Source organism: Cryobacterium lactosi (assembly GCF_004403945.1).
Taxonomy (GTDB): domain Bacteria; phylum Actinomycetota; class Actinomycetes; order Actinomycetales; family Microbacteriaceae; genus Cryobacterium; species Cryobacterium lactosi.
Window position 1 is genome coordinate 1 of sequence record NZ_SOHM01000027.1, and the last position, 56,907, is coordinate 56,907.

Here is a 56,907-nt window from a genome sequence, read left to right on the forward strand (position 1 = left end):
GGAGCTGACCGGTACTAATAAGCCGATAATTTGATAACACTCAGTTTGAATAAGCTGCTATGCGTCCACTATGTGGTTCTCGATGTACGGTCGAGAACAAACACACTCCTCATGGGAGTGTTCTATAACTAAAAATATAGATTCGATTCACCATCACCAGGTGTTTCGGCGGCTATAGCAAGAGGGAAACGCCCGGTCACATTCCGAACCCGGAAGCTAAGACTCTTTGCGCCGATGGTACTGCAGGGGGGACCCTGTGGGAGAGTAGGACACCGCCGGACTTAACTTAAACAGAGAAGCCACCCCACCGGGGTGGCTTTTCTGCGTTTAACCCCCCCCCCACCCCCGCCGCCGGCCACCAAGGGCGTGGGANGTTCGCGAGACCACCCACCACGCTGGTCGAGCTTGTCGAGACCCCGCGAGACGACCTCCGGGACTCACCCTTCCCGCTGGTCGAGCGTGTCGAGACCCCGCCAGACGACGTCGCGGACGCATGCCGCCGGCGTGACGCCGCGCTCCCGTGGCTAGGCCTCGACGAGCTCGACCACCGCGACGGGAACGACCCGCAGACCATGTCTCCGGACCGGCACACCACGGAGCCGCGTAGCTTGGGCGCCCTGCATCCATTCGCGAACTGTGAGAAGAGCACCGAAAAACGCGTGGTCAGGTGCTCAACTCACGGTTCGCGAGACGGCGGGGGAGCGGGGCGGGTCAGCGGTCGGGGAAGTCATGGGGGTGGCCCGTGAGGACGGGGGCCAGCTTGTCGAGGCGTCCGCGCTCGAGGAGGTGACCGGTGTACTCCCGGTTGCGCCGCACCTCTGCGACGCCGATGAGCAGGTACTCCGGCGGCACCGCCGGCAGCGGGGACACGAACGGTGCCACCTCGGCGGCGAGGCTCTCCGCCAGCCGTACCCGGGTGTCCGGGGAGAGTTGGTGCGCCTGCCTGAGGAACTGCGCCACCCGTCGGGACAGCCGGTCGGGCAGGCGGGCGACGTCCACGGTCTCGGCCCAGGACGCCAGGACGCCAGGCAGCACGAAGCTGGGCTCGGTGAACCTGGGAACACGCTCATGCTGGCTGTAGGTGCCGGCCAGGAGGTCGCCGAGCCGTTTGGAGCGCGAGTTGAGCAGCGCACACGTGACCGCGAGGCCGCCGAAGGTGAGGAAGATCTCGATCACGCCCATCAGAGCGCGGATGAAGGAATGCCGCAGCCCCGTGGCCCCGCCGTCGTCGCGGACGATGCGTGCGCCGACTGCCCAGCGTCCCAACGAGCGTCCGTGCGACAGGGTCTCGACCAGCATCGGCACGATCAGCAGCGAGAAAACCAGGCCGGAAATGGCCAGCGCCTGGGCGAGGGCCTCGTCGATGCCGTCGCCGAACAGCACTGAAACCAGGAGGGCCATCAGGAGGAAAAAGCCGATATACGCGACCCAGTCGATCATCGTCCCGGCGCCGCGCAGGATCACGCTGGCCGGCCGCACATCCAGGGCAACGGCCTCGCCGGTCACCAGTTCGCGCTCGATCAGGGAATCTTCGCCGTGATCGGCTGCTTTCCAAGGCTCCGCCATGTCTACTATTGAAGCAGATGGATCTTGACGCGTATTCAGCGGCGCACCGCGCCGAATGGGACCGCCTGGCCGAACTCGGCCACCGGCGGCAGCTCAGCGGAGCCCAGTCAGATGAACTGATCCAGGCCTATCAGGCCGGGGCCACCCAGTTGTCTGTCATCAAGACCGCGGCCGGGTCGACGATGCAGGGTGACCGGCTCTCGGTGCTCCTGTCTCGCGCCAGGCTGCGCTTCACCGGAGCGGGCACGAATGTGCTCGCCCAGATACCGCGGTTCTTCCTCATCCAGCTGCCGGCCGCGCTGTACCGGCTGCGCTGGTTGACCCTGGCGGTGGCCGTGGTCACCGTCGTCGTCGCGTCGTTGTACGCGATCTGGGCCACGAACAATCCCGACGTGCTGGCCAATTTCGGGTCCCCCGCCGAGCTCGAGCAGCTCGCGAACCAGGGCTTCGTGTCGTATTACTCCGAGAATCCGGCAGCCTCCTTCGCCGGGCGGGTGTGGACCAACAACGCCTGGATCGCGGCACAGTGCGTTGCCTTCGGCATCCTGGGCGTCTACGTGCCCTACATCGTGCTGCAGAACGCCCAGAACCTCGGCGTCACCGCGGCCGTGATGTTCGCGTACGACCAGGGCGACACCTTCTTCCTCTACATCGCCCCGCACGGTCTCCTCGAGCTGACGGCGATCTTCGTGGCGGCGGCGGCCGGACTCCGGATCTTCTGGGCCTGGATCGCGCCGGGCGCCCGGACCCGCGGCCAGGCGTTGGCCGAGGATGCCAGGGCCTTGTTCACGGTGGCGATCGGGTTGGTGTTCGTGCTGCTGGTCTCCGGCATCCTCGAGGGGTTCGTGACCCCGGCGCCCTGGCCGTGGCCGGTGAAGATCGGCATCGGCGCCGCGGCCCTGCTCGCTTTCCTCGCCTACATGCTGGTGCTTGGCGGACGAGCCGTGCGCGCGGGCGAGACCGGCGACCTGGCCGAGTTCGAAGCCGGCAGCGCCCGGGTCTTCGCCGGCTGAGCCTGGCGGTCCGGCTAGAGCCGACCCGCCGCCTTGAGCGCGATGTACCGATCGGCCAACGCCGGTGGCAGCTCGTCCGGGGCGCCGGTGACCACGTCGGCGCCGAGTTGGCGCACCGCGGCCGCCACCCTCGTCTGGTCCAACAGGGTGCGTTCCGCCGACGCGGCCCGGTACACGTCTTCGCGGGTGCTGCGCTTGCGGGTCAGCCCGACGACCGTCGGGTCCGTCACCGACGCCACCAGCACCGTGTGCCTGGCGGTCAGCTGGCCCAGTACCGACAGCAGCCCGGTCGACGCCCCGGGCGCATCCATCGGGGTGAGCAGGACCACCAGGGCGTGCTGGCCGGTGATCGCGCGGATCTGCCCGGGCAACGCCGTCCAGTCCATCTCGATGAGCTCCGGCTCGATCAGCGCCATGCCGTCCACCATGCGGCTGAGCAGTTCCGCTCCCGACGCGCCCTGCACCCTCGCCCGCACCCGGCGGTCCCAGGCCAGGAAGTCAACCCGGTCGCCGGCCCTGGAGGCCAATGCGGCCAGGAGCAACGCGGCCTCGAACGCGGTGTCCAGCCGCGGCTCGTCGGCGACGCGGGCGGCAGAGGTGCGGCCGGTGTCGATGACGATGACGATGCGGCGGTCGCGTTCGGGTCGCCAGGTGCGCACCACGACGTCGTTGCGGCGGGCCGTGGCACGCCAGTCGATGGACCGGACATCGTCGCCGCGCACGTACTCGCGCAGGGAGTCGAACTCGGTGCCCTGGCCGCGCACCAGCACGCTTGTTCTGCCGTCAAGCTCCTTGAGCCGGCTGATCCGGCTCGGCAGGTGCTTGCGGGAGTGGAACGGCGGCAGCACCCGGATGCGTGCGGGTGCGGTGAGTGTGGCCTGCCTGGCCCACAGGCCCAGCGGGCCCATCGAGCGCACAGTCACATGGGACGCGGTGCGTTCGCCGCGCCGGGTGGGTATGAGCGTCAGCTCGACCAGGCGTCGTTCCCCCGGGGGCAGGAGCACCGCGGTGCGGTTGTTGCCCGCGCCGGCCGACGGCTGCCACGCATCCCGCACCACGCCGCGCAGCCGGCGGGAACCCTCGTTGCTGACATAGAGCTCGCTGGTCACAGCTTCACCCAGCCGCACCCTGGCCGGCAGCACACGCTCCATGCTCAGCCGCCGCGGTGACGCGGCGAGGGCCAGGTCGATGCTCCCGAGCGTCAGGGCGAGCAGCAACCAGGCAGCCAGTACGGCCACAGCGGTGGCGGTGGTCCCGCCGAGCAGCACAATGGGCACGACGCCGAGGGCGACGAGGAGGACGAATCGTCCGGTCAGTGTCATCGGGTGCGAGTCATCGGATTAGATCGGAACCTGGACCTGCTGCAGCACACCGTGCAGGATCGTGTCGACGGTGATCCCTTCGAGCTCGGCCTCCGGGCGCAACTGGATGCGGTGCCGCCAGACCGGCAGCACCATGGCCTGCACGTGGTCGGGTGTGATCGACTCGTAGCCGCTGAGCCAGGCCCAGGCCTTGGCCGCGGCGAGCAGGGCGGTGGTGCCCCGGGGACTCACGCCCAGCTTGGCCGACGGGCTGTGCCGGGTGGCCCTGGCCAGGTCGACGATGTACGCCAAGACGTCGGGGCTCGCACCGACGGCAGCGACGGATGCCTGGGCGGCGGCGAGTTCGGCGGCGCCGAGCACCGGGGTGACCCCGGCCGCGGTGAGGTCGCGCGGACTGAAACCGGTCGCGTGCCGGCGCAGCACCTCGAGCTCGACGTCGCGCTCGGGAATGTCGAGCACAAGCTTCAGCAGGAACCGGTCCAGCTGAGCCTCGGGCAGAGTGTAGGTGCCCTCGTATTCGATGGGGTTCATTGTTGCGGCCACGATGAACGGCTCCGGCAGCGGCAGGGACAGCCCGTCCACGCTGACCTGGCGCTCTTCCATGGCCTCCAGCAGGGCGGACTGGGTCTTGGGTGGGGTGCGGTTGATCTCGTCAGCGAGCAGGATGTTGGTGAAGACGGGCCCGTTGCGGAACTCGAACTCCCCGGCCTTCGCGTCGTAGATGAGCGACCCGGTCACGTCGCCAGGCATCAGGTCCGGGGTGAACTGCACCCGCTTGGTGTCCAGGCTCAGGGCGTGGCTCAGGGACCGCACCAGCAGGGTCTTGGCCACCCCGGGGACACCCTCCAGGAGCACATGGCCGCGGGAAAGGAGGGCGATGATCAACCCGGTGACGGCGCCGTCCTGCCCGACGACGGCCTTGCCCACCTCGGTGCGCACCTGGGCGAGGGCCCGGCGCAGGCTGTCGGTCGAGCCGTCGGCTGGGCTGATCTCGGCGGATGTCGAGGCGTGACTGGTCATGGTTCCATTCTTCCGGTTGACGGGGGAGCGGTGGGGGAGGGCCCGGTACCTGGCGGGCGCGCAGCGAGGCTGGTGGCGCGTTCCAACTCGTCGACGGCGTCGGAGAGTGCCATCATGGCGGCGTCGCTGCCCGGAACCTCCCCGACGAGCACGGCGTGCACCTGGTCCGGCGGTCGGGAAGTGAGCGAGGCGACGGTGCGGATCACCTGGTCGAGCGGGGCGCTCCTGGGCAATCCGGCGGCCTGCGCCATCCGGCCCACCGCACCGATCCGGATCGCGTCAATGGCGCGCAGCCGCGCGTTGCCTCTGGCGTAAAGACGGGCGCGGCCCTCCATGGTTTCGTTGGCCCGCACGACGACGGGCAGGTTCTCGGCGACCAGCGGTCCGAACCGGCGCCCGCGCCAGACCATGGCGGCGATGCTCACGGCCGCCAGCAGGAGCATCACCGGCGTGACCCAGCCCGGTGTGAGCGCCCCGAGGGAGGGCGGGCCGGTGACGGGCACGTCCGCCAGGGTCGGCAGGTACCAGACCAGGGTGTCGGTGCTGCCGAGGAGATTGAGGGCCAGGGCGGCGTTGCCGTAGGTGGCGATTTCGTCGTTGGCGAACACCGCGGTGTCGGCGACCAGGGTGATGGTGCCCGCGTCGGCGACCCGTTCGATCACCGAGTAGGTGTTGTTGTCGCCGGGGAAGCAGCCCGTGTAACCGGCCGTGCCGGCTGGCAGACCGAGGGTCTTACCGCCGGGCGAGATCGTCCCCGCGCGCTCGGCGGCGGCAACCGTGCACTGGGCGGTGAGGGCATCCGCCGTTGACACTCCGCCGAAGCCGACCTCGGGAGCCAGGGCCTGCAGGGCGAGGAAGTCCGGGTCCGCGATGACGGTCTGGGAGGCCAGTGTGCCCAGCCGGCCGAGCTGCTCCGAGCTGAGGTAGCCGGACTCGTCGGAGACGAACAGGGTGGCCGTCCCCACCTTGGCGATCGCGGCGTCGGCCTCGTCGAGGGTGTCGACGGGTACTACGGTCACGCCCTGCTGCCGGAGCACCTCGACGACGGCCATCGCGCCGGCCGGCGCCGGGTTCTCGGCCCCGAGCCGCGGACCGGCGCTGCCCCCCGCCCCGGCGACGAAGAAACCGATAACGGCGACCAGCAGGGCGCCGACTCCGGCGATGACCCAGAACGAGGAACGCCGCAGAGCCACGCGAATCGTGGGCGTGCTCGACACCCGGCTCACGGGGCCACCGGCGTCACTGCACGGGGCCGGGCGGCCCGCAGATCGGCGTCGAGGGCGACCAGGTCGGTGTAGCCCTGCTCGGTTCCCGTGCCGCCGAGGTACCGCACGCTCTCGAACACGTTCGCACCGCTCCGCAGCCGGGCCCGTTCATCCGGGAACGCCGCGGCAGCGAGTTCTGCGACGCTGTGCGCCGTCGTTCCCGGCGTCGGCCGCAGGACGGTGCGCTCCGCCAGACCCTGCGCGATGGCCCGGAAGGCTTCCTCGCTGGCGAGGGTCCAGTCGCCGGCAGATGCCGCGGCGGCGGCGGATGTGCGGAGCTGGTCTGCGGTGCGGCGATCGTCGGTGGTGAACAACCCGGCAGCGCTCTTGCGGCGACGGGCTCGCCGGGGCAGCCCGAACACGAGGATCGCGGCGACCAGCAGGGCGATGCCGATCACCGTGGCGATCAGCGGGATCCAGCCGTTGCTGCCGTCGCCGCCGAAGGTGAGGGACGAGAACCAGTCCAGGATGGCCTGGGAAAGTCGGTCGAACCAGGTCGGCTGGGCTGCCTGGTACGGCGCCTTGGCTAACTCGTCGCGCAGCCATTGCTGCGCGTCGGGCGCGCTGGGATCCACCGGGATTCCCATCGCCGGCCGAACCAGCCCCCACCCCGCGATCATGCCCAGGGCGACCCCGGGCCGGGGCGGGTTGCAGCGTCGGCGGCGGCTGGCGCGGTGTGGGCGAGGTAGGGATCGGTCGCCTCGGTGCCCGGGGCGGCCTCGACGAACCGCTGCAGTTCGAGGTCGAGGCCTTCCTTACGCATCCGCAGGTCGATGTAGATCAGGGCGACGGCGGCCGATTGCACGACCGCGGTGACGGCGCCGATGACCAGACCGATCAGCAGGGTGAGGATGTAGAGCACGCCGGCCGGGATGTAGGACTCGAAGGCGGCGTTCGGGTCGATCAGGCTGAGCACCACACTGAACAGGATCGACAGCGGGGTGGTGATCACCTGCGCGACCACGTTCACGATCACCGAGATGAGCAGCAACACGCCCAGGGTGCGCCAGAAGAATCCGCCGGTCAGCGACCACGAGCGCCGGATCGATTGCCGGATGCTCAGCCGTTCCAGCACGATCAGGCTCGGAACGACGGCCGTCTTGGTGCTGACCCAGGCCCCGAGTGCGACGAGCCCCAGCCCGCCGAAGACTCCGACGATCACGGCCAGCGCGATCCAGCCGCCGCCGAGGAGCACACACACGAACACCAGCCCGCCGATGAGCAGCACGCCGACCAGCAGCGCCCCGCTGAGCAGCAGGGTCCAACCGACCAGCGGCCACACCCGGCGGCCCACCCTGCGCCACAGCGTGCCGAGGCGTAGTTTCTCGCCCAGCGTCGCCCGGGAGACCTCGAGCACAATCACACCCTGCAGAAGGGCGGATGCGACGATGGCCAGGGCCACCGGCACGAGGGCGGACAGCACGATGGTGAGTATCGCGCCGGCCTCGACGGCATCCTGTTCGTCGATCGGCGCAGACGCGACCCGGCTGAGGGCGAAGAAGCTCACCACGCCGACGACCAGGAGGGTGATCAGGAGCGTGGCGCCCTGCACGATCAGGGCACTGCCGAAGGTGGCCTTGGGGTTGCGTCGCAAGACCTGGAAGGGCGCGCCCAGCAGGGTGCCGAATCCGAGCGGGCGCAGCGGGATCAGGCCGGGCTTGGGCGGCGGGGTCCAGGCGGGCGGCGGGCCGGGCGTGTAGCCGCCGACCGGGGCCGGCGGGGGAGCGCCGGGCGTGCCTCCCTGGGCGTATTCGCCGTAGCGAGGCACGTCGGGGGAGTTGGTCGGGGGGTGCCAGTCAGGGTCCGTCACGCCTCCATGCTGGCATACCCGGACTGCACTGTGTGGCCTGTGCGCCATCTCGGAGCCGTGTCGACTACTCTTGTGCCAGAGATTGCCCGTGTCGTGCGCGTTATTGCCGGTGACCGGGCGGAAAACGGATCAATGAACTCACGCATTCTGGTTGTCGACGATGACCCCGCACTCGCTGAGATGATCGGCATCGTGCTGCAGGGCGAAGGCTTCGAGCCGCACTTCTGCGCTGATGGAGCGCAGGCGCTCGACGCGTTCCACAGCGTCGTCCCCGACCTGGTCCTCCTGGATCTCATGCTGCCCGGCCTGGACGGCATCGAGGTCTGCAGCTTGATCCGGGCCGAGTCCGGCACCCCCATCATCATGCTGACGGCGAAGTCCGACACGACCGATGTGGTCAAAGGGCTGGAGTCCGGCGCGGACGACTACATGGTCAAGCCGTTCAACCCCAAGGAACTGGTGGCCCGGATTCGCACGAGGCTGCGCCCGGTCCCGGTGGAGACTCCTGCCAACTTGCAGATCGGCGACCTCATCGTGGACGCGGCCGGCCACGAGGTCAAACGCGGCGACCAGAGCATCAACCTCACCCCGCTGGAGTTCGACCTGCTGCTGGCGCTGGCCTCCAAGCCCGCGCAGGTCTTCACCCGGGAGATGCTCCTCGAACAGGTCTGGGGTTATCACTACAAGGCCGACACCCGGTTGGTCAATGTGCACGTGCAGCGTTTGCGCGCCAAGGTCGAGGACGACCCTGACAACCCCCGCATCGTGATGACGGTGCGCGGTGTCGGTTACCGCGCCGGCGCGGCCGGCTAGGGACACGGTGGCGGCGCGGTTCGATATGGACAGGGTGGACTGGCGGTCGTGGGGATCGTGGCGTCGCCTGACCCGGCGACTGCGGCGCAGCTGGCGCTCCTCCCTGCAGTTCCGCACCGTCGCCATCACCGTGGTGGCGTCCGGCGCCGCCATCGGGCTGGTCGGCGTGTACATGTCGGTGAGCGTGGGAAACGACCTGTTCCAGTCCCGGTTGACCCAGGTGCTGGTCGATTCCAACCGGGCAACCGCGGCCGCCCAGGGCATCCTGGACTCCTCGGATGCCGCGGACAGGGTGCAGGTGCAGACCCTGTTGGAGTCCGCTCGCACGTCGATCTCCGCGGCGTCGTCGAGCCGGCTGGTTGCGGTTTTCAGGGTGCCGGGGCAGGAATCGTCCACCGTCGCACCCCAGGACTCGTCCACGTTCGGGACCAACACCGCCGTCATTTCATCGGATCTGCGGAAAACCGTGCAGGACGATGCCGACGGGCAGTTCTGGCAGTCGGTGACGCTGGCCTCCGACGACGGCTCGTCCATTCCCGGCATCGTCGTCGGCTCACAGATCACCGTCCCCGTTGCGGGCAAGTACGAGCTGTACATCGGCTACAGCCTCGCCGATGCCGAATCGACACTGCTGTTCGTGCAGCGCACCTTGGGCGGTGCCGGGTTGGCCCTGATCGTGCTGATCGGCGCGGTCACCTGGATCGTCGTGCGCTTCGTCGTCTCACCGATCCAGGTCGCGGCGGAGACCAGTCAGAAGCTGGCCTCCGGCGACCTGGGCGTACGCATCCCGGAAAAGGGTGAGGACGTGATCGCAACCCTGGCCCGGTCGTTCAACGGCATGGCCGACAGCCTGCAAAGCCAGATCAAGGAACTCGCCGACCTGTCCGAGGTGCAGCAACGTTTTGTTTCCGACGTCTCCCACGAGCTCCGCACCCCCCTGACCACCATCCGACTGGCCGGTGATCTCCTCTACGACCAGCGGGCCACGTTCCCGCCGGCCACCGAGCGCACCGCGGAGCTGCTGCACACTCAGGTGGAACGCTTCGAGCTGCTCCTCGCCGACCTGCTCGAGATCAGCCGGTACGACGCCGGCTCCGTGCAGCTCGAGTCCGAACCCACCAACCTCGTCCACCTGGCGGAGGACGTGATCGACGGTATGCGCTCGCTCGGTGACTCCAAGGGCAGCGACCTCAGGCTGGTCGCGCCAGGCGGGCACCTGGCCGCCGAGATGGATCCCCGCCGGGTGCGCCGAATCGTCAACAACCTCATCGGAAACGCCATCGAACACGGCGAGGGCAAACCGGTCGTCGTGTCGGTGGACAGCAACGAGTCGGCGGTGGCGCTGTCGGTGCGGGACTACGGGATGGGCATGACCCAGGCCGAGATCAGTCACGTTTTCGACAGGTTCTGGCGTGCGGACCCATCCCGCAAGCGCACCATCGGCGGCACCGGGCTCGGCTTGGCGATCTCCCTCGAAGACGCCGCAGCGCACCATGGCTGGCTGCAGGTCTGGTCCAGCCCCGGCGCTGGATCCTGCTTCCGGTTGACCCTGCCCCGCACCATTGGCGCCACGTTGACCGTGTCGCCCAACCCCCTGCCGCCGGCGGATGCCGAGTCGGCCGGGTTCGTGTCGCAGCATGCCGAACCGAGAAGAGACCACCATGCGTAGCCCGGGTAGGCTCCTCGCCGTCGTCACCGCGCTGACCGTGCTGCTCGGCGGGTGCTCGAGCATCCCGCGCGACGGCGCCGTGCAGGCCGGGCAGGACGTGGTGGCCGGCGAGAACCCGGCCCCGGTCTTCCTTCCCGACCGGCCACGCGACGGGGCCTCGATGGAGGAGATCCTGACCGGGTTCATCGGGGCCGCCACGAGCCCGGACAACAACTACGAGATCGCCAGGGAATTCCTGACGGCCGATTTCAGCGACACCTGGAAATCCGACAGCGGTGTCACCGTGGAAGACGGCTCCGGCCGCATTGTCGCGCCCGTCGACGAGACCGCGATGCTCGTGTCGGTGCGGCCGGTGGCCGAGGTCAACTCGATCGGCGAGTACCACGAGGATGCCGCGTCCGCGAACGTGCAGCTCCGCTACGAATTCGCACAGGTGGACGGCGAATGGCGGATCAGCGCGGCCCCCAACGGCACCGTGCTCGACCAGGCCACGTTCGAGGACGTCTTCAGCGCGCAGTCGCTGTACTTCTTCGACCCGGATTACCAGTTCCTGGTGCCCGACGTGCGCTGGTACCCGCGCGGTGCATCCATGCCGACCAAGATCGTCAACGGTGTGCTCAGCGGACCCAGCGAGTGGCTCGCCGGCGCGGTGACATCGGCCTTCCCCGAGGGCACCGCCCTCACCGCCGACGCCGTCACCGTTGTGGCCAGGGACGCCAAGGTGGACCTGAACAGCGAGGCGTTGAACGCCGACAGGGTGGCCCTGCAGCGGATGAAGAGCCAGCTGGAGAACAGTCTGCCGAGCGGTCTCACCGTCACGATCACGATCAACCGGAACTCGCAGGACATTGCCGCGCTCGGCGCCAACGAGCCCGAGGTGAACCCCCGGGTGGATGCACGGGCCCTGGTGTTGCGGGACGGTGAATTCGGCTTCCTCGCCGCGACCGGGAAGACCATCAGCCTGCTCTCCGGACTGTCGGAGTCCATCGCCGCGCTCAGCCCCAGCGCGGTCACCCTGTCGCCCTCGCAGACGGCGGCGGCGGTCCTCACCGGCTCCGGGGTCTACGGGGTCAGGGTGGGCGAGGACGCCAGGCAACTGGATCCCCGGCTGAACCTCATCGCACCGTCCATCGACGGCTCGGGGTATGTCTGGTCGGTGCCGGGGGACCGGCCGAACGAGCTCTTCGTGTACAACACCCAGGGCACCGCGCAGGCCGTTCCGACGCCCTGGCAGGATGCGTCGGCGATCGCGGCGCTGAAAGTCTCCCGGGACGGCACCCGGGTGATCGCGCTGCTGCGCGCGGCCGGCGAACTACGCCTGGTGGTGGCCGCGGTGCTGCGGGAGAACGGCGCCCCGGTCGGCCTGGGCGACCCTGTGCCGTTGGCCGCAGGCACCGGGACCCCGGTCGACGCCACCTGGATCGACCAGGCGACGGTGGCGTACCTGAGCCTGCAGCCGGACGGCGAGGCCCGCATAACCGCCCACGAGATCGGTGGCGCCAGTGTTCAGCTCGAATCGTCGGCGGGGATCAGCACCATCACGGGGAGCAACCTGCTGCGGGACCTGCGGGCTCTGTCGGTGGACGGCTCGCTTCTGGTGCAGCGCGGCATCGGCTGGCAGGAACGCATCGACGGCGTCACGCTCGTGGCGACCCAGCAGGGCACCGGCGGCTGACACCGCTCCTCCACACCCCGGTCCCGTCGGCGCCGGCGCACAGGAGTGCCGGCCGGGCCGGCTGGATGGCGCGAGCGCGCGACACTGGCGGGATGATCAGGGGCCGACCGGCGGGGCAGGCGGTGCGCGCGGCCGCGCGCGCCGCCATCCTCGATGCGTGGGCGGTGCTCATGCCCACCGAGTGCAGCGGCTGTGGCCGCGCGGACCGGGCGCTCTGCACCGCCTGCACCGGCGCCCTCACGGGCACGCCGACGGCCGCGTTCCGTGAAGACCTCACGGTCTGGTCGGCACTGGACTACTCCGACGTGGTGGGCCGGGTGTTGGTCGCGTACAAGGACGGGGGCCGAACGGATGCCGCGCCGGCGCTCGCCGCGGCGCTTCGCCTGGCCGTGGCTGCGGCCGTGAGGGCCGCCCAGCCGGCCGCACCTGCGGAGCCGGCAGGCGGAGGCATCCTGCTGGTCACGGTGCCGTCCTCCCGCCGGGCCTGGCGGACGCGGGGGTTCAACCCCGTCGACCTGCTGCTGCGCCGGGCGGGCCTGCGCGCGACAGCGGCCCTCCGGCCCTGCGGAACCGTGGCGGACCAGGTCGGGCTGGGCCGGCAACAGCGGCTGGACAACCGCAACGGCTCGTTGCGTGCCACCCGGTCTCTCGTGGGGAGCCGGATCGTGCTCGTCGATGACATCGTCACAACCGGAGCCACTCTTCTGGAGGCGCGGCGTGCCATTCGGCAGGCCGGCGGCGACGTGGTCGGGGCGGCCACAGTCGCCCAAACTCGCCGGCGCCATCCCGACATCTACCGTTCACGGGAAACTGATTGACAAATACTGTGACTTATCCAGCCGGCACGACTACGGTTGGTGCCAAAGGCGCGTACCAATCGCCCGGATCAGGGGCGGTTCGCCAGATCTGGAGGTCGTCATGGAAACTAACATTGTTGGACGGAACCTGGGGATCACTGATCGCTTCCGGGATTATGCGACGGAGAAGGCCGAGAAGATCGCCGGCCTCGCCGACAAGGCCCTCGCCCTGGAAATCAAGGTCAGTCGTCACACCGAGAAGAGCGGCGCCGCCGGTAACGACCGCGTTGAACTCACGCTCATCGGCAAGGGGCCCGTCGTTCGGGCCGAAGCCGAAGGTGGCGACAAGTACGCAGCCTTCGACATCGCACTCGGCCGGCTCCTCGAGCGGGTGCGCCGGGCCAAGGACCGCCGCAAGGTACACCGCGGCGGGGCCCACCGTCCCACGTCGCTGCACGATGCCTCGTCCACCGGCTTCGCCGTGATCGACATCGTCCCGGCCGACGGCGAGACCCTCGAGCGCGTGCGCACCGGGGCGATCCAGGTGGTATCCGACGAGGCCGAGGCGGCCGAAGAGGTCGAAGAGGTCTACAGCCCGGTGGTCATCCGGCGCAAGGTCTTCTCCGCCGCACCCATGACGGTGGACGACGCCCTCTACTTCATGGAGCTGGTCGGCCACGATTTCTACCTGTTCCAGGACGCCGAATCCCACCGGCCCAGCGTGGTCTACCGGCGCAAGGGCTGGGACTACGGCGTCATCGAGCTGGATCCGAACTCCGAGCAGGGCAGGGTGCTTGCCGCGGTGTCCAGCGAGTCCAGCTCCTGACCAACTAGCATTGCTATAGTTGCCGGCTAGGTCGGCGCTACGTGCGTCCGACCGGACGACAGGCGTGTTCACCCACGCCGTGACGACTAGTGGAGTGCATTCGTGGCCGGAATACTGGAAAAAGTTCTTCGTGTTGGCGAGGGGCGCATTCTGCGTCGGCTCGAGAGCTATGCAAAGGCCATCAATGCGCTGGAGGACGACTTCAGCACCCTCAGTGATGAGGAGCTGAAGAACGAAACCGTGCAGTTGCGTGAGCGCTACTCGGGCGGTGAGTCGCTGGACGACTTGCTGCCCGAGGCGTTCGCGGCGGTGCGCGAGGCCTCGACCCGCACCCTGGGTCTGCGCCACTTCGACGTGCAGCTCATGGGCGGCGCCGCCCTGCACCTCGGCAACATCGCCGAGATGAAGACCGGTGAGGGCAAGACCCTGGTCGCCACCACCGCCGCGTACCTGAACGCCATCACCAGCCGCGGTGTGCACGTGATCACGGTGAACGACTACCTGGCCAGCTACCAAAGTGAGCTGATGGGCCGGGTCTTCCGTGCGCTGGGCATGACCACCGGATGCATCGTCTCCGGCCAGACCCCCGCGCAGCGTCGTGAGATGTACGCCTGCGACATCACCTACGGCACGAACAACGAGTTCGGCTTCGACTACCTGCGCGACAACATGGCGTGGCAGGCCACCGACATGGTGCAGCGCGGTCACTACTTCGCCATCGTCGACGAGGTCGACTCGATCCTCATCGACGAGGCCCGCACCCCGCTGATCATCTCCGGCCCCGCGTCGGGGGAGGCGAACCGCTGGTTCACCGAGTTCGCCAGCCTGGCCAAGCGCCTCGTCGTCGACGAGGACTTCGAGGTCGACGAGAAGAAGCGCACCGTCGGTGTGCTCGAACCCGGCATCGAAAAGGTCGAGGACTACCTCGGCATCGACAACCTCTACGAGTCCGCGAACACCCCGCTGATCTCGTTCCTGAACAACGCCATCAAGGCCAACGCCCTGTTCAAGAAGGACAAGGACTACGTCGTCATGAACGGCGAGGTGCTGATCGTCGACGAGCACACCGGCCGGATCCTGATGGGCCGCCGCTACAACGAGGGCATCCACCAGGCGATCGAGGCCAAGGAGGGCGTGGCGGTCAAGGCCGAGAACCAGACCCTGGCCACGGTGACCCTGCAGAACTACTTCCGCCTGTACTCGAAGATCTCCGGCATGACCGGAACCGCCGAGACCGAAGCCGCCGAATTCATGAGCACCTACAAGCTCGGCGTCGTCGCGATCCCCACGAACAAGCCGATGCAGCGCATCGACCAGTCCGACCTGATCTACAAGAACGAAGAGGCCAAGTTCGGCCAGGTCGTCGAAGACATCGTCGAACGCCACGCCAACGGGCAGCCGGTGCTGGTGGGCACCACCAGCGTCGAGAAGAGCGAGTACCTCTCCCGACTGCTGGCGAAGAAGGGTGTTCGCCACGAGGTCCTGAACGCCAAGAACCACGCCCGTGAGGCTGCCATCGTCGCCCAGGCCGGGCGCCTGGGCTCGGTCACCGTTGCCACCAACATGGCCGGCCGTGGCACCGACGTGATGCTCGGCGGCAACGCCGAGTTCCTCGCCGTCGCCGCGATGAACGCGAAGGGCCTGAGCCCGGTGGAGACCCCGGACGAGTACGAGAAGGAATGGGACGACGTCTTCGCCGCCGTCAAGGCCGAGGTGTCGGAGGAAGCCGACAAGGTCATCGCCGCCGGCGGACTGTACGTGCTCGGCACCGAACGCCACGAGTCGCGCCGCATCGACAACCAGCTGCGCGGACGCAGTGGCCGCCAGGGCGACCCGGGCGAGAGCCGGTTCTACCTCTCGCTCACCGACGACCTGATGCGCCTGTTCAACGCCGGTGCCGCCGAGAGCCTGATGGGCCGCCAGGGCGTCCCCGACGACATGGCCATCGAGTCCAAGGTCGTCAGCCGGGCCATCCGCAGCGCCCAGTCACAGGTCGAGGGCCGCAACGCCGAGATCCGCAAGAACGTCCTCAAGTACGACGACGTGCTCAACCGCCAGCGCGAGGCGATCTACGGCGACCGCCGCCACATCCTCGAGGGTGACGACCTGCACGAACGCACCCAGAGGTTCCTCGAAGACGTCATCGACGAGGTGCTTGACGTGCATACCGGAGAGGGAAACGGCGACGACTGGGACTTCGACGCGCTGTGGACCGAACTGAAGACGCTCTACCCGGTGGGCCTCACCATCGACGAGGTCATCTCCGAGGCGGGCAACAAGGGCAAGATCAACCGCGACTTCATGCGCCGGGAGATCATCTCCGACGCCAAGGTCGCCTACTCCCGCCGCGAGGAATCGCTCGGCTCACCCGCGATGCGCGAACTGGAACGCCGCGTCGTGCTCTCGGTCATCGACCGTCGCTGGCGCGAGCACCTCTACGAGATGGACTACCTCAAGGACGGTATCGGCCTGCGCGCGATGGCGCAGCGTGACCCGCTGGTCGAGTACCAGCGTGAGGGCTTCGCCATGTTCCAGCAGATGATGGGCCAGATCCGCGAAGAGACCGTCGGCTTCCTGTTCAACCTCGAGGTCGAGGTGTCCCAGCCGGCCGGCGCCGTCGACGCGCCGATCGTCGCGGCCAAGGGGCTGACCCCGCCGGCCGAGTCGTCGGAGGAGAAGCTGAGCTTCACCGCTCCGAGCGACTCCGGTGGAGTCGAGGTGCGCAACCAGCGTGGCCAGATCCAGCAGGCCGCAACCGACCGTGCCCGCCGTGCGGCCGTCACCGCCGCGCCCGCCGACGCCGAACCGGCCGCACCGACCGGCCCGCCGCAGCGCGGCGCCTTCGGCCAGCGCCCCGAGTCCGACAAGCCGGCGGCCAACAACCGCGCCGAGCGTCGCACCCAGGGCAAGAAGAAGTAGACACCACGCACGAGAGCGAACCGGCGGGCCGGCGTCGTTGACCTGCTCTGGACATCCGTTCAGAGCACGTTGATGGCGCTGGCCCGCCAGCGGTTGTCCAGTCCCTCCAGACGCACGGCGACGGCGCGCACCCGAACCTTGCTGTGCACAATCACGACGGCCTCGATGATGCCGTCCCTGGGCTCGTTGATACTCACCCGGCCGATCGTGATGGCGGGTCGCTGGGCGCGCTGTCCCTTCACCGCGCGTGCCCTGGCCGAGAGCACCACCCGTTTGAGCAGGTGCCGGTAGACGTCATCGCTCACCCACCGGGCCAGCTGGTCCAGCTCCCTGGCGCCGGCCAGCACCTCGATGACACACCGGGTCAGGTTGATCAGCAGCGGTTCCGGATCGGGCAGCGTGGCACGGGAACTCGGCTGGTGGTCGAAGAAGTCGTCGGCCTGATACCCCTCGGCGGGTTCGACCCCGTCGGCGGCGGCGCCCGGCGGGGCCTCGTGGTGATCCGGCCCGTTCACAGGTGGAGAGCGGCGCGGGTCTGGCACGGCAAGTGGATCGCTCATGGGTTGCTCCAGATGCATGGATCCGTGGTGTCGGCGAAGAGAGCGGGACGGCGTGGCTGTCGAGCGGGTGGAACACCGGATCGACCCCGAGGCTGCCGAGGTCTTGGCGGACACTCAACCACCCGAAAACCGGTCTGTCTAGGCTTGTCACGGCGGCTGTGGATAACGTCAGCGTCGGGGCCCGGGGGCCGACTACCGTCGGGGTGTGCGCTGGGACAACCTGTTCGACGACCTCGAAGGTCAACTCGAGAACGAGTTGAACGCCGAGGACCTCGAGCTGCGCGCCGAGGAGGAACGATTGCGTCTGGGCCGGCTGGCGCTCCGGCAGCGGCTCACCGGCGTGGTGAACGGCCCGGCGTCCTCACGGGTGCTCCGGGTGGTGCTGGTCGACGGCCAGACGCTCACGCTACGGCCGACGACGTTCGGCCGGGACTGGCTGGCCGCCGACCTGCTCGAGGCCGGCACCGGCACACCCCAGTGCATCCTCCCGTTCGCGGCCATCGGTGCGATAGTCCTGCAACACGACCAGGTCGCGGAGTCGCTGGCGCCGGAGAGCGGGGTGCAGGCCAGGCTGGTGGACCGCATCGGCCTGCCGTTTGTGCTGCGCGACCTGTGCCGTCGGCGGAAGAGCCTGGAGATCTTGACCGGGGTGGGGCCGGTCACCGGGACCATCGACCGGGTGGGGCGCGACCACGTGGACCTGGCGGTGCACGCGGCAGGGACCCTCAGGCGGGCCGGTGAGGTGCAGCAATACCGGATCGTGCCGCTGAACCAGATCCATCTGGTGCGCTTGGACTGAGCGGGTCAGGCTTGGCCGTCGTCCGGCCCGTTGGGGTCTGCAGTCGCATCCGGACGCAGGATCCGGCCCGCCGACAGCTCCGGGATGTTCGCGAAGTCGGATTGCTCCCAGAGCGACAGCCGGCGCGCCTCCTCGTACTTCGCTTCGATGTAGGACTCGAGGACGACCCGCTCCACCCGCCAGGCGCCAGTGGCGCCGATGCGGATGGCGGGCAACTCGCCGGAGCGCACCAGATCCAGGGCGGCGGGGATGGAGAGGTTCAGGATCTGGGCAGTGTCGGCGAGGGTCAGGAATCGGCCCACGGATGCGGAGGAGACGGGATCGCTCATGCGAACGATTATCCGTCGTGTTGGGGATTCCCGCCCGGCCACCGGATGCCCTGTGGATAACTTCAGCGCGCGCCGGCCGTGCCCGTCACGATGGTAGCCAGCCCGAGTGGACGACACGGACAGCGGACGAGGTGCGCGCATGAGACGAGGACAGCCGGCCGGCTCCGGCAGGCCCGCGACCCCCACGAGAACCCGGTTCTGGTTCGACCCGCGGTTCGGAGTGGGCCTGGTCCTCGTCGTGGCCTCCATCGTCGGGGTCAGCGTCGTCGTGGCCGGCAGCGACCGGACCGTCGCAGTGTACGCGGCGCGGGTGTCGCTGGCCGTCGGTGACCGCCTGGATGCCGCCGACCTTGTTGAGACCGATGTGCGGCTCGGGGCCGCCGGGGAGCTCTACCTCACCCCAGCCCGGCTCCCGGCCGACGGCCTGCTGGTGACCCGCACCGTCACGGCCGGCGAGCTGGTCCCGGCCGCCGCCGTCGGTTCCCGGGCGGGCGAGGGCGTGACGAGTCTGGTCCTCGAACTGCGGGGGAGGCTCTCGGCCGGACTGGAGGCGGGCTCGGTCGTGGATGTGTGGTCAGCGGGTGAGGTCGAAAGCGGGGTGTTCGGCCCTCCGACCGTGCTCGTCGGTCGCGCCGCCATCGTCCGCATCCTGGAGCCGACCGGTTTGATCCAGTCCGGCGGCGGCCGGGCAGTGGAAGTTCTGGTGCCCAAGGACAAGGTCGCGGCCGTTCTCGAGGCGATCGCCAACGACGACGCGCTCTCGCTCGTGGCCGTGAACGCCCCGATCGGAGGCTGACGGTGTCGCTCATCGCTCTCGCCCTGGACAGGGACACCGAAGACAGGCTGCTCGCCGACATCATCGAGCACGGGCATGTCATCGTCGCCCGACCGGCGACGGTGCGCGAACTGCTGGCCGCGATCGAGCGGCATTCCCCTGACGCACTGATCGTGGGAGCAACCGCAGGCACCCTGACCGCCGGGCTGCTCGCGGTCAGCGACGCGAACGGCATCCGCGTCGTCGCCCTCGCCGCCACCGATGCCGAACGCCGCTACGCGGCCGAACTGGGTCTGCACGAGGTCGTCGACGCTGACGCCCCCTGGACCGACATCGACAGGGTGCTGACGCTGGGCGGTGACATTCCCCTGCGCATCGACGACGACCCGCCGGCCGACGCCGCGCCTCCCGTCGCGGCCAAGCGGTCACGGCCTGGGCGGCGTGCGAAGGAGCCGCGGCGGGCGGGCCCGCCGCAGCCCGCCGAGGTCGAGGCGTTCCAGGCCGCCGCCGCGTCCGCGCCGGACGAGCCCGGAGCCGGGCTCACCGGAACGGGGACGGTCATTGCGGTCTGGGGTCCGGCCGGGGCGCCGGGCCGCACCACCTTGGCGATCAACATCGCCGCGGAGATTGCGGCCGCCGGACACACCGTGGTGCTCGCTGACGTGGACACCTACAGCGGTTCGATCGCGCCGAGCCTCGGCCTTCTGGACGAAGCGCCCGGCTTCGCCGCCGCCTGCCGGTTGAGCGGGTCAGGCAACCTGACCACGGCGGAGCTTGAACGGATCGCCCACCGTTACAACTCGCCGCGGGGTGCGTTCTGGGTGCTGACCGGAATCGGGCGACCGTCGAGGTGGCCGGAGTTATCGGCCGGGCGGGTCAGCGACACGATCACGGCCCTGCAACGTTGGGCTGATTACGTGGTGCTCGACACCGGATTCAGCCTGGAGAGCGATGAGGAGATCTCGAGCGATCTGTTCGCGCCCCGCCGCAATGCGGCGACCCTGGCCGCGCTGGGCATCGCCGACCGGGTCGTGGCCTGCGGACTGGCCGACCCGGTCGGCCTGGCCAGGTTCCTGCGGGCCTGGGGCGACCTCACCGAGGTGATCACCACCGATCGGGTGCATGTCGTGATGAACCGGGTCCGCGCCAGCGCCGTCGGCCCGGCGCCCGCCGGCCAGGTGAGCAGTGCGCTGCGCCGGTTCGGCGGCATCGACGCGGCCGTCCTCGTGCCGCACGACCAGGCCGGTGTCGATTCCGCGGTGCTGACCGGCCGCACCCTGCGGGATGCGTCGCCGCGGTCGCCGGCACGGCTGGGCATCCTCGGCTTCGTGCGCGACGAACTGCTGCCGGCGCCGGATGCCCACCCCCGGCGTCAGTGGCGACGCGCATTCGACTGGCGACGACCGGTTCAGGCCACCTGAGCCGGAACGAGTCCGATCACGGTGACGGCGCCGTCCTCGCCCACGATGACCAGCACCCGGTCGCCGCCGACACCGGCCAGGGCCCGCACGACCTGGCCGGGATCCGGCAACACCGTGGTCGTGCTGGAGCGCTGCCAGTACTCGACGGGTGCCCCGGTGAGCTGGTGCAGGTGATCAACCACCGGCGCCGCACCCGGGCCCATGACCAGTACCACCTCGCCGATCGCCCGCGCCGCGCCGGCAGGCCGGGCAGCGGCGGGCACATCGGCGGGCACAGCGGCGGGCACAGCGACGGGTGCGACAGCGGCGATCTCCGCCCGGTCGCGTCGCCAGACGCTGAAGTGGTACGCCGCCACCAGCCCGGTGGCCACGAGCAACCCCAGCGGGGCGCGGATGCGGTCCAGCAGCCCGGGGTCGCCGGCGAGGATCGTGTCGAAGAGCCGGAAGCCGATCACCAGGAGCGTGATCAGCAGAGTGACAGCGCTGATGCCGAACACCACCACGAGGTAGACGCTGCGGTCGGCCCAGCCGCGCCGGTCCGGCGCCGGCGTGGTCCCCGGCTTCCAGGTGGCCCACCACAGCGGAGCGCCGACCAGCAGCGCACTGATGCCGGCCAGCAGCACGGTGCGGGGGTCGGACCCGGCCAGCGGCGTGGTGAGGGTGGCCAGCAGGGCGTTCACGATGACGCCGATCCCGCTGGCCGCGAAGATCAGAGCGATCCCACTGGTCACCAGGGTGCTCGCCTGACGGACGGCCCGGCTCCGCGCGCGCACCACCCCGCGGTGGTACACCCAGATCAGGCTGCCCACGAGAGCCGCGGCGATCGCCGGGGCCACCGGCTCGATCAGGACCGGCACGCCGTCGGACCGGTCCACGACCAGCCGCAGCAGCACGAACAGCACCGTGCCGGTTCCGCCCAGCGTCAGGAGGGCCCCGCCCAGCACAGCAACGCCCACCACCACCACGGCGGCGAGGCCGGTGCGGGCGGTGATACCGCCACCCCGCAGCCACAACCACGCCCAGACCACGGCGCCGCCTGCGGCCCAGACCAGCGCTTGCAGAGCACCGGACCACCAGGGCGACCCCAGAGACGCTGCGGCACCCTCCGTGACCACCGTAAGCGCCTCGTCGACGACCGCCGTGAGCGCAGCCATCCCGCCGCCGGCACCCAGGAGAAGGCCGAAGGTGCCGCCCAGCAGAGCGGCGGTGCCGGGCAGCCGGGTGGGTCGCCGGTCGGTCCGGCGCAGCACGAACCAGTGCCCGGCCCAGACCCCGGCCCACACCAGGCCCGTCGCCGCCTCCGCGGCCAACGTCTCTGCCGTGATGGTGGAGGCGATCGCGGTCAGCGATGCCGTGGTCCAGACGACCAGAGCGACCGTGCTCATACCGACCACGTACAGCGCCCAAGCCAACGAGTCCCGCTCGGTCGGATCGGCCAGACGACGCCAGCAGAACCAGCCGAGGACCCCGGCCAGTGGCCCGGCGATCAGGGTGAACGTCAGCGATACCGCGAGTCCGCCGGTGCCGCTGCCCGCGAGCGCCTCGTCGCCGAACAGGTCGAACACGCGACCGACCAGGTCGGCGGCCCCGGTCGCCGTGAGGACCACCAGCACGAACAGGATCGTGTACGTCACGATCCGGCGCACGATCGGTGCTACGGATGCCCGCGCCGGTGCGATCGGAGGCGCCGCGGTCACAGCGTGTCTCCGCTCGGCGGGCAGACGGCCAATTGCCACGGCGCCTCGTTGACGAGCCAGTCCCCGTCGACCTTCACCAGATCGAAGGCCTCCTCCGATTCATACTCGGACGACCCGAACGGGCCGCTGCCGTAGGTCGTGACGATCAGCACCTGCACATCGGCGCTCGCGTCGCGTTCGGTGGTTTCGACGAGCGTGATCCGGATATCGTCGGTGGCCGACGGGTCGACCGCCGTGGTGCGGTCGCAACCGGTCAGCGCGGCCGCGCTCAGGTAGCCGGCCGCGACCGTCTCATCGCCGTCCAGGACCGCCGCCGAATACCTCTGCACCACCCCGCCGGGCGTGTCGGGGTCGAGTTGGGCCGGCTCGCCCCGGGTGAAAACAACGATCAGAGCGACCGCGACGAGCAGGGCGATCAGGCCGACGACGACCAGCAGCGCCGGGTCCCGCCGGGCGGGGGGAGCCTGAGGCAGGTCGGATTCGTGGGCAGGAACCACAGAGGTCATATCGCGAGCATGGCGCATCCGGAGCCGCGGCACCAGCGGGCCCGCCGCGGCCGTAGGCTGGTCACGTGTCGACGCTCAGTGATCTCGTACTTGCCCAGGGCCGCAATAGTGCGGAGGACGTCGACTGGCTGCACATGCTCGTCGCCGACGGCCAGCTGCTGGCCGACCTCGCCTTCGCCGACATCGTCGTGTGGGTGCCCACTCTCGGCGGCAGCTTCGTCGCCGTCGCCCACGCCAGGCCGTCCAGCGCCGCGACCCTGTTCTACCGCGACTTCGTGGGCCAGGAGATCAAGGCCGAATGGCGCAAGCAGGTCACCGAGGCCTTCGACACCGCCAAGATCATCGACACCACGGCGCCGGACTGGTACGAAGAGACCCCCACCCGGGTTCGGGCCATCCCGGTGCGCCGGCGCATCAGCTCCAGCGGTGCCGAGATCACCCCCGAACCCATCGCCGTTCTCACCCGGCACACCAACCTCAGCGAGACGCGCACCCCCGGCCGGCAGGAGCTGACCTTCAACGACTGCGCGAACGACCTGTTCGCCATGATCGCCTCCGGCGACTTCCCCGACCTGGGCGCCCCGACCGGCCCGCGGCGCGGCGCACCCCGCGCATCGGATGGCCTGATCCGGCTGGACCTGGACGGTGTCACCACCTTCGCCAGCCCCAACGCGTTGTCGGCGTTCAACCGGATGGGCTTCGCCGACGAACTCGAGGGCGAGTCGCTCGCCGAAGTCACCACGAGCCTGCTCAGCGGCAAGGCCGTCGTCGACGAGTCGCTGCCCCTCGTCGTGACCGGCCGGGCACCGTGGCGCACCGACATCGAGGCCCGCGGGGTGACGGTGTCGCTGCGCGCGATCCCCATCCGCAACCGCGGTGAACGCATCGGCGCCATCGTGCTCTCCCGCGACGTCACCGAGCTGCGGCACCAGGAGCGCGAGCTGATCACCAAGGATGCCACCATCCGGGAGATCCACCACCGGGTGAAGAACAACCTGCAGACCGTGGCATCGCTGCTGCGGATCCAGGCGCGGCGCACCCACTCCGACACCGCACGCGAGGCCCTGAATCAGGCCATGCGCCGTGTGGCGGCCATCGCCGTGGTGCACGACACTCTGTCTTCAGGCCTCAGCCAGAACGTGGACTTCGACACCGTGTTCGACCGGGTTCTGCTGCTGATCGCCGAGGTGGCATCCGCGCACAACACCACCGCGCACCCCACTTCATCGGGCAGTTTCGGCATCCTGCCCAGCGCCTACGCGACGCCGCTGGCCTTGGCGCTGACCGAGCTTGTCACGAACGCCGTCGAGCACGGGCTCGCCGGCCGGGAGGGCGAGGTCGCCATCGAGGCCGAGCGCAACGAGGAGACCCTCACGGTGCGGGTCCGCGACAACGGGTCCGGCATGCCCGAGGGCAAGGTCGGGTCGGGGCTCGGCACCCAGATCGTGCGCACCCTGATTCAGGGTGAGCTCAGCGGCACGATCGACTGGCACACCATGATGGACAGCGGTACAGAGGTCACCATCGAGATTCCGTTGCGTTTCATGGAATTCGACTGATCAGCACCGGACCAAGCCGCCCCCACACAGCAAAACGGGCGAGCAGCCAAGGCTGCTCGCCCGTTTCGAAAAGCGAGAGAGAACGTCTCTAGGAAGCGCGGCGGGCGCGGGCGGCGCGGCGCTTGAGGGCCCGGCGCTCGTCTTCGCTCAGACCGCCCCAGACTCCGGAGTCCTGCCCGGTTTCGAGTGCGTACTGAAGGCAAACTTCCGTGACGTTGCAGCGGGCGCACACGGACTTGGCCTTCTCGATCTGGTCTACTGCGGGACCAGTGTTGCCAACCGGGAAGAAAAGTTCCGGGTCGGCGGTAAGGCAGGCTGCTTTATCGCGCCAATCCATAGGGGTGCTCCTTTATTGCGGGGGGATGCCTGGCCGATCGGCCGAAGATGCGGGGAAGGCCAGGTTTCAGGAAGGTCGGATCTGCGAAGAGATCTGCTCACCACCCTGTGAGCGTCAACCGGGCCTCAAATATGGTCCCATAATAGGGAGGTCAAATCAATAGTTTTGTATGGGATATCGCTGTGAGACAACCGTTCGACCCCAGCCAGGACGGCCTGGACGAGCCCAGGCCCGCCCGCCGGTCCCGCGCGCTCATCACCCTGGTGCTGCTCCTGGCCGCCGAAGCGGCCCTCCTCTGGGGGGTCGTCGTCTGGCTGATCCTGGAGCTGCTGACCGACCAGCCGACCTCGTTCGCGAGCGCCGTGGCCATTCTCGTGCTCACCGTCGTCGCGGCCGCCTGGGTGTCCACCATAACGGTGGCGACCCTCCGGGGTCGGTCCTGGATCAGGGCCGCCGCCGTGACCTGGCAGCTGGTGCAGGTTTTCATCGCCATCGGCTGCTTCCAGGGCTTCTACGCCCGGCCGGACCTCGGCTGGGCGCTCCTGGTCCCGTCGGTGCTCGTGATCGTGCTGCTTTTCACGCGCAGCGTGCTCGAGGCCACCCGGCCCGGCGACCCCCGCTAGATCCCGAGCTTCTTGCGCAGGCTGGCCACGTGCCCGGTGGCCTTCACGTTGTAGAGGGCCAGGGTGATCTGTCCGGCCTCGTCGAGCACGAACGTCGAGCGCAGCACGCCCGTGACGATCTTGCCGTACAGGTTCTTCTCGCCCCAGGCGCCGTAGGCGCGGTGCACGGCGAGGTCCTCGTCGCTGAGCAGCGGGAAAGTGAGGTGGTCGTTCTCGGCGAACTGGGCGAGCTTGGCCTGGGTGTCCTTGGACACCCCGAGCACCTGGTAGCCGGCCGCCCCGAGCGAGCCGAGGCTGTCCCGGAAGTCGCAGGCCTGGGTGGTGCAGCCGGGCGTCATGGCGGCCGGATAGAAGTACACCACGACCTTCCGGCCGCGGAAGGAGGCCAGGCTGACCGGGTTGCCGGTCTGGTCGGTGAGGGTGAAGTCGGGCGCCGTGTCGCCGGCCGCGAGCCGGAGGGAATCAGTCATTCCCCCACGCTACCCGGTCAGTTCTCGCCCGGCCGGTGCGCCGGCGCGGCAGCGAAGGTCGCCAGGAGACGCTGGAGGGAGTCCAGGCGCGCCTTCCCGGTGTCGCCCAGGGTTCCGGCGGCCACGGCCTCGTTGATGGCGCAGTCGGGCGAGGAGGGCAGGTGGGTGCACCCGCGCGGGCACTTCTCGGCGATGGCGGCCAGGTCGGTGAAGGCGCGCAGGATGTTGTCGGTGTTGATGTGGCCCAGGCCGAAGGAGCGCACGCCGGGGGTGTCGATGACCCAGCCGCGGCCGGCATCCGTTTCGAGCCGCAGCGAGATCGTCGACGACGAGGTGTGCCGGCCGCGCCCGGTGACGGTGTTCACCACACCGACGGCGCGGTGAGCGTCGGGCACCAGGGCGTTCACCAGGGTGGACTTGCCGACCCCGGAGTGGCCGACGAAGACGGTGTCGTGACCGACCAGCGCGGCGGAGATGGCCTCGAGCGGCATGGCGTCGTCGCGGCTCTGGAACACCGGCAGGTCCAGCCCGGCGAAGTTGTTCAGGAACTCGGCCGGGTCGGCCAGGTCGGTCTTGGTGATGCAGAGGATGGGGGAGACCCCGGCGTCGTAGGCGGCGACGAGGTAGCGGTCCACGAGGCGGATGCGCGGCTCGGGGTTCGCGGCGGCCACGACGATGAGCATCTGGTCGGCGTTGGCGACGATCACGCGCTCCACGGCATCCGTGTCGTCGGCGCTGCGGCGGAGCAGGGTCTCGCGGCGCACGATACGCACGATGCGGGACAGGCTGCCCTCAGCGCCGGTGGTGTCACCGACGATGTCGACGCGGTCGCCGGTGACGACGGCGTGTTTGCGCAGCTCGCTGGCGCGCGCGGCGGTGACCCGGCGTTCGGTGGGCTCGTTCTCGTCGAGCATCACCGTGTACCGGCCGCGGTCGACCGACAGGATGCGCCCGGTCAGCGCGTCGCCGTGCTCCGGGCGGGTCTTGGTGCGCGGCTTGGTGCCCTTGCGGCCCGGGCGGATGCGCACACTGGACTCGTCGAACTCCGGCTCATCGTCGTCCGGGCTCGACCACCACGTCACGCTGTGCCCATCACTGGGTGACCGTGCCGGACACCAGAGAGTGCCACAGTTCGGCGAACTGGGGCAGGGTCTTGGCGGTGGTGCCGATGTTCTCCACCTCGACGCCGGGCACGACAAGCCCAAGCAGGGCACCGGTGGTGGCCATCCGGTGGTCGTCGTAGCTGTGCCAGGTGCCGCCGTGCAGCGGCCGCGGCTCGATGGCCAGGCCGTCCGGCAGCTCGGTGACGTGGCCGCCGAGGTTGTTGATCTCCGTGGCCAGGGCAGCGAGCCGATCGGTCTCGTGGTGGCGGATGTGACCGATACCGGTGATGGTGCTCGGCGAGTCGGCCAGGGCGGCGAGGCCGACCAGGGTGGGGGCCAGTTCGCCGCCGGTGGACAGGTCGAGGTCGACACCGGTGATGCGGCCCGTGCCCGTGACGGTGAGCCTGTCGCCATCGAGGGTGACGGTGGCGCCGAAGAGCGGAAGCAGCTCGGCCAGGTGCGCACCGACCTGGGTAGTCACGGCGGGCCAGCCCGTGATGGTCACGCTGCCGCCGGCGACCAGCGCCGCGGCGAGGAACGGTGCGGCGTTGGAGAGGTCGGGTTCGATGTCGACCTCGGTGCCGAGGATCGGGCCTGGCGCGACGTTCCAGACGCCGACCTCTGGGCTGGTGACGGTGACGCCGCGCTGGGCGAGGGTGTGGATCGTCATCTCGATGTGCGGCAGGCTCGGCAGCCGTTCGCCGGAGTGACGCAGGCGCAGGCCGTTCGCGAAGCGGGGCGCGGCGAGCAGCAGCCCGGAGACGAACTGGCTGGAGGAGGACGCGTCGATGGTGATCTCGCCGCCGTCCAGGCCGCCGGTGCCGTGCACGGTGAACGGCAGCGCGCCGCGGCCGTCGTCGTTGATGTCGGCGCCGAGGGCTCTGAGCGAGCTGATCGTGGTCGCCATCGGGCGACGCCGTGCGCCGGCATCGCCGTCGAAGGTGGTGGGGCCCAGCGCCAGCGCGGCGACGGGCGGCAGGAACCGCATCACCGTGCCGGCCAGGCCGCAGTCGATGGTGGTGGACCCGAACAGCTCACCCGGCGTGATGCGCAGGTCGGAGCCGTATTCGCCGTCGCCGTCGACGGACTCGATTGTCGTGCCGAGCTGCTGGAGCGCGGCGACCATGAGGTCGCTGTCACGCGAGTGCAGCGGGGAGCGGAGCAGCGAGGGAGAGTCGGCCAGGGCCGCCAGGACGAGTTCGCGGTTGGTCAGCGACTTGGAGCCGGGCAGCGACAGGGTGGCGGTCAGCGCCCCGGGCGCGACGGGAGCCGCCCAGAGGGCATCCGTCTCTTCGGGCGAGCTATCGCCGTAGGGATCGAACTCCGGCTTGGAATATCTCGAGATCAACATCGGTTATCAGAATAGTCGGGAATACCGATTTACAGGATCGCACCCAGGAGGTCAGCAGTTGGCAGCAGCCATGCTCATGGAGCGTAACCTCGCAGCACCCGTTCTCGCGGCACCCGCCCTCGCGGCAGCCGTGGAGGTCGATCGCTTAGAATTGCCCGTGATGACAACAGATACGACTGACATGCGGGACCTGTTCGAAGCACAGGCCATGCCGTTCATCGACCAGCTGTACGCAGCGGCGATGCGGATGACGCGCAACCCCTCAGACGCCCAGGACCTCGTGCAGGAAACCTTCGTCAAGGCGTTCGCGTCGTTCAAGCAGTTCGAGCAGGGCACCAACCTCAAGGCGTGGCTGTACCGGATCCTCACGAACACCTTCATCAACACCTATCGCAAGAAGCAGCGCGAGCCCTACCAGGGCACCATCGACGATCTCGAGGACTGGCAGCTGGGCGGCGCGGAATCCACGACGGCCACGTCGAGCCGCTCCGCAGAAGCTGAAGCGATCGACCACCTGCCTGACAGTGCCGTCAAGGACGCCCTCCAATCGATCCCGGAGGACTTCCGCCTTGCGGTGTACTTCGCCGACGTCGAAGGCTTCTCCTACCAGGAGATCGCCGAAATCATGAAAACACCCATCGGTACGGTGATGAGCCGCCTTCACCGTGGCCGCCGACTGTTGCGCGAGCTCCTGGCCGGCTACGCCCTCGAGCGTGGCCTCGGCACAGGTCAGAGCGCACCGATCAAGAAGACATCCGGGAGCACAGGAAAATGACCGATTGCGGTTGCGAGAAGGCCAAGGCCGAACTCGAAGAGTATCTGCACAACGAACTCCGCAAGGAGGACGCCCTCGATATCCGGGAGCACCTCGAGCACTGCCCGGACTGCCGGAGCGAGCACCACGTGGGCCGCACCCTCACCGACGTGATGCAGCGCGCCTGCAAGGAGACCGCACCTGAGGACCTGCGCGACCAGGTGCTGCAGCGGCTGCGCGCCATCCAGTCGGCTCACTAGCCGATTCGCGCCACTTTCACTTCGATCGACGTCACGGCAGGGTCGCCGGACGCGACGAAGTACTCCTCGATGGTGTCGTAGACCCTGCGACAGACTTCCGTCGCCGCGTCGGCGTCCGAGATCCCGATGGCGACCGATGCCGTGAGGCCCTCATCGGTCTCGGTGAGCGTGATCAGCTCCGGACTCGTCGGCCTGGCCGTGAGCGCACCGACCACCTGGTGAACGACGGTGGTCAGGATGGGCGCTGCCGGGTACAACTCGTCGACGCCGGGAACCTGCACGACGACGGCGGCCAGTTCCTCGGTGGGCTTTGTGGTGGTGCTCATGGCGTCTCCAGTCTCGGGAACGGGTGGGACCAGATCAGTGTAGATCTTCGGCGGCGCAAATCTTTCCTGCCAATTTCGTGACGAATCCGCGGTTGGTCGCGTCGTAACTAAGACGATGCAGATTCTGCCCTCATCGCGGTTGATCAAGGAGACCCCCAGATGTCCAGCAACACCCCCTCACTGCCGAACGCGGCGACCACCCTGCCGGCGAACGCCGCAGAGGTCACCGACGGCGCAGGGGACCGGGTAGGGGAGGGCGTCACGACCATCAAGGACGCCGTCATCGCCAAGGTCGCCGGCCTCGCCGTGCGGGAGATCCCCGGCGTGCACTCCTTGGGCACCGTGCCGACCAGGGCGCTGGGGGCGATCCTCGACGCCGTCGGCAACGCCGACGTCAACCCGGGCATCTCGGTGACGACGGGCGACGCAGACGTCGCCGTCGACATCACCCTCGTCGCCGGCTACCCGGTGCCCCTGACGGCCCTGGCCGATCAGATCCGTGCCACCGTGACCGGTGCCATCGAAGGCCTGGTCGGAATCGCGGTATCGACAGTGAACGTGACCATCACAGATATTTACGTGGCCGAGGAGCCCGACGACAATGACGTCGCCTAGGGTCCCGGCCGCGTAATCAAGCCAGGCTCGCCAGAGCCAGGTCGGACTGCACAGCCAGCTCCGAAACACCAGCAGTACCCACACCAACAGAAATGAGACACTCCATGGGGTTCTTCGGATTCCTTCTTCTCGGCCTCCTTGCGGGCGCCATCGCCAAGCTGATCCTCCCGGGCAACCAGGGCGGCGGATGGTTCATCACGCTTCTGCTCGGCGTTGTCGGCGCACTGCTCGGCGGGTTCCTCGGTAGCGCGCTCTTCGGCGCACCGCTGGAAGACTTCTTCTCCATCCAGACCTGGCTGCTGGCCATCGGTGGATCCATCATCGTTCTCCTGATCTACGGCTTCGCCGTAGGCCGTCGCAAGGCGTAATCCCGCCGGGATTCCCTTCCGCGAAAGGCGGCACGCCGCACCTTCGGGTGCGGGTGCCGCCTTTCGGCGTATCTTCAAACTTTCGGACGACGACTGCGTCGCGCGGCCCGGCCTAGTGTCGGGACTGTGATGAAGACAACTGACCCCGGACCGCACCCAGACACCGGACTCCCCAAGGCCCGATCCGGCTCCGGAAGCCGGGTGCCGCTGTGGTTGCGCATCCTGATCCCCACGATTCTGATCCTGGTCTGGTTCGTCATGTTCGGTGCCGGCGGGGCCTCGTTCGGCCGGATCAGCGACGTGTCGACCAATGACCAGGTGCAGCAGTTGCCCGCCAGCGCCGACGCGACCAAGGTGCAGGCGCTGCAGGCCGAGTTCCGCGGCGACGACGTCCTGCCCGGGGTACTGGTCTACGAGCGTGTCGGTGGGCTCACCGAGGCCGACCAGAGCGCCATCAGCGCCCAGATCACCGAACTGGCCCAGCTGGACGGTGTGGTGACCGACAGTGTGTCGCCGGCGATCTTCTCGGAGGACGGCGAGGCCGCCGAGGCCATTCTCACCCTGGACACCCAGATCAAACCCGCCGACACCGTCGAGTCGATCCGCGCCTATCTGGCCGACAACCCGATCGACGGCGTCGACACCTACGTGACCGGGCCCGCCGGATTGATCGCGGACCTGACGGGTGCGTTCGCCGGCATCGACGGCATCCTGCTGCTCACGGCGCTCGCCGCCGTCCTGGTGATCCTGGTGATCGTCTACAGGTCGCCCCTGCTGCCCCTGATCGTGCTGTTCACCAGCCTCGCCGCCCTCTGCGCTTCAGTTCTCGTGGTGGTGGCCCTGGCCAGCGCCGACGTGCTGATCCTGACCGGGCAGACTCAGGGCATCCTGTTCATCCTGGTGATCGGCGCCGCGACGGACTACTCGTTGCTTTACGTGGCCAGGTTCCGCGAGGCGTTGCGGGACAACGCCAAGAAGTGGGATGCGACCCTCGTCGCCCTGCGCGGCTCCTTCGAACCGATCCTCGCCGCCGGCGGCACCGTGATCGTGGGCCTGCTCTGCCTGCTGTTCAGCGACCTCAACTCGAACAAGGCGCTCGGACCCGTTGCGGCAATCGGGATCGCATTCGCGCTCCTCGCCGCTCTGACCCTGCTGCCAGCCCTGATGCTGTGGGCCGGTCGTGCCGCCTTCTGGCCGGTGCGCCCGAAGCTCGGCTCCGCCCACCCCGGCCTGGATGGCACGAACGCCAAGGGCGTCTGGCCGTGGCTGGCCCGGCTCGTGAGCCGGCGGGCCAGGATCATCTGGATCGCCTGCACCGTGCTGCTGGCGATCGCGTCGATCGGGGCGCTGCAGTTCAAGGCCGACGGCGTCTCGCAGAGCGAATTCGTGCTCGGGACCTCCGAGGCCAGGGACGGCCAGGCCGTGGTGGGGGAGCACTTCCCCGGCGGCTCCGGGACCCCGGCTGTCGTGATCGGGCCGGAGTCCGAACTGCAGGCGATGACCGATGTGCTGCTCGCCAACGACGGGGTCGACTCCGTCACGGTGCTCTCCACGGACTCGGTCAGCGGTTCGTTGCCGGTCACCACGGACGGCGTGCAGGCCTTCGGCCCTCCCGGCACCCCGGCCGGAGAGCCGACCGTGATCGACGGCGACATCCTGCTGCAGGCCACCCTCACCGACGCGGGCGACTCCGCCCCCGCCGAGACGACGGTGCGTGAGCTCAGGGTCTCCCTCGACGACGTCCCCGGAACCGTCCTGGTCGGCGGGACGACGGCCATCGCCGTCGACACCACCGACACCGCGATCCACGACCGCAACCTGATCATCCCGATCATCCTCGGGGTCATCCTGGTCATCCTGATGCTGCTGCTGCGGTCGATCCTGGCCCCGGTGCTGTTGGTGGCCACCGTTGTGCTCTCGTTCGCCGCCGCGCTCGGGGTGTCCGCCTGGGTGTTCGACGGAGTGCTGGGCTTCCCGGGCGCCGACCCGGTGGTCCCGCTCTACGGGTTCGTCTTCCTGGTCGCGCTCGGCATCGACTACAACATCTTCCTGATGACGAGGGTGCGGGAGGAATCGATCCGGTTCGGCACTCGCACCGGCATCCTGCGCGGACTCGTCGCGACCGGCGGGGTGATCACCTCGGCCGGCCTGGTCCTGGCCGCGACGTTCGCCGCGCTCGGTGTGCTGCCGATCCTGTTCCTGGCCCAGCTGGCGTTCATCGTGGCGTTCGGGGTGCTGCTGGACACCTTCGTGGTGCGGTCGCTGCTGGTCCCGGCGCTGGCCCACGACATCGGCCCGAAGATCTGGTGGCCGAGCAAACTCGCCAAGCCCTGACACCCTCGCGAACTGTGAGAAAAGCCCCAAAATCCGCGGATTTTGGGTGCTTAGCTCACAGTTCGCGGGGACGCGCTAGAGGGTGAGGGCGTTCGTGATCAGCTCGGACTGCTCGGCGGCGTGGCGCTTGGCCGAACCGGCGGCCGGGGACGCCGAGGCGGCCCGGGAGAACAGGCGGATCGGCCGGGTGCCGAGCTTGTTGGTCTGCAGGTAGAAGAACGGCCAGGCGCCCTGGTTCTCCGGCTCGTCCTGCACCCAGGCCAGTTCGGCGTTCGGGTACTGCTCGGCGACCTGCTTGAGCTCGGCACCGGGCAGCGGATAGAACTGCTCGAGGCGGACCAGCGCGATCTCGGGGTTCGGGTTCTTCTCGAGGTCGGCCAAAAGGTCGTAGTAGAGCTTGCCGGCCATGAACAGCACCCGCTTGACGGCGGCCTTGTCCTGGATCCGCGCGTCGTCGATGACCGGTTCGAACCGGCCGCTGGTGAAGTCGGCGACCGGGCTGGTCGCCCCACGCAGGCGCAGCATCGACTTGGGTGTGAAGACGATCAGCGGACGCCGCGGGCGCATGTACGCCTGGCGGCGCAGCAGGTGGAAGTACGACGCGGGCGTGGACGGACGGGCGACGGTCATGTTGTTCTCGGCGCACATCTGCAGGTACCGCTCGATCCGGGCGGACGAGTGGTCGGGGCCCTGGCCCTCGTAACCGTGCGGAAGCAGGAGCACGACGCTGGAGCGCTGGCCCCACTTCTGCTCGGCCGAGGAGATGAACTCGTCGATGATGGTCTGGGCGCCGTTCGCGAAGTCGCCGAACTGGGCCTCCCAGAGCACCAGAGCATCGGCCCGCTCCACGGAGTAGCCGTACTCGAAACCCATGGCCGCGTATTCGCTGAGCAGGGTGTCGTAGATCCAGAACCTGGCCTGGTTCTCGCTCAGGTTCGCCAGCGGCAACCATTCCTGGCCGTTGACCCTGTCGTGCAGCACGGCGTGGCGCTGCACGAAGGTGCCGCGGCGGGCATCCTGGCCGGCGAAACGCACCGGGGTGCCCTCGAGCAGCACCGATCCGAGTGCGAGCAGCTCGCCGAAGCTCCAGTCGATGTTGCCGTTGCGGCTCATGTCCAGGCGTTTCTGCAACAGCTGCTGCAGCTTGTTGTGCACAGTGAACCCGGCCGGCTTGTTGTTGAAGGTGTCGCCGATCAGGTGCACGATGCTTTCGGGAACCCCGGTGGTCTCGGGTTCGCCGACGGCGTCGTCCGTCACGCCGGAACCGGAGAGGCCCCGGTTGGCGGCCGCGGCCGCGTCGCCGGTGATGATCGGGATCGACGAGGTCTGGGCGGCGTGGGTCTCCATGAACGCCCGCTCCAGGCGGTCCTGGAAGTCGGCGTGCGCGGCCTCGAACTCGGCCTGGGTGATGTCACCACGACCGACAAGGGCCTCGGTGTAGAGCTTGCGCACGCTGCGCTTGGCCTCGATCAGGTTGTACATCAGCGGCTGCGTCATCGAGGGGTCGTCGCCCTCGTTGTGGCCGCGTCGGCGGTAGCAGACCAGGTCGATGACAACGTCGCGCTTGAATTCCTGCCGGTACGCGAACGCCAGTTCGGCGACCCGCACGACGGCCTCAGGGTCGTCGCCGTTGACGTGGAAGATCGGCGCCTGGATGGTCTTGGCCACGTCGGTGGAGTACACCGAGGTGCGGCCCTCACCGGGAGGCGTGGTGAAGCCGACCTGGTTGTTGACGACGAGGTGGATGGTGCCGCCGGTGCGGTAGCCGCGCAGCTGGGACATCTGAAGTGTCTCGAGCACCACGCCCTGGCCGGCCATGGCGGCGTCGCCGTGCACCAGCACGGGCAGGGTCGAGAAGGTGCCGATGGGCTTCCGGTCCTGCTTGGCGCGCACGATTCCCTCGAGCACGCCGTCGACGGCCTCGAGGTGGGACGGGTTGGCGGCCAGGTACACGGCCACCTCCTCGCCGTTGGTGCCGCGGAAGGTGCCCTCGGTTCCGAGGTGGTACTTGACGTCACCGGAGCCCTGCACGCTGCGCGGGTCCTGGGTGCCCTCGAATTCGCGGAAGATCTGGCCGTAGGTCTTACCGGCGATGTTGGTGAGCACGTTCAACCGGCCGCGGTGCGCCATGCCGATGCAGACCTCATCGAGGCCGGCATCCGCGGAACCCTGCAGGATCGCGTCGAGCAGGGCGATGGTGGACTCGCCGCCCTCGAGGCTGAAACGCTTCTGGCCGACGTACTTGGTCTGCAGGAAGGTTTCGAACGCCTCGGCCTCGTTGAGCTTGCCGAGGATACGCATCTGCTCGTCGTGGGTGGGCTTGACGTAGGTCTTCTCCATCTTCTCCTGCACCCACTTGCGTTGGGCCGGGTCCTGGATGTGCATGTACTCGATGCCCGTCGTGCGGCAGTACGAGTCGCGGAGCACGCCAAGGATGTCGCGCAGCAGCATGGTGCGCTTGGTGCCGAAGCCACCGGTGATGAACTCGCGGTCCAGGTCCCAGAACGTGAGTCCGTGGCTGGCGATGTCGAGGTCCGGGTGGGTGCGCTGCTGGTACTCGAGCGGGTCGATGTCGGCCATCAGGTGGCCACGCACTCGGTAGGCGTTGATCAGTTCCTGCACGCGGGCGGTCTTGTCCACGGCGCTGGCCAGGTCGACGCTGATGTCGGGGGCCCAGTGGATGGGGTCGTACGGGATGCGCATCGCCGCGAAGATGTCTTCGTAGAAGTTGTGCTGGCCGATGAGCAGCTCGTGCACGATCTTGAGGAACTCGCCGGAGCCGGCGCCCTGGATGACCCGGTGGTCATAGGTGCTGGTCAGGGTGATGGTCTTGGAGATGGCCAGGCCGGTGAGGGTCTTGACGCTCGCGCCCATGAATTCGGCCGGGTAGTCCAGCGCGCCGGCGCCGATGATGCAACCCTGGCCCTTCATCAGCCGCGGCACCGAGTGCACGGTGCCGATGCCGCCGGGGTTGGTCAGCGACACCGTGGCGCCGGAGAAGTCGTCTGCGGTGAGCTTGCCCTTGCGGGCACGGCCGACGAGGTCCTCGTAGGAGGTGAGGTACTCGCCGAAGGTCATGGTGTCGGCCCGCTTGATGGCCGGGACCATCAGAGACCGGGTGCCGTCGGGCTTGGGCAGGTCGATCGCGATGCCCAGGCCCACGTGTGCCGGGGCGATCACCGACGGCTTACCCTCGACCTCGTCGTAGTAGACGTTCTGGCTCGGGAACATCTTCAGCGCCCGGATCAGCGCCCAGCCGATCAGGTGGGTGAACGACACCTTGCCGCCGCGGGCCCGCTTCATGTGGTTGTTGATCACGATGCGGTTGTCGATCAGCAGCTTGGCCGGGATGGTGCGCACGCTCGTGGCTGTGGGCACTGTGAGGCTGGTGGCCATGTTGGCCGCCAGACTCTTGGCCATGCCGCGCAGGGGAGTGACGATGTCCTGCGGAACCACGGGGGCCGCATCGGAGATCACCGGCTGTGGGTTGGTGATCGGAGCGTCGGCCGGAACCGGTTCAGGCTTCGGGGCGATCGACGTGGTGCGGGCCGTGCGCGGGCCGCCAAGTACGGGGATCGGTGCGGTGATCGGGTGCGCTTCGGCCGTCGGGGTCGCGGGCTCCTCCGCCAGCGGCGGCACCTCGGCGGCAGCGGGGGCGGCCGCAGCAGCGGCACCGTCGGCCGCAGGGGCGGCGCCCTCAGCCTGCTTCAACGCCGTCGCCGTCTGGTGGTAGCTGTCCAGGATCGGCCACCACGACTGATCCACCGAGTTCTTGTCGATGAGGTAACGTTCGTAAAATTCGTCTACGAGCCATTCGTTGGCTCCGAATTCAGCAGAGGCCGTTTCTTCGGACCCACCGCCGGTCAACTGGTTCGACACAGCTGATCGCCCACTCTCTTCGTTGATTCTGATTGTCCATGGCGATCACAACCGCCGGGTCAGTGTGTTGATATCAAGACTAATCCCATCGAGGTACTGCACCGGTACGGCTTTGCGGGGACTAGCGTTAAAAACATGCAGTTCTATGGAGCGGTACCCCGCCACGACTTGACCTATTCCGATGTCTTCCTGGTGCCCAGCCAGTCGGCGATCAACAGCCGCCTGGACGTATCACTCGCACCGGGCGACGGCACAGCGGCCACGATCCCGATCGTCTCGGCGAACATGAACTCGGTCACCGGACCCCGCCTGGCGGCATCGCTCGCCCGGCGTGGCGGCCTCGGCGTGTTGCCGCAGGACATGCACCTCCAGGATCTGGACGCGGCCATCCGCTGGGTCAAGTCCCAGCCCGTGCAGTTCGACACCCCGTTCGTGTTCGCGCCGGACGCCACGGTGGCCGACGCGCTGCGCCAGGTTCCCCCGGTGGAGGGCCAGGGCCTGGTCATCAACGACGAGCACGACGCCTACCTGGGTTGCATCGACGCGGCCAGGCTCGGGTCTGCGCTGCCGGATGCGCGCCTGGGCGACCTCCTGCACGGTCCGCTCGCGTCGCTCGACGCCGAGGACATCGACGGGCCCCGCCGGGCGTTCGACGTGATGACCGCCGCCGATCTCGACTTCGCGCCCGTGCTCCGCCGCGGCAAACTGATCGGCACCCTGAGTCGCAAGAGCGCCCTGCGCGCCACCCTGTACCAGCCCGCGGTCGACAGCTCGGGCCGGCTTCTGGTCGCGGCCGCCGTCGGCATCAACGGCGACGTCGCCGCCAAGGCGCAGGCCCTGGCCGCCGCCGGGGTGGACGTCCTCGTGCTCGACACCGCGCACGGCCACCAGGACGGCATGCTCCGTGCCCTGAAGACCGTGTCGGCCCTCAAACTCGGCATCCCGATCGTGGCCGGCAACGTGGTCACCGCCGACGCCGTCGAGCACCTCGTGGGCGCCGGAGCGAACATCATCAAGGTGGGCGTGGGCCCCGGCGCCATGTGCACCACCCGAATGATGACCGCCGTCGGCCGCCCGCAGTTCTCCGCCGTGCTCGAGACCGCAGAGGCCGCGGGCAAGCTCGGTGCGCACGTCTGGGCGGATGGCGGGGTGCGCTACCCGCGCGACGTGGCGCTCGCGCTCGCCGCGGGGGCCGCGTCGGTGATGATCGGCTCCTGGTTCGCCGGCACCATCGAAGCGCCGGGCACGCTGGACACCGACGCATCCGGCGCCCTCTACAAGGAAAGCTGGGGCATGGCATCAACGAAGGCCGTGCGCGAGCGTTTCGACAGGCTCGACGCCTACGAGCTGGCCCGCAAGACCCTGTTCGCCGAGGGCATCTCGTCGTCGAAGATCTACCTCGACCCGCTGCGCCCCTCGGTTGAAGACCTGCTCGACATGATCACGTCGGGTGTGCGCAGTTCGTTCACCTACGCGGGGGCGGCCAGCGTGGCCGAATTCCATGACAGGGCGAAGGTCGGAATCCAGTCCGCAGCAGGCTACGAAGAGGGCAAGGCGCTAGTGGTTTCCTGGTGACTCTCACGTGAAATCGCACAGGCACTGCCGGTATAGTTGACCCTCTAATGGACGACCCCCCTTCTGCGAATTCACCCGACCATAAACCCTCGCCCGTGACCCGCGGCGGTGCTGCCCGTGTATGAGTGGATCATGCTCGGGATCGGCCTGATCCTGACCCTGGGCACGGGCTTGTTCGTGGCCAGCGAATTCGCGCTGGTCAATCTCGACCGCTCCGAGCTCGAGGCGCGCCAGGGCCGCGGCGAGACCCGCCTGGCGATGACGATCGCCGCTCTCAAGATCACCTCGACGCACCTCTCCAGCGCCCAGCTGGGCATCACCCTGACGACGCTGCTCACCGGGTATGCGATGGAGCCGGCGATCAGTTCCCTGCTCGCACCGGTGTTGGGCCTGGCCGGCATCCCTGCCGCCGTGGTTCCGGTAGTGGGATCCACCATCGCCATCGTGCTCGCCACCCTGATCTCGATGATCATCGGTGAGCTGGTGCCCAAGAACTTCGCCCTGGCCCTGCCGATCCACACCGCCAAAGTCGTCATCCCGTTCCAGACTGTGTTCACCACTGTGTTCAGGCCCGCGGTGACGGTGCTGAACGAGAGCGCCAACGGGCTGCTCCGTGCCGTGGGCATCGAGCCCAAGGAAGAGATCTCCGGGGCCCGCACCGCCGAGGAACTCTCCTCGCTGGTGCGCCGGTCCGCCAGCGCGGGACTGCTCGAAGAAGACACCGCCACCCTGCTGCACCGCACCCTGCTGTTCTCCGGGCACACCGCCTCCGACGTGATGACGCCCAGGCCCCGCCTGGCCAGTATCCAGCGCAACGCCAGCGCCCAGGCCGTCATCGACCTCACCCGCCAGACCGGCTACTCCCGTTTCCCGGTCATCGACGAGAGCGCCGACGACGTCGTGGGCATCGTGCACGTCAAGCAGGCCGTTGCCGTGCCCCGCAAACGACGCGCGGATGTGCCGGTGTCGGCCCTGCAGTCTGAGGCCCTGCGGGTGCCGGAGACCATGAAACTGGACGGCTTGCTCAGCGAGCTGCGCGGCCGCGGGTTCCAGATGGCCGTCGTGGTCGACGAGTACGGCGGAACCGCCGGTGTCGTGACCCTGGAGGACCTGGTGGAAGAACTCGTCGGCGAGGTCGCCGACGAGCACGACCGCACCAGGGCCGGCATCGTGCGCGGGACCGGCTCCCTGACCTTCCCCGGCATGTTGCGACCGGACGAACTCCACGAGCGCGCCGGCCTGGTCGTGCCTGAGGACGGCCCGTACGAGACCGTCGCGGGCTTCGTGATGAGCGAACTCGGCCGACTGCCCGTCGTGGGAGACCTCGTGCGTATCAGCACCGGCGAGCTGCGGGTGGAGCGGCTGGACGGCCGCCGCATCGACCGCCTGCGCTACACCCCCGATCCCGTCGAGCCCGGCGCACCCGCGACCGGTGCCGTGCGCACCATCCAGAAGGCAGCAGTGACCACTTCCACCCAGACCAAGCGGGAGGGCGGCCGATGAGCGACTGGGCCGGAATCGGCTGGCTGTTCGTGCTGCTGCTCGGCAACGCGTTCTTCGTGGCGGCGGAATTCGCCGTGATCTCCGCACGGCGCTCCCAGATCGAACCCCTCGCAGAAGCCGGCAAGCGCAGTGCCAAGACGGCGCTGTGGGCGATGGAGCATGCCACCTTGATGCTGGCGACCTCGCAGTTGGGCATCACCGTGTGCTCGCTGCTGATCCTGAATGTGTCGGAGCCGGCGATCCACCACCTGCTGGAGATCCCGTTGAAGCTCACGGGGCTCCCCGAGGAGGTGATCGGCACGATCGCGTTCGTCATCGCGCTCCTGATCGTGTCGTACCTGCACGTCGTGTTCGGCGAGATGGTGCCCAAGAACCTCTCCTTCTCGATTCCCGACCAGGCCGTGCTGATCCTGGCCCCGCCGCTGGTGTTCTTCGGCCGGCTCGTCAAGCCCGTCATCGTGGCCTTGAACTCCACGGCGAATGGGGTGCTGCGCCTGTTCGGAGTGGCGCCCAAACACGAGGCGACGAGCACCTACACGCTCGACGAGGTCGCCACCATCGTCACGCAGTCCACCAGGGAGGGTGTGCTCACCGACGATTCGGGGGCCCTCACCGCGGCGTTCGAGTTCACCACCCGCAAGGCCAGGGACATCGCGGTGCCGCTTGACCAGCTGGTCAGCCTGCCCGAATCGGCCACGCCCGCCGACGTGGAGAAGGCCGTCACCCGGCACGGTTTCTCCCGATACGTCCTCGACAATGCCGGCGGCGAACCGGCCGGGTACATCCACCTGAAGGACGTGCTCGGCCTCAACGTGGACCCCGTCGAGAGCGGCACAAACGGTTACACGGACCCGATCCCGGCCAAGCTCATCCGGCAACTGGTGTCGATCTTCGAGGACACCGACCTGGAGGATGCCCTCGCCACCATGCGGCGCTCCGGAGCGCACCTGGCCCGCACGTTCACCGCGACCGGCGACACCACCGGGGTGCTCTTCCTTGAAGACATCATCGAGGAGCTCGTGGGCGAAGTGCAGGACGCCACCAGGAGACTCTAGGTCTGTGTCCCCGCGCCCGCGCCTGTCGCCGGGTTCCAGGTCTCGCTCGGGCGGCCCAGCAGGTAGCCCTGGGCGAGCAGGGCACCGGCGGAGCGGAGACTGTCGAGCTGTTCCGTCGTCTCCACCCCCTCGGCGATCACCTCCACGTCAAGCTGTGAAGCCAGCGCCAGAATCCCCTGCACGAGGGATACGGAAGAGGCATCGGGAAGGTTCTTGATGAAGCTGCGGTCGATCTTGATCTGGTCGACGGGCAGCGTGTTGAGCCACGTGAGGGTCGAGAAGCCGGTGCCGAAGTCGTCCAAGGATATGCGGACGCCCAGGCGGCGCAGCTCCACCAGGCGCTCCACGATGCCGGGGAGATCGAAGAGGGACCGGCTCTCCACCACCTCGAGGGTGAGCCGCTCCGGTGCGAGGGCGTTCCGGTTCAGGGCTGCGCGAACAGTCGGCACGAGTCTGGAGTCCAGGAGGGTGGCCGCGTCGAGATTGACGGCGATGCCCAGGGCGCGACCGCCCTGCTGCGGCCATTCGACCACGGCATGGCAGGCGGTTGCGATCACCCACAGGTCCATCTCGATGACGAGTCCCCGTTCCTGTGCCAGAGGGAGGAACGCGCCAGGGGCCAAAACGCCCAGCCGCGGGTGCTTCCAGCGAAGGAGGGCTTCCGCGCCCACCACAGTTTCGTCCCCGAAGCGGGAGATGTCCACGACGGGTTGGTAGTGCAGCCTCAGCTCATTCGCCTCGACGGCGCGGGCCAGCTCGACCAGCAGCGAGGTGTCGGAGTTCTCCGGTGATTCCGTTTCGGATGACGCGCTGCCCGGCAGGTCGGCGCGGGCGACCGCGATTTGGTTCCGGCCCGTTCGCTTGGCGTCATACATCCCCGCGTCGGCCGCGTCGAGGAGATGCTCGCCGTGCCCGCCAGGGCCACGGTGCGAGGACACTCCCACGCTTGCGGAGATGCGCACGTGCTGACCGGCGAGGTGGAAAGGCGGATTCAGGCAGTTGACAACACGGCGGGCCAGCTCGACGGCGTACTCTTCCCCGTCGAGATCGGTGAGCAGCACCGCGAACTCGTCGCCGCCGAGGCGGCCGATGGTGTCATTGCTGCGGATCTCGCTGCGCAGGCGAGCCGCGACCTGCCGCAGCAATTCGTCTCCGGCACGGTGCCCAAGGCGGTCATTGACGCGTTTGAAGTTGTCCAGGTCGCAGAACAGCACCGCCGTGTACACGTCGGGCTGGCACTGCGCCAGTTCGGTATCGAGCAGCTGAGTGAAAAGGGCCCGGTTGGGCAGGCCCGTCAGGGCATCATGCTGGGATTGGTGCCGCACGGTCTCGAGCAGCTGGGCCCTCTGCATGGCCGTTTCACCCTGGTGACTGACCCCATCGATCAGGGCGCCGGCCTCGGCCAGGACCTCGGCAGGCACCGGCGCAGTCCAGCTTGCCGTAGCGACTCCCATGAGCACGTCCCCGGCGAGGAGCGGCACAACGACAACGCTGTGCACGCCTATCGAACGAAGCTGCTCCGCCAGCACCGGGCTGGCCCCGTCAGCGGTGATCAGAACGCGCTCCTGCTTCGTGAGAACGCCGAGCAGTTCCGGCGTCTGGACAACCGGAAAGGTGGTGCCGAGGAACAGTTCGCGATAATCTGCCCGGCGCCCTGAGGCCGCGACCGGCCTCAGCTCGCCCAGGTCGGGGTCCCAGAGGAGAACGGATGCCGCGTCACTGCCGACGATCGTCGGCACGGCCGAGGCGACGACCTCCGCGATCGCCTCCACGCTGTCGCTGGTCGCCAACCGCTGAGCCAGGTTGAGCAACGCGGCCGTGCGCCGCCCCTCCCGACGGGACTCCTCGAGCGCCGTGAAGAGGTCCAGGGCCGCCGCCGCGTGACCGGCGTAGGCATCGAGGAGAGCGCGATCTCCGAGCATCGCGTTGTGTCCCTCCGCGAACACCGCGGCCAGGTGCCCGTGGATCTTGCGGTTGGAGGCGATGTCGACGACGACAAGCGCCCGCTCGCCCAGTAGCTCTCCGCGCAGCATCCGAGCCACGAGATCGGCAGCACGTTCGTCGCTGAGTCCTCGCTGGCGCACCATCGGCGCGCCACCACCGGCCGGTTCGACGATGAGGAGGTAGGCCGGCGCGAGCACCGCGGAGGCGGCGCGATCGACGATCCGGTCCAGCACCTCATCGACGTCGTCGCTGTTCACGAGGTCGGCCGCGGCCAGTTGCACCTCTCTCACCTTGTCGCGCAGAACATTGAGGGATGCGTCCGCCAAACGACTTCGTGTGCGCCACGACCACCAGCGCACTCGCGTCGACCAGGTCAGCAGGTATTCGCACGCCGGGTAGCCGTCCGACTGGCACCGCGGGTGACTGAGGTGGGCGAGGGCGAGCCCGAAGATGGCCGGCACTGACGACAACAGTCCCTGGGCGTATTGGCAGTCGAGCCGGGACGGGAGATAGCCGTCGTGGAGCCGGTACCGTACTGTCGCGCTGGTCTTGCCCACCTGGACGGCATCCATCGTGGACGTCGTGGTGAATTTCGGCACCATGCTCGGCATCTGGCGGAAGACCGCCCCGGGTGAGGCGAACACGCCCAGCAACTGCACGAGCACGGGTTGGGTGCCACCGCGCACCGCGCCGGTTCCCACCGCGAACATGGTGTTCGGGTCGCCGAGCACCGCGGTTGCGGCCTCGAACAGCCGGATGCGGGTGGCGTAACTGAGCCAGGTCGACGTCTTCTTGAGCGTCGGGGCATCCTGCAGCACGCCCGCCCGGGCAAGCACCTCGGTGACGGCACCCTCGCCGCCGCGCTCACGCACATAGTGCAGGAGCAGGCCGATCGTCGTGCTCGCGGTCTCGCGCGGCTCCGCATCCGTCATGGTGTGCCCCTCCAATGCACTATCGGCGGGTTTCGGCGCGGCGTAAGCGTCGACGCAGCTCTTGTCGCGAGGTCGGCTAGGCCGGTGCCAGCGCCGGCAGCGCCGCGAGGATGCTGGTGATGACACCCTCGTCCAGGTTCGACGGGGCCTGATGCCTGGCCCGGGCGCGGATGCTCGGGTGGGCGTTGGCGACGGCATAGGAGTGCCAGGCGGCGTCGAGCATCTCGGCGTCGTTCAGGAAATCGCCGAATGCCATGGTCTGGTCCCGGCTGATGCCCAGGTGCTGCTGCAGGTGGATGAGCGCCTGGCCCTTGTTCGCGCCCGGACGCATGATGTCGACCCAGTTGCTGCCGGAGATGACAACGTCGGCGGGCAGGTCCAGAGCGAGCACGGCCGGTCCGGTGCGGGTTTCGGCGCGGCCGGCGTCGAAGATCGCCAGCTTGAGCACGTCATCGCCGTCGGCGGCGACCGTGACGTCGTCGACCGTGGTCAGCGCCGCGTAGTACGGGCGCACCTGGGCCACGAAGTCCTCGTCGGTGCGTTCGATGTAGGCGCTTCGGGCGCCGCACACGACGATGCCGAGGTCGGCCCCTGCGGCGGCCTGGGCCCGCACCCACCCGACGATCGGCGCGATGATCGAGCCGACGACGGGTTGCCGGGCGATGCTGACACCGTCGCGCACGACGTTCGTGCCGTTCTCGGCGATATAGACCAGGCCGTCACGGTCCCCGAAGACGGCCTGCAGGGTCTGGTACTGCCGCCCGCTCGCCGGGGAGAACAGGATCCCGGCCGCCAGGATGCGCTCCAGCAACGGCCAGAAGTTCGCAGGGACGGCCCCGTCGGCATCGAGCAGGGTGCCATCCATGTCGGAGGCGATCAAACGGATGTCGGCCGGTTCCGTCGGGTGGATCATGGGGGCGCAGTCCTCTGGGTGGTGTTCGGCGGGGAATACACCGGGCGGCGGGCTCCACTTTCATGGTACGCCGGGCCTGGGCCTCGCTGGTGGGCACGGCCCGGCGTACCCTGTTCGGCAGAAAGGGAATGAGGTGTCTCATGTTGAGTCAATTGGAAGCCGCCGCGGTCCTTCCGGCCAAGGATCTGACGCGGGCGAAGTCCTTCTACAAGGACAAGTTGGGCCTCGAGCCGGCCGAGGAGCGCGAGGGCGAATTGCGCTACCGCACCCCCGCCGGCGCGGCCGTGCTGGTGTATGAAACCGAGAACGCCGGAACGGCCAAGAACACCGCGCTGCTCTGGGTGACCCCCGACGTGCAGGCCGAGGTGGCCAGGCTGCGCCAGGCCGGGGTGGTGTTCGAGGAGTACGACCTGCCCGGGCTGAAGACCGAAGACGGGATCGCCACCACCGGTGCGGAACGCGCGGCCTGGTTCAAGGATTCAGAGGGCAACATCCTCTGCGTCGCACAGGAACGCTAGGGGGCCGGTCAGGCCTCCGGCCAGGTGGCCCGCAGGTACGGGCCGGGCCAATAGTCCAGGTGCGCTCCCAACTCGTGGGCGGCACGGAGCGCGAAGTGCGGGTCGCGGAGGAACTCCCGGCCGAGCATCACCGCATCCGCCGCCCCCGAGGCGATGATGTCGTTCGCCTGCCCGGCCGTTGTGATCAGCCCGACGGCGTTGACCGGCACGGCAGCGTGGTCTTTCACGAACCGTGCCAACGGCACCTGGTAGCCCGGTGCCAGCGGAATCTGCACACCGGTGACATTGCCGCCTGAGGACACGTCGAAGAAGTCGGCACCGGCCCGGGCGGCCCACCCGGCGACGACAGCGGTCTCGTCAACGGTCCAGCCGTCCACCGCGTAGTCGGTGGCGGAGAACCGCACCAGCAACGGAACGCTCTCGCCGACCTCGGCCCGCACGGCCTCGACGACCCGCAGCAACAGTCGGGCGCGGTTCTCCAGCGACCCGCCGAACTCGTCGGTGCGCAGGTTGCTCAGCGGCGAGAGGAACTGGTGCAGCAGGTAGCCGTGGGCCGCGTGCAGTTCGAGCACGTCGAAGCCGGCGGTCAGGGCGCGGCGGGCGGCGGCGGCGAAGTCGGCGACGACGGTGTCGATCCCGGCCGCATCCAGCGCAACCGGCTCCGCATAACCGGGAAAGGGGACGGCCGACGGCGCCAGCGCCGGCCAGCCGCCCTGATCGGCGGGCACGCTGCCGCGTTCAGGGGTGCCCCAGGCCGGCCAGGTGGACGCCTTGCGGCCCGCGTGGGCGAGCTGGATGCCCGCGGTGGCGCCCTGGCGGTGCAGGTAGTCGACGATGCGAGCCCACGCGCTCGTCTGAGCGTCGTTCCAGATGCCGGTGTCCCGGTCGGTGATACGGCCCTCCGGGCTCACCGCGGAGGCCTCGGTGACGATCAGGCCGGCGCCGCCTGCGGCCATCGAACCCAGGTGCACCAGGTGCCAATCGGTGGGCACGCCGTCGCGGCCGTCGACCGAGTACTGGCACATGGGTGCGACCCAGAGCCGGTTGCGGATGGTGACCCCGCGCAGGCTGATCGGGTCGAAGAGTGAAACCGTCTGGGCGGAATCGGGTGCGGCGGGGGAGAGTGCTGCTCTGATATCGGACACCGAAACAACCTATCGTGAGGGCATGGCGAAACCACGACGATGGCTGGAATGGGAGGCCGCCCAGGCGCGCGACTGGATCGCGGTGCCGCAGGCGACCGATGACAAGTACAGCCGGGGGGTCTTGGGCGTGCGCACCGGGTCCACCGAGTATCCAGGTGCCGCGGTGCTCGGCGTCGAGGCCGCGAGCCGCACCGGGGTGGGCATGCTGCGTTACCTGGGGCCCCGCAAGGTCGGCGCCCTGGTGCTGCAGCGCCGCCCCGAGGTCGTGACCGCCGACGGCCGGGTGCAGGCCTGGCTGCTCGGCTCGGGGATGGACGCCGACAGCCGCAGCGCCGAGACCGGCAAGCAACTGCAGAAGGCCCTCCGGCAGGGCCTGCCGACACTCCTGGACGCCGGCGCGCTCGACCTGGTCGGGGCCGGCACCGGAGCCAGGGTGATCACCCCGCACTACCGGGAGCTGGCCGGGCTGCTGGCCCGCTCGGGGGAGACCGTGGCCGTGGCGGACATCGCGGCCGAGCCGGGCGAGTGGGCGGTTCGTGCCGCCGGCCTGCTCGGTGTGACGGTGCTGCTGAAGGGCAGCACTACCTACGTCGCGTCGGCATCCGGTATTCGGCTGACGGTGTCCGGCGCACCGGCCTGGCTGGCGACGGCGGGCTCCGGCGACGTGCTGGCCGGCATCCTCGGCGCCCTGCTGGCCACCAACGCCGCCCGCATCGACGCGGATGCTGACGCGCTCGCCGCGCTCGCCGCCACGGCCGCGTTCCTGCACGGCGCGGCCGCGCACCGGGCGTCCGGCGGCGGCCCGATTCTCGCCCTGGACATCGCCGCGGCCGTTCCGGCGACAATCGCCGCTCTGCTGGCCTGACCAGCGTGCCGAGCAACCAGGACGCTGTGCCACAGTGGAGCGTGCCCGAATCCCCGCGTCGCCCCGTTGCCCCGCGCCCGGTTGCACTGCGCCCGGTGACACTGTGGTGCGGCTTCGCCGTGGTGCACACGATTCTCATCCTGCTCAACCTCAGCGGCATCGGCTGGCCGCTAGGCGACGTGGAACGGGTGTACCTGGGCTGGGCCGAGTCCACGGTATCCGGTGCCGTCAGGCTGGGCATCGACACCGACTTCGTCTACCCGATCGTGGCCCTGGCCCCGATCCTTGCCGCACTGGTCTTCGGTGCCCCGCTCTACGCGCTCACCTGGCTCGGCCTGGTGAGCCTCGTCAACGGGGTCGCCTTCGGTGTGCTGATCGGGCGCCGACCCAGTCGTGCGGCGGCCACGGCCGCCTGGTGGTGGCTTGGGTTCCTGCTGTTGCTCGGCCCGGTCGCGCTGGCCAGGATCGACTCGGTGACCGCACCGCTGGCCATCATGGGCTTGCTGTGGCTCGGCAGCCGGCCGGTCTGGGGTGCGCTGCTGCTGACCGTGGCCACCTGGGTCAAGGTCTGGCCGGTCGCGGCGATCATCGCGCTGGTGGTCGCCTCGAAGCGGCGGTGGCAGGTGCTGGCGGCCTTCGCCGGCACCTCCGCGCTGATCATCGGGGTGGCCCTCGCCGCCGGCAGCGGGCTCACCATTCTCAGCTTTGTGACCGAGCAGACCAACCGGGGTATCCAGATCGAAGCGCCGGTCGCCTCGTGGTGGTTGTGGCAGTCGGCCCTGGGTATCCCCGGCACCCTCGTCTACTACGACCAGCAGATCCTGACCTACCAGGTGATCGGCGCAGGCACCGACGTGGCCGCCGCGGTGCTGACCCCGCTGCTGGCTCTCTGCGTCGCCGCGGTGCTGCTGCTCGGCTGGCGCGCCCAACGGGCGGGCGCCGCGGCCGACCTGCTCTTCCCCCCGCTGCTGCTCGCCCTGGTGCTCACCCTGATCGCGGTGAACAAGGTGGGTTCGCCGCAGTTCATGATCTGGTTGGCCGCGCCGCTGATCCTCGGCCTGGTCGCCGCCCCGCGAGACTGGCGGGGCCCGGCGCTGGTGGCCCTCGGGATGGCGGCGCTCACCCAGATCGTCTACCCGTACTTCTACAACGACCTGCTCGCCACCACCCCGGTGATGGTGCTGATCCTGTCGCTGCGGAACCTGCTCGAGCTGGTTCTGCTTGGCTGGATGGTGCGCCGCATCTGGCGGCTCGGCACGTCAGCGGCAACACTGTCAGAGACCCCTCACGCCGCACCCGGTGCGCTCACGCACCGGTCGATCCTCAAGGAGTAACCATGCTTGTCGCCTTCTCCGTCGCCCCCTCCGGCGGCCCGACCGATTCGGTGCACGACGCCGTCGCCGCCGCCGTGCGCGTGGTGCGGGAGTCCGGCCTGCCCAACCACACCGACTCGATGTTCACCACCATCGAAGGCGACTGGGACGAGGTCTTCGCCGTGGTCAAGGCGGCGACGGATGCCGTGGGAGCATTCGGCTCCCGAGTGTCGCTGGTGCTCAAGGCAGACATCCGGCCCGGTTACTCGGGTGAGCTGACCGCCAAGCTGGACCGCCTAGAAAAGGCCATGGGCGAGGCCGGCGACGCGGCCTGACATCCCGGCCGGCCGGTGCGTAACACGCACCGACCCGACCGGCCCGTATTCTGCCGGTGCGTAACACGGCCGACCCGACCGGCCCGTATTCTGGGGGGATGCCCTCAGTTACCGACGATGCGACGCGCCTGTCGCCGGCTCGCGTTCGCCTCGCCCTCCTGGCCCTCGCCCTCGGCGGTTTCGCGATCGGCGCCACCGAGTTCGTGGCCATGGGGCTGCTGCCCAATCTGGCCGCCGACCTGCTGCCCGGTCTCTACGCCTCGTCGCCGGATGCCGCCAACGCCCAGGTGGGCTGGCTCATCTCCGCGTACGCGCTTGGCGTCGTCGTCGGGGCGCCCACGATCGCGGCGGCCGCGGCCCGGTGGCCGCGCAAGCAGCTGCTGCTCGTGCTGCTGGCCTGTTTCACTCTCGCCACGATCGCCTCGGCACTGCTGCCCACCTTCGGCCTGGTGCTCGTGGCCAGGTTCGTCGCCGCGCTGCCGCACGGTGCCTATTTCGGTATCGCGTCCCTGGTCGCCGCCGAGCTGATGGGCCCGGGCAAGCGGGCCCGCGGGGTCGCGATAGTGCTGTCCGGCCTCACCATCGCCAATGTCATCGGGGTGCCGTCGATCACCTGGCTCGGCCAGGTTGCCGGCTGGCGGGTCGCCTACATCGCCGTGGCCGCGCTCTTCGCGGTGACGTTCGTCGCCGTGATCGTCGCCGTGCCGTTCCAGGCCGGCAATCCCGGCGCCACCATGCGCAACGAACTGCGCGCCTTCGGCCGGTTGCAGGTCTGGTTCGCGCTGCTGATCGGAGCCGTCGGGTTCGGCGGCCTGTTCGCCGTGTACACCTACGTGGCGCCGCTGGTGATCGAGGTCACCGCTCTGCCGGCGCTCGCGGTTCCGCTCGTGCTCGTGGTGGTGGGGTTGGGCATGACGGTGGGCAACTTCGCCGGCGGCGTGTTCGCCGACCGCAGTGTGCGGCGCAGCATGTACTCGTTCTTCGGCGTGATGCTCGCGGCGTTGCTGTTGCTGGCCTTCTCGGCGCAGCACCTGGCCGGCCTGCTGGTCGGGGTGTTCCTGGTCGGCGCCTCGGCCGCGGCGCTGTCGCCGACCATCCAGACCCGGCTGATGGATGTGGCGCATGACAGCCAGTCCATTGCCGCAGCCCTCAACCACTCGGCGCTCAACCTCGGCAACGCGCTCGGCGCGTTCCTGGGCGGCATCGTCATCGCCGGCGGCCTGGGCTACCTTGCCCCGATCTGGGTCGGCTTCGGCCTGAGCGTGGTGGGCCTGGCGCTCGCCGTGGTCACCTTCGCGATCGACCGGTCACGCCGGAAGCGCGGCCAGCATGTGCCATACGGCACCTCGCTGATCGCGGTGGTCGGCACGGACTGAGCGCCGCGCCGACCCGACGGTGGTCCGCCGGTGACCCGGCGGTGCCGTCTCAGTCGGACTGCAGCAGGATGCCGTCGTGGATGGCGCGCTTCCGCAACGCCACCTTCGTGCCGACATCGAATCCGGCCAGACGGTACTTCTCGCGGATCCGCTTGAGGTAGGACTTCGCGGTCTCCTCGGAGATGCCGAGCTGGTGGGCGACGGCCTTCACGGGCTCACCGGCGCCGTACAGCGCCATCACCCGGCGTTCCTGCGCGCTCAGCCGCGGCGAGCTGCCGGCGGACCCCGCGTGCAGGGCGAGGTCGAGTTCGGCCGAGATATAGGACTCCCCGACGTGAGCGGCATGGATCGCCTCGACGATGGTGCTGGCTTCCTCGGTTTTGACGAGGTAACCCAGGGCGCCGGCGGCGAGGGCCTCGCGCACCAGGGCGGGTTCGGAGTAGGTGCTCATCAGCACGGTCTTCACCCCGGCCGTCTTCAGGGTCGATATCTTGAGCGAGACCGGAATGTTGTCCTTGAGGTCCAGGTCGAGCAGAACCACATCCACGGGGAACTCCGGGTGGGTGAGGAGCTCCGGCCAGGTGGTCACCGCGGCCACCATGTTGATGTCGTCGGCCGCGCCTCTGATCCATTCGGTCAACGCCCCCAGGAGCATCCGGTGGTCGTCGACCAGGGCCAACCGGATGGGGTTTTCGATGAGCGTCACTGCTGCGTTCGTCACTGCTGCCTCCTGTTGCATGTTGCCCTGTCGGGGCGCTTCCGTGCATAGTGCACGGCTACGCGTCCGCAGGATTGTCAATACTGCATTCGATGTCGACGTGGAGCTGCCCACTTCGCACCGAATCGATGTGAGGGCCCACTACTCGGATAGCTTGCCACGTCTCCGGGTCCACCCGTCGCCGGGGGACCCCCTCGATGATCATTTTGATCGGAAATCGAAGCATCTCACCGATAACGTGGCCATGAGTACGGCCAAAGGGCCCGAAAACGAGCGAAACCGTCGGCTCAGCGCCTTCGGTGTCGCTGATCAGAAGCCAAATCGCCAGGAGCAGGGCATCCCGTTGCATGGGGGAGAGCTGGCCGGCCAGCCCGGCGGGGTCGTCCAGGTTGACGGCGGGACCGAGGAACTCCGACTCCGTGAGCGCGTGGTGCAGCCAGGTCTCCCGGCGGCCCTCGATGAGGTGCAGGCGCAGCTGGGTGGCCAGGGACGCCGCCGCGGCTGACTTCGCTGTGCTCAGCGGCAGTGCTGTGCGCCCCGTCGCGACGTCGTCGAGCAGCGTCTCGGCGTCCAGGTCGATGCGGGCCAGTTCCTCGGAGGCGAGCATGCCGACCGCGGAGGACGGCTGGCTGATCGTGCTCTGCACGAGCACCAGGTCCAGCTCGCGCTGCACCATGCGGCGGAAGCCCCGCACTATCGACACCCCCAGCAATGGGGGGAACATGCACAGGCCGATGGTGAGGATGGCGGTGGCCACGACCTCGGGATCGGTGCGTCCCGCGGTGACCGACCCTGCCGCGATCACGGCGCCGAGGACCAGGGTGGCTGCCACGATCTCACGGCCGCGCCGCACCGACACCAGAACGGCGAAGAGCGCCCCGACAGCGGCCGCCGCGGTGGGGTAGGTGCCGCCGGCGCCGCCGTGGCCGTAGCCGGCCAGGTCGAGCCCGACGACGACCTCACCGGCGGCGAGAGCGGCCAGGAACAGCCAGGTGGGCATCCGGTCCGGCATCCGGTTGACCAGGGCCAGGGTGGCGACGGTGGCGAGCAGCAGAACGATCCAGGCCGCCAGCGTCGGCACCGGGTTCGGGTAGTCGTCCCACTGCATGGTGAACCGCCAGAGCAGGAACATGGCCACGACGCCGCCGCCCAGGGAGATGCCGAAACCGAGGTGCCGGCTGCCCAGATCGGTGCGGTTGGCCCTGGTGGTGTCGACGGTGCGTTGTGGTCTGCGGAAGGTGCGGCGACGTTCGTCGCGCTGCTCTTCGAGCAGTTGTCGGTAGGCCCTGGCCGACGAGGAACCGCCGGCGGGGCCGACGGTGGCTGGGGTGGGCGGCGTGGTCATTTGGGCACCTCGAGGACGACAGTGGTGCCGGAGCCCGGGGAGGAGAACAGCCGGGCGTTGCCGCCGACATCCCGTAGCCGCGCGACGACGGACTCGGCGAAACCGAGCCGTTCGGTACCGACGGCGCTGAGGTCGAACCCCCGGCCGGCATCCGTCACCATGGCGCGCACCGTCGTGTCGTCGTCGGAGATCGTGACGTCGGCACGGGTGACGCCGGAGTGCCTGCGCACGTTTTCGAGGCACTCGCCGAGAGCGAGGAGGAATGAATCGAGCACGTCACTGGGCAGCAGCACCTGGCCGCTGCCGTGCCAGTCGACCTCGAGTCCCATCCGGCCGAACCGTTGCTTCACCGACTCGAGGGTGCTGCCGAGCATCGACGTGTTGGCCGGCTCAAGGGTGTACACCCCGGACCGGCTGGGGGTGGGCAGGGCGCCCAGGCGCAGCTGACGGAGCAGGCGGGCGTCGTCGCCCGATTGCTGGCGGAGGGCGGCTGGACTGACCCCCACGCCCGAATGGGCGAGGAGGGTCAGGGTGGCCAGCACGGTGTCGTGCAGCAGCCTGGCGCCCTGCCGGCGTTGCGCCTCGAGCTCGCTGGCGTGACGTTCGGCCTGGTGCGCCCGCCCGATGGCCGCGACCCGCTGCAGCACTCGCGGCACACTCTGCGCGATCCACCAGCCGCCCAGCGACAGCGCGGTCCACCCGCACACGGTCAGGGCCAGGGGGAGCACCGATCCGCCGGCGGTGATGGTGACCAGCGCGACCCCGGCAACGGTCACGCCGAACGACCCGAAGAGCACCAGCTGGCGCTGCGGACCAACGACGAGCACCGGGGCGACACAGCTGATCGCGGCGGCGGCGAGGGTGCCGATCAGCGCCTCCTCGACGGCGGTGAGGCCCACATCAACCCGGGTGGTCAGCCCGATCACGAGGATCACGGCATTGCCGAGCAGCACTATGCACAGCACCCAGCGCAGGGCGCCGCTCTGGCCGAGAACGTACTGGCAGCCGATCATCAGGAGGATCAGGGTCGCGGAGAGCAGGATCACCGGGGCATCGAGCCCGCCCGGCACGGCCAGGTAGGCCAGAGACATCACCGAGCCGGTCAGCCCGGTCGCCCGGGCGGACCGCCGAAGGACTCGATCGCGCTCTCTGGCTATGCGTGGCATGGATGCAGTACTCCTCATGAGTGCTCTACAGGTCACCCTATCGGCCCGGGCGCTGGTTTACGCCTGTTGACTAGGACTTTCTTTCTGACGCAGAAGCAAATGCAAAACCAGGCCGCTCACCAGGGCCATAGTGAGCGCCATCAGTGCGCCCGCGAGGACCCCGATGAGCAGGATGAGGCCCTCGGATTGGCCCGGCTGCCACAGCGGGGTGGCGACGGCGAAGAAGACGGCCAGGCCGGCGCACCAGGCGGCGGCGCTGCCGAGGACCCACCATCCGGCGCCCCTGAGGTGCCGGCGCAATTCGAACCACTGGGCGTAGCCGAGCGCGCAGATCAGGACGGTGGCGACCACGGCGGCGGCGGCGGCCTGCCCGGCCGCCGGCCAGCGCTGCCAGACGTCGGCCCACTCGGCCGGTAACAGCCCGACGAACCACGCCGCCGCGGCGCCGATCGCCGTTGCGCCCACCCAGCGCTGCCTGGACAGCGCCGGCAGCCGGCTGCGGAGCACCGTCGACTGCGTCCACCCGAGCACTGTGCCCTCGATCGCGCCGGCCAGGATCAACGCGGGTGCCACCACGGCCGAACCGCCGAAGGCCAGCTGCGCCAGAGCCGGGGCGAGGAAACCGACGGTCTCGCCGAGGCTGACCCAGAGCAGCCAGTTGCGCAGGAACCTGTCGGCCCGGTCGGGGCCGCTCGTGTGCCGAGGGCCGGGGAACGCCCTATCGACCGTCATCGGGAGCGACGAGGGAACCGGTCTGGGCGGGGCCGGATGAGACGGGGCGCAGGGCCACCGAGCCGGGGTCGATGGGGCCCTGGTCGAGCCGGAACGGTGGGTACTCGTCACGCATCAGGGCGATGTAGACGATCACCCGGTACAGCCAGCGGTTGAGGCCGAGCACGAGGTCGAAGATTCCGCGCCGGTAACGTCCGCTGAAGAGCAGGATCACGGCGGCGATGAGCACCAGGATGCCCACGAGCGAAAAGCCGGTGCCTGCGGCGGCGCCCCAGCCGTTCATCCCGTTCGCGGACCAGCCCCAGCTTCCGCCGGTGATGATCGCCACGATGAACAGGTGCGGGATCACGAGCAGCCACCACTTCACCAGCACCAGACCGTGCGACAGGCGCTCCGGATAGTCCACCTCGAGGTCGGCAGGGTAGTCGGTGGCCGCGAGGGTGAACGGCGGGTACCTGTCGGTGCCGAGCGCTGAGTACGCGTAGAAACTCACCCGCCAGTTCCAGCGCAGCACGCCCACGCTGTAGTTGAAGATCGACCGCGGGTACCGCCCGGTGAACAGGATCGCGAACCCGGCCACGATGGTGCCGATCCACAGCCCGAACCAGAGGAAGAAGAGCACGACGAGGTGCGGGATGACCAGGATCCACTTCACCAGCCAGAGCGCCCTGGAGACGCCGGGGTCGAGCCATCCGTTCAGGCGGGCCGGATAGTCTGCGCCCGGCCGGTCGGGATCGGCGGCGGGCTGGCCGGTCGTTGCCCCGGGCGGTCTTGCCGTGTCGGTGCGGCTGGACGGCGCCGGCCCGTTCCGGCCGAGGCCGATCACGCCGAGGATCACCAGGACCAGGCCGATCACCAGGGTCAGGATGCCGATCAACAGCAGGGTGAGAGCGGCGGGCGCCAGGAGCCCTGAGCGCACACCCGCGCTGACCTGGACGGCGACGGGGCTGCTGCCGTCCTCGTTCATCACCACGACGGCCCAGGACCCCGGCTGCACCGGCCAGGTGATCTCCTGGCTGCCGGGCCCGGACGCGCTGACGGTCCAGAAATCCTGATCCGTGGGCGGTTCGGGGCGCTCGGTCCCGGCGATGTCGCCGTAACGCGCGCGGAACGGCGTGGACTCGATGCCGCGCACCTCGGTGTGCGCCACGTTGGCCAGGTAGTCGTCGACATCGGCCTGCGGTGCGATCCCGAGGAACACGGGGTCGTCGTTGGCGCCCGTCGCGACCAAGCGGATGCGGGCGACGTCGAGGTTCAACGGCGGGGGTGTTCCCGTGGTCGTGACCGGTCCGACCGGTGGGCTGGTCAGCGCGTAGGAGTCCGCGACCAGGGGGACGGTGCGGGTCGAGAAGTAACCGTTCTCGCCCTGCACGCCGGCGGCGACGGCAGCGACGGTGCCGGTGATCGTCATTCCCAGGCCGATCAGCGCAAGGATCGTGCCGATCAGCAGCATGATGAGCGGTCCTGGTTTCATGGCAGTCACAGTTCTCCCGAACCAGGGGACTGTCAACCCTCCGGCTCAGTTCAGCAGGCTCCGCAGTGACGCGCCGACGGCCGCGTTCTCGATCAGGAAACCGTCGTGGCCGTAGCCGGACTCGAGGACGACGGGTTCGCCGCCGCGGCCGAGCCCGGCCGCGATGATCCGCTGGCCGTCGAGCGGGAACAACCTGTCGCTGTCGATGCCCACGACGAGGGTGCGCGCCGTGATCCGGGCCAGGGCCGCCGTCACGCCACCCCGGCCGCGGCCGATATCGTGCGAGTTCATCGCCTCGACCAGGGTGATGTAACTGTTCGCGTCGAACCTGCGGGTGAACTTGTTGCCGTGGAAGTCCAGGTAGGACTCCACGGCGAACCGGCCGCGGGCGCCCAGCGGGGTGATGTCGCTCTGCCAGCTGCGCTCGAAGCGGACGTTGAGCTCTGACGGGCTGCGGTAATTGAGCAGGGCCATCCGTCTGGCCAGGGCCAGGCCCCGGCTCGGGCCGTCACCGGCCTCGGCATCGTAGTAGTCGCCGGCGCGGAACAGCGGGTCGGTGCGGATCGCCTCGATCTGCACCGAGTTCAGTGCGATCTGGTCGGCCGTCGTGATCGGCGGCGCGGCGAGGATACCGAGCCGGTCCACCCGGCCGGGGTGGTCGATGCCCCATTCCAGCACGTGCATGCCGCCCATGGAGCCGCCGATGACGGCGGCCCAGGTGTTGATGCCCAGGCGGTCGCTGAAGGCCACCTGCGCAGCCACCTGGTCGCGGATGGTCAGGTACGGGAACCGGGGTCCCCACTCCGAGCCGTCCGGCGCGAGGGAGGCCGGGCCGGTGCTGCCCTGGCAGCCGCCGAGCATGTTCGGCGCCACCACGAACCAGCGGTCGGTGTCGATCGCGAGGCCGGGGCCGACGACGCCGCTCCACCAGCCGGCGGTGGGATGCCCGGGCCCCGGGGCGCCGATGACGTGGCTGTCGCCGGTGAGCGCATGCAGCACCAGCACCGCGTTGTCACCGGCCGGGTTCAATTCGCCCCAGGACTCGTAGGCGATCCGCACCGCGGGCAGGCGTCCGCCGACCTCGAGGTCGAGGGCGCCGATGTCGACGAACCGGCGGCCGCCCACCGGGTCACCGTCGCGCCAGGCGCCCGTCACGGGCGGCTTGCCCAGCAGGGAGCGCGCCTGCGCGTCGGTGACGAGGCTGGACGGGACGGTGTCCGCGGAGTATTGCCATTCC

General features: G+C 69.1%; 50 protein-coding genes and 1 rRNA gene (1 of these 51 only partly in view). 26 read left to right on the forward strand and 25 right to left on the reverse strand.

Translation table 11 applies throughout. The features are described from left to right. Positions 1-164: 164 nt before the first annotated feature. A 5S ribosomal RNA gene (gene rrf, locus E3T61_RS11365) occupies positions 165-281 on the forward strand. 430 nt (positions 282-711) lie between these two features. Here the strand turns inward: rrf and E3T61_RS11370 are convergent. Further along, positions 712-1,566 carry an RDD family protein gene (locus E3T61_RS11370; RefSeq protein WP_134640979.1) on the reverse strand — a complete coding sequence of 285 codons (855 nt, stop codon included), beginning with the start codon at positions 1,564-1,566 and terminating at the stop codon, positions 712-714. Between the two features lie 17 nt (positions 1,567-1,583). On the opposite strand from E3T61_RS11370, the gene E3T61_RS11375 reads away from it, so the two are divergent. Then, positions 1,584-2,579 carry a stage II sporulation protein M gene (locus E3T61_RS11375; protein WP_134640980.1) on the forward strand — a complete coding sequence of 332 codons (996 nt, stop codon included), beginning with the start codon at positions 1,584-1,586 and terminating at the stop codon, positions 2,577-2,579. Positions 2,580-2,593: 14 nt separating this feature from the next. On the opposite strand, the gene E3T61_RS11380 is transcribed toward E3T61_RS11375, so the two are convergent. From E3T61_RS11380 to E3T61_RS11400, 5 genes are read right to left on the reverse strand one after another with little or no spacing between them, the layout of a single operon-like run. Then, positions 2,594-3,901, reverse strand: a complete 1,308-nt coding sequence (locus tag E3T61_RS11380; RefSeq protein ID WP_134640981.1) for a DUF58 domain-containing protein — start codon at positions 3,899-3,901, stop codon at positions 2,594-2,596. Between the two features lie 18 nt (positions 3,902-3,919). Next, positions 3,920-4,921, reverse strand: coding sequence for an AAA family ATPase (locus tag E3T61_RS11385; RefSeq protein WP_134640982.1), 1,002 nt, complete (start codon positions 4,919-4,921; stop codon positions 3,920-3,922). Next, entirely contained in the window at positions 4,918-6,114 is a 1,197-nt protein-coding gene (locus tag E3T61_RS11390) for a DUF4350 domain-containing protein (RefSeq protein ID WP_134640983.1), read from the reverse strand. Before E3T61_RS11390 ends, E3T61_RS11385 begins: the two co-directional genes overlap by 4 nt. A 29-nt stretch (positions 6,115-6,143) precedes the next feature. Continuing rightward, positions 6,144-6,761: a DUF4129 domain-containing protein gene (locus E3T61_RS11395; protein ID WP_241992523.1), complete on the reverse strand. Its 618-nt coding sequence runs from the start codon at positions 6,759-6,761 to the stop codon at positions 6,144-6,146. A gap of 41 nt (positions 6,762-6,802) precedes the next feature. Beyond that, positions 6,803-7,996: a hypothetical protein gene (locus E3T61_RS11400; RefSeq protein WP_134640985.1), complete on the reverse strand. Its 1,194-nt coding sequence runs from the start codon at positions 7,994-7,996 to the stop codon at positions 6,803-6,805. Between the two features lie 132 nt (positions 7,997-8,128). Between E3T61_RS11400 and mtrA the strand changes: the two genes are divergently transcribed. From mtrA to secA, 6 genes are all read left to right on the forward strand, one after another. Further along, on the forward strand, positions 8,129-8,809 hold the full coding sequence (gene mtrA / locus E3T61_RS11405) for an MtrAB system response regulator MtrA (RefSeq protein WP_134640986.1): 681 nt from the start codon (positions 8,129-8,131) through the stop codon (positions 8,807-8,809). 25 nt (positions 8,810-8,834) lie between these two features. Then, positions 8,835-10,478 (forward strand): MtrAB system histidine kinase MtrB, encoded by a 1,644-nt coding sequence (mtrB, locus tag E3T61_RS11410; protein ID WP_134640987.1) that lies wholly within the window; start codon positions 8,835-8,837, stop codon positions 10,476-10,478. Next, positions 10,471-12,153, forward strand: coding sequence for an LpqB family beta-propeller domain-containing protein (locus E3T61_RS11415; protein ID WP_134640988.1), 1,683 nt, complete (start codon positions 10,471-10,473; stop codon positions 12,151-12,153). Before mtrB ends, E3T61_RS11415 begins: the two co-directional genes overlap by 8 nt. Positions 12,154-12,245: 92 nt before the next feature. Next, complete coding sequence (locus E3T61_RS11420) at positions 12,246-12,971, forward strand: ComF family protein (protein WP_134640989.1); 726 nt, start codon at positions 12,246-12,248, stop codon at positions 12,969-12,971. 100 nt (positions 12,972-13,071) lie between these two features. Further along, positions 13,072-13,776, forward strand: coding sequence for a ribosome hibernation-promoting factor, HPF/YfiA family (hpf, locus tag E3T61_RS11425; RefSeq protein ID WP_134640990.1), 705 nt, complete (start codon positions 13,072-13,074; stop codon positions 13,774-13,776). A 102-nt stretch (positions 13,777-13,878) separates the two neighbouring features. Then, a complete protein-coding gene (gene secA, locus E3T61_RS11430) occupies positions 13,879-16,695 on the forward strand; it encodes a preprotein translocase subunit SecA (protein WP_134640991.1) in 2,817 nt (938 codons plus the stop codon). Between the two features lie 59 nt (positions 16,696-16,754). Here the strand turns inward: secA and E3T61_RS11435 are convergent, their stop codons facing one another. Beyond that, complete coding sequence (locus tag E3T61_RS11435) at positions 16,755-17,255, reverse strand: Rv3235 family protein (protein WP_241992524.1); 501 nt, start codon at positions 17,253-17,255, stop codon at positions 16,755-16,757. Between the two features lie 205 nt (positions 17,256-17,460). On the opposite strand from E3T61_RS11435, the gene E3T61_RS11440 reads away from it, so the two are divergent. Next, positions 17,461-18,054, forward strand: a complete 594-nt coding sequence (locus E3T61_RS11440) for a hypothetical protein (protein ID WP_134640992.1) — start codon at positions 17,461-17,463, stop codon at positions 18,052-18,054. 5 nt (positions 18,055-18,059) lie between these two features. Here the strand turns inward: E3T61_RS11440 and E3T61_RS11445 are convergent, their stop codons facing one another. Then, entirely contained in the window at positions 18,060-18,383 is a 324-nt protein-coding gene (locus E3T61_RS11445; protein WP_174777011.1) for a helix-turn-helix domain-containing protein, read from the reverse strand. A gap of 139 nt (positions 18,384-18,522) precedes the next feature. On the opposite strand from E3T61_RS11445, the gene E3T61_RS11450 reads away from it, so the two are divergent. Beyond that, positions 18,523-19,179 carry a hypothetical protein gene (locus E3T61_RS11450; RefSeq protein WP_134640993.1) on the forward strand — a complete coding sequence of 219 codons (657 nt, stop codon included), beginning with the start codon at positions 18,523-18,525 and terminating at the stop codon, positions 19,177-19,179. A gap of 2 nt (positions 19,180-19,181) precedes the next feature. Then, positions 19,182-20,579 (forward strand): CpaE/TadZ family protein, encoded by a 1,398-nt coding sequence (locus tag E3T61_RS11455; protein ID WP_134640994.1) that lies wholly within the window; start codon positions 19,182-19,184, stop codon positions 20,577-20,579. Here E3T61_RS11455 and E3T61_RS11460 read toward each other — a convergent pair. Together E3T61_RS11460 and E3T61_RS11465 are read right to left on the reverse strand one after the other, a co-directional pair. Next, positions 20,567-22,276 (reverse strand): DUF5671 domain-containing protein, encoded by a 1,710-nt coding sequence (locus E3T61_RS11460; protein ID WP_134640995.1) that lies wholly within the window; start codon positions 22,274-22,276, stop codon positions 20,567-20,569. The two genes, E3T61_RS11455 and E3T61_RS11460, sit on opposite strands and share 13 nt — an antisense overlap. Beyond that, positions 22,273-22,782 (reverse strand): LpqB family beta-propeller domain-containing protein, encoded by a 510-nt coding sequence (locus E3T61_RS11465; RefSeq protein WP_241992525.1) that lies wholly within the window; start codon positions 22,780-22,782, stop codon positions 22,273-22,275. The genes E3T61_RS11460 and E3T61_RS11465 overlap by 4 nt, the downstream gene beginning before the upstream one ends. A 65-nt stretch (positions 22,783-22,847) precedes the next feature. Here E3T61_RS11465 and E3T61_RS11470 point away from each other — a divergent pair, with 65 nt between their 5' ends. Next, entirely contained in the window at positions 22,848-24,341 is a 1,494-nt protein-coding gene (locus E3T61_RS11470) for a sensor histidine kinase (RefSeq protein ID WP_134640996.1), read from the forward strand. 88 nt (positions 24,342-24,429) lie between these two features. On the opposite strand, the gene E3T61_RS11475 is transcribed toward E3T61_RS11470, so the two are convergent. Continuing rightward, entirely contained in the window at positions 24,430-24,678 is a 249-nt protein-coding gene (locus tag E3T61_RS11475) for a WhiB family transcriptional regulator (RefSeq protein WP_035837005.1), read from the reverse strand. Between the two features lie 182 nt (positions 24,679-24,860). On the opposite strand from E3T61_RS11475, the gene E3T61_RS11480 reads away from it, so the two are divergent. After that, on the forward strand, positions 24,861-25,301 hold the full coding sequence (locus E3T61_RS11480; protein ID WP_241992526.1) for a hypothetical protein: 441 nt from the start codon (positions 24,861-24,863) through the stop codon (positions 25,299-25,301). Here E3T61_RS11480 and bcp read toward each other — a convergent pair. The 3 genes from bcp to aroA are packed head-to-tail and all read right to left on the reverse strand — an operon-like array spanning position 25,298 to position 28,225. Continuing rightward, on the reverse strand, positions 25,298-25,771 hold the full coding sequence (gene bcp / locus E3T61_RS11485) for a thioredoxin-dependent thiol peroxidase (protein ID WP_134640997.1): 474 nt from the start codon (positions 25,769-25,771) through the stop codon (positions 25,298-25,300). The two genes, E3T61_RS11480 and bcp, sit on opposite strands and share 4 nt — an antisense overlap. 17 nt (positions 25,772-25,788) lie before the next feature. Continuing rightward, positions 25,789-26,853 (reverse strand): ribosome small subunit-dependent GTPase A, encoded by a 1,065-nt coding sequence (gene rsgA / locus E3T61_RS11490; protein WP_134640998.1) that lies wholly within the window; start codon positions 26,851-26,853, stop codon positions 25,789-25,791. Positions 26,854-26,863: 10 nt separating this feature from the next. Continuing rightward, positions 26,864-28,225, reverse strand: a complete 1,362-nt coding sequence (gene aroA, locus E3T61_RS11495; protein ID WP_134640999.1) for a 3-phosphoshikimate 1-carboxyvinyltransferase — start codon at positions 28,223-28,225, stop codon at positions 26,864-26,866. Positions 28,226-28,385: 160 nt separating this feature from the next. On the opposite strand from aroA, the gene E3T61_RS11500 reads away from it, so the two are divergent. Together E3T61_RS11500 and E3T61_RS11505 are read left to right on the forward strand one after the other, a co-directional pair. Then, the gene (locus tag E3T61_RS11500; protein ID WP_174777013.1) at positions 28,386-29,000 is read left to right on the forward strand and encodes a sigma-70 family RNA polymerase sigma factor; all 615 of its coding nucleotides are present in this window, start codon (positions 28,386-28,388) and stop codon (positions 28,998-29,000) included. After that, positions 28,997-29,239 (forward strand): anti-sigma factor family protein, encoded by a 243-nt coding sequence (locus E3T61_RS11505; RefSeq protein WP_134641000.1) that lies wholly within the window; start codon positions 28,997-28,999, stop codon positions 29,237-29,239. Before E3T61_RS11500 ends, E3T61_RS11505 begins: the two co-directional genes overlap by 4 nt. On the opposite strand, the gene E3T61_RS11510 is transcribed toward E3T61_RS11505, so the two are convergent. Beyond that, entirely contained in the window at positions 29,236-29,565 is a 330-nt protein-coding gene (locus E3T61_RS11510; protein ID WP_134641001.1) for a hypothetical protein, read from the reverse strand. The genes E3T61_RS11505 and E3T61_RS11510 overlap by 4 nt on opposite strands. 159 nt (positions 29,566-29,724) lie before the next feature. Between E3T61_RS11510 and E3T61_RS11515 the strand changes: the two genes are divergently transcribed. The 3 genes from E3T61_RS11515 (at position 29,725) to E3T61_RS11525 (ending at position 32,882) form a co-directional block, all read left to right on the forward strand. Continuing rightward, the gene (locus tag E3T61_RS11515) at positions 29,725-30,180 is read left to right on the forward strand and encodes an Asp23/Gls24 family envelope stress response protein (RefSeq protein ID WP_134641002.1); all 456 of its coding nucleotides are present in this window, start codon (positions 29,725-29,727) and stop codon (positions 30,178-30,180) included. Between the two features lie 104 nt (positions 30,181-30,284). After that, positions 30,285-30,548: a GlsB/YeaQ/YmgE family stress response membrane protein gene (locus tag E3T61_RS11520; RefSeq protein WP_088455336.1), complete on the forward strand. Its 264-nt coding sequence runs from the start codon at positions 30,285-30,287 to the stop codon at positions 30,546-30,548. Positions 30,549-30,677: 129 nt separating this feature from the next. Next, positions 30,678-32,882: an MMPL family transporter gene (locus E3T61_RS11525; protein ID WP_134641038.1), complete on the forward strand. Its 2,205-nt coding sequence runs from the start codon at positions 30,678-30,680 to the stop codon at positions 32,880-32,882. Positions 32,883-32,957: 75 nt separating this feature from the next. On the opposite strand, the gene E3T61_RS11530 is transcribed toward E3T61_RS11525, so the two are convergent. Then, a complete protein-coding gene (locus tag E3T61_RS11530) occupies positions 32,958-36,761 on the reverse strand; it encodes a multifunctional oxoglutarate decarboxylase/oxoglutarate dehydrogenase thiamine pyrophosphate-binding subunit/dihydrolipoyllysine-residue succinyltransferase subunit (protein ID WP_134641003.1) in 3,804 nt (1,267 codons plus the stop codon). Between the two features lie 135 nt (positions 36,762-36,896). Here E3T61_RS11530 and guaB1 point away from each other — a divergent pair, with 135 nt between their 5' ends. The 3 genes from guaB1 (at position 36,897) to E3T61_RS11545 (ending at position 40,894) form a co-directional block, all read left to right on the forward strand. Then, complete coding sequence (gene guaB1 / locus E3T61_RS11535; RefSeq protein ID WP_134641004.1) at positions 36,897-38,336, forward strand: GMP reductase; 1,440 nt, start codon at positions 36,897-36,899, stop codon at positions 38,334-38,336. 132 nt (positions 38,337-38,468) lie between these two features. Next, positions 38,469-39,839, forward strand: a complete 1,371-nt coding sequence (locus E3T61_RS11540; protein ID WP_134641039.1) for a hemolysin family protein — start codon at positions 38,469-38,471, stop codon at positions 39,837-39,839. Then, positions 39,836-40,894 (forward strand): hemolysin family protein, encoded by a 1,059-nt coding sequence (locus E3T61_RS11545; protein ID WP_134641005.1) that lies wholly within the window; start codon positions 39,836-39,838, stop codon positions 40,892-40,894. The genes E3T61_RS11540 and E3T61_RS11545 overlap by 4 nt, the downstream gene beginning before the upstream one ends. On the opposite strand, the gene E3T61_RS11550 is transcribed toward E3T61_RS11545, so the two are convergent. Both E3T61_RS11550 and E3T61_RS11555 read right to left on the reverse strand, forming a co-directional pair. Continuing rightward, positions 40,891-43,770: a putative bifunctional diguanylate cyclase/phosphodiesterase gene (locus E3T61_RS11550; RefSeq protein ID WP_134641006.1), complete on the reverse strand. Its 2,880-nt coding sequence runs from the start codon at positions 43,768-43,770 to the stop codon at positions 40,891-40,893. The two genes, E3T61_RS11545 and E3T61_RS11550, sit on opposite strands and share 4 nt — an antisense overlap. A 76-nt stretch (positions 43,771-43,846) precedes the next feature. Further along, positions 43,847-44,683 carry a Cof-type HAD-IIB family hydrolase gene (locus E3T61_RS11555; RefSeq protein WP_134641007.1) on the reverse strand — a complete coding sequence of 279 codons (837 nt, stop codon included), beginning with the start codon at positions 44,681-44,683 and terminating at the stop codon, positions 43,847-43,849. Positions 44,684-44,823: 140 nt separating this feature from the next. Between E3T61_RS11555 and E3T61_RS11560 the strand changes: the two genes are divergently transcribed. Next, on the forward strand, positions 44,824-45,201 hold the full coding sequence (locus E3T61_RS11560; protein ID WP_134641008.1) for a VOC family protein: 378 nt from the start codon (positions 44,824-44,826) through the stop codon (positions 45,199-45,201). Between the two features lie 8 nt (positions 45,202-45,209). Here the strand turns inward: E3T61_RS11560 and E3T61_RS11565 are convergent, their stop codons facing one another. Further along, positions 45,210-46,346 carry an NADH:flavin oxidoreductase/NADH oxidase gene (locus E3T61_RS11565; protein WP_241992527.1) on the reverse strand — a complete coding sequence of 379 codons (1,137 nt, stop codon included), beginning with the start codon at positions 46,344-46,346 and terminating at the stop codon, positions 45,210-45,212. Positions 46,347-46,368: 22 nt separating this feature from the next. On the opposite strand from E3T61_RS11565, the gene E3T61_RS11570 reads away from it, so the two are divergent. The 4 genes from E3T61_RS11570 to E3T61_RS11585 all read left to right on the forward strand — a co-directional run bounded on the left by E3T61_RS11570 (position 46,369) and on the right by E3T61_RS11585 (position 50,235). Beyond that, positions 46,369-47,211: an ADP-dependent NAD(P)H-hydrate dehydratase gene (locus E3T61_RS11570; RefSeq protein ID WP_134641009.1), complete on the forward strand. Its 843-nt coding sequence runs from the start codon at positions 46,369-46,371 to the stop codon at positions 47,209-47,211. A gap of 41 nt (positions 47,212-47,252) precedes the next feature. Next, positions 47,253-48,545: a glycosyltransferase 87 family protein gene (locus E3T61_RS11575; RefSeq protein WP_134641010.1), complete on the forward strand. Its 1,293-nt coding sequence runs from the start codon at positions 47,253-47,255 to the stop codon at positions 48,543-48,545. Between the two features lie 2 nt (positions 48,546-48,547). After that, entirely contained in the window at positions 48,548-48,859 is a 312-nt protein-coding gene (locus tag E3T61_RS11580; RefSeq protein ID WP_134641011.1) for a thiamine-binding protein, read from the forward strand. A gap of 98 nt (positions 48,860-48,957) precedes the next feature. After that, positions 48,958-50,235: an MFS transporter gene (locus tag E3T61_RS11585; RefSeq protein WP_134641012.1), complete on the forward strand. Its 1,278-nt coding sequence runs from the start codon at positions 48,958-48,960 to the stop codon at positions 50,233-50,235. A 49-nt stretch (positions 50,236-50,284) separates the two neighbouring features. Here the strand turns inward: E3T61_RS11585 and E3T61_RS11590 are convergent, their stop codons facing one another. The 6 genes in view from E3T61_RS11590 to metX are tightly spaced (at most 57 nt apart) and all read right to left on the reverse strand, a layout consistent with a single transcriptional unit that may run on beyond the window. Next, positions 50,285-50,956: a response regulator transcription factor gene (locus E3T61_RS11590; protein ID WP_255455678.1), complete on the reverse strand. Its 672-nt coding sequence runs from the start codon at positions 50,954-50,956 to the stop codon at positions 50,285-50,287. Between the two features lie 55 nt (positions 50,957-51,011). Then, positions 51,012-52,298 (reverse strand): hypothetical protein, encoded by a 1,287-nt coding sequence (locus E3T61_RS11595; RefSeq protein WP_134641014.1) that lies wholly within the window; start codon positions 52,296-52,298, stop codon positions 51,012-51,014. Continuing rightward, positions 52,295-53,464: a sensor histidine kinase gene (locus E3T61_RS11600; protein WP_134641015.1), complete on the reverse strand. Its 1,170-nt coding sequence runs from the start codon at positions 53,462-53,464 to the stop codon at positions 52,295-52,297. The genes E3T61_RS11595 and E3T61_RS11600 overlap by 4 nt, the downstream gene beginning before the upstream one ends. Positions 53,465-53,521: 57 nt before the next feature. Beyond that, complete coding sequence (locus tag E3T61_RS11605; RefSeq protein WP_166793210.1) at positions 53,522-54,196, reverse strand: hypothetical protein; 675 nt, start codon at positions 54,194-54,196, stop codon at positions 53,522-53,524. Beyond that, a complete protein-coding gene (locus tag E3T61_RS11610; protein ID WP_134641016.1) occupies positions 54,183-55,670 on the reverse strand; it encodes a DUF4389 domain-containing protein in 1,488 nt (495 codons plus the stop codon). Before E3T61_RS11610 ends, E3T61_RS11605 begins: the two co-directional genes overlap by 14 nt. Before the next feature lie 45 nt (positions 55,671-55,715). Continuing rightward, positions 55,716-56,907, reverse strand: the 3' portion of a protein-coding gene (metX, locus tag E3T61_RS11615; protein ID WP_134641017.1) for a homoserine O-acetyltransferase MetX. 2 nt of this gene lie beyond the right edge of the window; 1,192 of the gene's 1,194 nt are visible here — the last part of the coding sequence; its start codon straddles the right edge of the window (only 1 of its three bases is visible, at position 56,907); its stop codon occupies positions 55,716-55,718.

Coding starts and splice junctions, on each gene's coding strand:
- E3T61_RS11595 (WP_134641014.1), bottom strand. CDS start 52,298: ATGACCACGCCGCCCACCCCAGCCACCGTCGGCCCCGCCGGCGGTTCC.
- E3T61_RS11450 (WP_134640993.1), top strand. CDS start 18,523: ATGAGACGAGGACAGCCGGCCGGCTCCGGCAGGCCCGCGACCCCCACG.
- E3T61_RS11415 (WP_134640988.1), top strand. CDS start 10,471: ATGCGTAGCCCGGGTAGGCTCCTCGCCGTCGTCACCGCGCTGACCGTG.
- E3T61_RS11380 (WP_134640981.1), bottom strand. CDS start 3,901: ATGACACTGACCGGACGATTCGTCCTCCTCGTCGCCCTCGGCGTCGTG.
- E3T61_RS11555 (WP_134641007.1), bottom strand. CDS start 44,683: ATGATCCACCCGACGGAACCGGCCGACATCCGTTTGATCGCCTCCGAC.
- E3T61_RS11605 (WP_166793210.1), bottom strand. CDS start 54,196: ATGACGGTCGATAGGGCGTTCCCCGGCCCTCGGCACACGAGCGGCCCC.
- E3T61_RS11445 (WP_174777011.1), bottom strand. CDS start 18,383: ATGAGCGATCCCGTCTCCTCCGCATCCGTGGGCCGATTCCTGACCCTC.
- E3T61_RS11510 (WP_134641001.1), bottom strand. CDS start 29,565: ATGAGCACCACCACAAAGCCCACCGAGGAACTGGCCGCCGTCGTCGTG.
- E3T61_RS11585 (WP_134641012.1), top strand. CDS start 48,958: ATGCCCTCAGTTACCGACGATGCGACGCGCCTGTCGCCGGCTCGCGTT.
- E3T61_RS11560 (WP_134641008.1), top strand. CDS start 44,824: ATGTTGAGTCAATTGGAAGCCGCCGCGGTCCTTCCGGCCAAGGATCTG.
- E3T61_RS11570 (WP_134641009.1), top strand. CDS start 46,369: ATGGCGAAACCACGACGATGGCTGGAATGGGAGGCCGCCCAGGCGCGC.
- E3T61_RS11600 (WP_134641015.1), bottom strand. CDS start 53,464: ATGCCACGCATAGCCAGAGAGCGCGATCGAGTCCTTCGGCGGTCCGCC.
- E3T61_RS11500 (WP_174777013.1), top strand. CDS start 28,386: ATGACAACAGATACGACTGACATGCGGGACCTGTTCGAAGCACAGGCC.
- E3T61_RS11610 (WP_134641016.1), bottom strand. CDS start 55,670: ATGAAACCAGGACCGCTCATCATGCTGCTGATCGGCACGATCCTTGCG.
- E3T61_RS11550 (WP_134641006.1), bottom strand. CDS start 43,770: ATGACGGATGCGGAGCCGCGCGAGACCGCGAGCACGACGATCGGCCTG.
- E3T61_RS11505 (WP_134641000.1), top strand. CDS start 28,997: ATGACCGATTGCGGTTGCGAGAAGGCCAAGGCCGAACTCGAAGAGTAT.
- E3T61_RS11520 (WP_088455336.1), top strand. CDS start 30,285: ATGGGGTTCTTCGGATTCCTTCTTCTCGGCCTCCTTGCGGGCGCCATC.
- E3T61_RS11515 (WP_134641002.1), top strand. CDS start 29,725: ATGTCCAGCAACACCCCCTCACTGCCGAACGCGGCGACCACCCTGCCG.
- E3T61_RS11370 (WP_134640979.1), bottom strand. CDS start 1,566: ATGGCGGAGCCTTGGAAAGCAGCCGATCACGGCGAAGATTCCCTGATC.
- E3T61_RS11435 (WP_241992524.1), bottom strand. CDS start 17,255: ATGAGCGATCCACTTGCCGTGCCAGACCCGCGCCGCTCTCCACCTGTG.
- E3T61_RS11420 (WP_134640989.1), top strand. CDS start 12,246: ATGATCAGGGGCCGACCGGCGGGGCAGGCGGTGCGCGCGGCCGCGCGC.
- E3T61_RS11385 (WP_134640982.1), bottom strand. CDS start 4,921: ATGACCAGTCACGCCTCGACATCCGCCGAGATCAGCCCAGCCGACGGC.
- bcp (WP_134640997.1), bottom strand. CDS start 25,771: ATGACTGATTCCCTCCGGCTCGCGGCCGGCGACACGGCGCCCGACTTC.
- guaB1 (WP_134641004.1), top strand. CDS start 36,897: ATGCAGTTCTATGGAGCGGTACCCCGCCACGACTTGACCTATTCCGAT.
- mtrA (WP_134640986.1), top strand. CDS start 8,129: ATGAACTCACGCATTCTGGTTGTCGACGATGACCCCGCACTCGCTGAG.
- E3T61_RS11475 (WP_035837005.1), bottom strand. CDS start 24,678: ATGGATTGGCGCGATAAAGCAGCCTGCCTTACCGCCGACCCGGAACTT.
- aroA (WP_134640999.1), bottom strand. CDS start 28,225: ATGTTGATCTCGAGATATTCCAAGCCGGAGTTCGATCCCTACGGCGAT.
- E3T61_RS11465 (WP_241992525.1), bottom strand. CDS start 22,782: ATGACCTCTGTGGTTCCTGCCCACGAATCCGACCTGCCTCAGGCTCCC.
- E3T61_RS11525 (WP_134641038.1), top strand. CDS start 30,678: ATGAAGACAACTGACCCCGGACCGCACCCAGACACCGGACTCCCCAAG.
- mtrB (WP_134640987.1), top strand. CDS start 8,835: ATGGACAGGGTGGACTGGCGGTCGTGGGGATCGTGGCGTCGCCTGACC.
- E3T61_RS11580 (WP_134641011.1), top strand. CDS start 48,548: ATGCTTGTCGCCTTCTCCGTCGCCCCCTCCGGCGGCCCGACCGATTCG.
- hpf (WP_134640990.1), top strand. CDS start 13,072: ATGGAAACTAACATTGTTGGACGGAACCTGGGGATCACTGATCGCTTC.
- E3T61_RS11545 (WP_134641005.1), top strand. CDS start 39,836: ATGAGCGACTGGGCCGGAATCGGCTGGCTGTTCGTGCTGCTGCTCGGC.
- E3T61_RS11375 (WP_134640980.1), top strand. CDS start 1,584: ATGGATCTTGACGCGTATTCAGCGGCGCACCGCGCCGAATGGGACCGC.
- E3T61_RS11540 (WP_134641039.1), top strand. CDS start 38,469: ATGCTCGGGATCGGCCTGATCCTGACCCTGGGCACGGGCTTGTTCGTG.